We start from the raw sequence: 54561 nt of genomic DNA, 5'->3' as shown, positions 1-54561 counted from the left end.
GCTGCCACATAGGCTTCGCCCTCGACCACCCCGTCGACGCCCCCGAACGCCAGCACGACGCGGTGCCGCGACCCGGTAAAGGTCGCGCTCGACCATGATTTCTCCGTGTGGCGCAGGAACTCCGCGCGGGGTCCCGCCAGTTGCAGCATTTCCGCGAGCAGCCGCAGCCAGGGGCCGCGGTGGGGGCGGGTCGGTGCGACGGCCGGGGTCTCGAAGCGCGCGGTGGGGGCCGCGTTGCGAAGGGCATCAGAGGGCATGACCGCTCTCCATCGCGCCGGCGAGATAGGCTTTCATGAAGCATTCAACTCGTGCGGCGGTGCGGTCGCGCGGCACGCGGCCGTTGCGAAGGTCCGCCACGAAGCGCGGATCTTGGGCGGCGAGGCGGCCGAACTTGGTCCACGGCATATCCGTTTCGCGCAGGAAGCGTTCGATCTGGCGCAGGAGCATCCAGGCAGGTCCTTTCGTGGATTGACTGTTTGTTCCGTTTATGTTCCGTTCCAAATCCTACTTGTCTAGGAAATTTCCTACGCATATGGATTACAATATGGAAAGCGATCCAGCCCGCACCCGCCTGCTTCAACTAGCCGATGAACGGCGTGTAAGCCTGTCGCGCCTGTCACAGATGCTGGGAAAAAATTCCAGCTATCTCCAGCAGTTCGTGCGCAAGGGAAGCCCTCGCAGGCTAGAGGAGCAGGACCGCGGGATGCTGGCCCGGTTCTTCGGCGTCGATGAACGCGAACTCGGCAAGATGAAGGAAAATTCCTACGTCATTCCGGACCAGTCCCGGAAGCGCGACTGGATTGACGTGCCGCGTCTCATGGTTGGTGCATCGGCGGGGCCGGGGGCCGATCCCGACGGCGAACTGGTGTTCGACACGATTCGTTTCTCGTGGCGCTGGCTGCGCTCGATGGGCCTGCAGCCTGGGCATCTTTCCACCATCGTGGTCAGCGGCGATTCGATGGAGCCCAGCTTGCGCGATGGCGACGAAATCCTCGTCGACCGCACGCTGCGGCCGCTGCGCGACGGTATCCACGTCGTGCGAGTGGGCGACAGCCTGCTGGTCAAGCGCCTCGATACCGGGAGACCCGGCAAGATCATGCTGATCAGCGACAATCCGGCCTATCCGCCGGTCGAGTGCGCGGCACCGGACGTCGAGGTGATCGGCCGGGTGGTGTGGAAGGGCGGGCGGATCTAGGCGCCGCGGGCAGGTGGGTTGGGCGATCGGGAGCCTCGTTGCCCGCCCGGTTGCATTTGCGCGCCGCTACCGCCATTTTCGTGGGCATGACCGAAAGCACAGATACCGTCGCCGAGCAGCAGATGCGCGTGGGCATCATCCCCGTGACGCCACTGCAGCAGAACTGCTCGCTCCTGTGGTGTACCAGGACGATGCGCGGTGCGCTCGTCGATCCGGGCGGGGATTTGCCCAAGCTCAGGCAGGCGATCGAGAAGACCGGTGTGACGATCGAGAAGATCCTCGTCACCCATGGCCACCTTGACCACTGCGGGCAGGCCGGGGTGCTGGCCAAGGAACTCGGCGTGCCGATCGAAGGCCCGCACGAGGAGGACCGCTTCTGGATCGCCCAGCTCAGCGACGACGGCCCGCGCTGGAACATGGAAGCCCATACCTTCGAGCCCGACCGCTGGCTCGAGGACGGCGACACGGTCACGGTCGGCGAGCTGGAGATCGACGTCGTCCATTGCCCCGGCCACACTCCCGGGCACGTCGTGTTCCACCATGCGCCCAGCCGCTTCGCTATGGTAGGGGACGTGCTGTTCCAGGGGGGCATCGGCCGCTGGGACTTCCCGCGCGGCAATCTCGACGATCTCGTCGATTCGATCACCCGCAAGTTGTGGCCCCTCGGCGACGACGTCACGTTCGTGCCCGGGCACGGCCCGATCAGCACGTTCGGGCAGGAGCGCCGCACTAATCCCTATGTCGGCGACGACGCACTCGAAGGCGGCCGGCCGGGCCAGGGCCTTTATCGTTAGGAATATCTGGTGGGAAAGAACGTCGCCCGCAAGCGCGGGGCGACGTATATATAAAAAGTCTAGGCTTCAGAACCGCCCCAGCGCGATCAGCACGGCCATGACCGACAGCCCCAACAGGACCAAGAACGTCACCGAGGCGCCGATGCCGCGCAGGGCGGCGGGGGCGGCCTTGTCCATGCCGAAGGCGTGGAAGACGCGCGCCAGCATATAGACAGAGCCGACCGCCGCCAGCCACGTCCCACCCTTGCCGGTCAGTTCGATCGCCGCGATCAGGATCAGCACGAAGGGCGTGTACTCGACGAAGTTCGCCTGTGCGCGCATGCGCTGAAGCAGCAGCGGGTCGCCGCCGTCGCCGTGCCAGACCTTGCTGGCGAGGCGCGCCTTGCTTATGCGCACCGCCAGCCAGAAGTTGAGCACGCCCGCCGCGGCGGCGAGGCTCAGGGTGGTCTGCAGAATCATTCGGTCGTACTCCGATGGGCGCTGGGGTTCGGCGCGGGTTGGTCACCGCGTTCATGGGCGAGGGACTAACGGGTTGCAACTCGCCTGAAATGAGGTATAGGCGCGCCTTCGCAAGCCGCCGCGCCCTTCAAAGGTCACCGGCGGCCTTTTTGACAAAAACGCATTTCCAGGAACAGGTGCCGAAATGGCTGTCCCTAAAAGAAAAACCACCCCTTCCCGCCGTGGCATGCGTCGCAGCCATGATGCGCTGACGCCTGCCGCGTACCACGAGTGCTCGAACTGCGGCGAACTGAAGCGTCCGCATAACCTGTGCAACGCTTGCGGCCACTACAACGGTCGTGAAATCGTCGCGGTCGAAGTCTAAAGACACCTGACGAATTTCGGAGAGAGCCCATGAGTTTGCCGCGTATCGCCATTGACGCGATGGGCGGTGACGAGGGCGTGCGCGTCATGATCGATGGCGCCGCACTCGCGCGCCGCCGGCACGACCGCTTCAAGTTCCTGCTTGTCGGTGACGAGACGCGGATCAAGGCTGCGCTCGAAACGCACCCCAACTTGCGGGCAAGCTCCGAGATCCTTCACACCGAAGGGGTCATCAGTGGCGAGGACAAGCCGAGCCAGGCCTTGCGTCGTGCCAAGGGCACGTCGATGGGTCGCGCCATCGAGGCGGTGAAGCTCGGCCATGCCGGGGCTGCCGTCAGTGCCGGGAATACCGGCGCGCTCATGGCGATCGCCAAGCTCTCGCTGCGCACGATGCCCGGTATCGATCGACCCGCGCTGGCCGCGTTGCTGCCGACGCTGGGCGACAACGACGTGGTCATGCTCGACCTCGGCGCCAATACCGAATGCGACAGCCGCAACCTCGTGCAGTTCGCGATCATGGGCGCCGCCTATGCCCGCGTCGCCACGGGGCGTGAGCAACCGCGCGTGCGGCTGCTCAACATCGGCTCCGAGGAAATCAAGGGCACCGACGAAGTGCGCGACGCTGCCGCCATACTGCGCGCGGCGGCCGACCTGTCGATGTCCTTCGATGGCTTTACCGAGGCGGACAAGATCTGCCGCGGCGATGTCGACGTCGTCGTCACCGACGGGTTCTCGGGCAACGTCGCTCTCAAGGCGGTGGAAGGCACGGCGCGGTTCGTCGCGGACCTGCTGAAGCGCGGCTTCTCCAGCTCGCTGCGGTCCAAGATCGGTTTCCTGATCTCGAAGCCGGCGACCGAACTGCTCAAGCACCATCTCGATCCCAATAATCACAATGGCGCGGTCTTCCTGGGCCTCAACGGCATTGTCGTAAAGAGCCACGGTAGCGCCAACGCTGCCGGAGTGGCCAATGCCGTGGCGGTGACCGCCCGGCTCCTGGAGGAAAACGTGACCGAGCGTATCATCGCCGACCTGGCCCGCGTGGGCGGGTCGAACCTGCGCAAGCCCCGCAAGGTGCCGGGCGTGCAGGAAGAGCGCGCCTGATGATTCGCTCCGTCCTGATCGGAACGGGCTCGGCACTGCCGCGCCAGGCCGTGAGCAACGCCCAGCTCGCGGAGCGCGTGGACACCAGCGACGAGTGGATCGTCGAGCGCACCGGCATCACCAATCGCTACATCGCCGCGCCCGACGAGACCACGACGACGCTTGCCACCGACGCCGCGCGCAAGGCTATCGAGGCCGCCGGGATCGAGGCATCGTCGATCGACCTCATCGTGCTGGCCACGGCGACGCCCGACCAGACCTTTCCGGCCAGCGCCACGCTGGTGCAGAGCAATCTCGGCTGCCGCGGCGGCATCGCCTTCGACGTTGCCGCTGTATGCTCGGGCTTCCTCTATGCCCTGGGGGTCGCCGATTCGATGCTGCGCACCGGCATGGCCAAGCGCGCGCTGGTGATCGGCGCGGAGACTTTCAGCCGGATTCTCGACTGGGAAGACCGGACCACCTGCGTCCTGTTCGGCGACGGTGCCGGCGCCGTCGTGCTCGAGGCGCAGGAGCAGGAGGGTGAAACACAGAGGGGCATCCTCGCCACGCGCCTCCATGCCGACGGCGCGCACAACCAGTTGCTCTATGTGGACGGCGGTCCCTCGACCACCGGAACAGTTGGAAAACTGCGCATGAAGGGCCGCGAGGTGTTCCGCCACGCCGTCGTCAACCTGGCTTCGGTTCTCAAGGAAGTCCTTGATGAAGTTGGTCTTTCTACCGACGACATCGACTGGCTCGTGCCGCACCAGGCCAATGCGCGCATTCTCGATGCGACTGCCAAGAAGCTGAACCTGAGCCCCGACAAGGTGGTCGTGACGGTCGGCCAGCACGCGAATACCTCGGCCGCCTCGGTGCCCCTCGCACTCGATCAGGCCGTCCGCGACGGGCGGATAAAGGCAGGCGATCTGGTCATGCTGGAGGCCATGGGTGGCGGATTTACGTGGGGTGCGAGCCTGATTCGCGTTTAGACGTTCCCTACATTCGTCCATTTACGTTCAATATTGGACGCAGGATTGCTTTCTTCCCGGTTTTTCATATTATCCCCTCATCGGCGCACGAAGGGGATGCGGGCTTGATGCGCTCAACAGATACTTTGACACGGGCAGAAATTGCCGAGGCCATTCACAGGAAGCTGGGCATATCCAGGGCGGAGTCGCTTGCCATGGTGGAAGCGATCCTGCAGCACATGTGCTCGGCTCTCAGCAGTGGCGAGAACGTGAAGATCTCGGGCTTCGGCACGTTCCTGCTTCGCGACAAGGGCGAGCGGGTAGGACGCAACCCCAAGACCGGCGTGGAAGTGCCGATCACCCCGCGACGGGTCATGACGTTCCGCGCCAGCCAGATGCTGAAGGACCGTATCGCCCAGGATTGAAGGGAAAACCCTTCGGGATAAGGCAGATATGACCAGTCCAGAAACCCCGTTGTTCGACGCCGTCCCCGTTTTCGAGGATGGCAAGGACGCGCAGGCCCTGCGCACCATCGGCGAAGTGGCCAAGGCGCTGGGGATCCGTCCCCACGTTCTGCGCTACTGGGAAGAACAGTTCCCGGCGCTGAGCCCCATCAAGCGCAGCGGTTCACGCCGCTACTATCGTCCCGAGGACGTGGCACTGATCGTAGAGATCGACCGCCTCGTGCACCGCGAGGGATATACACTGCGTGGCGCGGCCAAAGTGATCGACGACAAGTTGCCGCCGCCCTCGGCAAGTATTGCCAAAAGTTCGCCCGAAGAAGCGGTGCCTGTGGTGGATGACGAGTTCTTGACCAAACTTGCGGCCATCCGTGCCGGGCTGGCTGCAGGGCTGGCCGCGGCCTGAAGCCGTTCTGGAACCTCGTCGTCCCGGACTTTGTCCGGGCCCGTGGGCAAGGCCACTCTGGACTGACGGCTTGGCGGTTGGCCATGGCAGGCTCCCGCCTCGAGAGTACTCCGCGATCCCGGATCAGCTCCGGCAGGAAAGTGTTATCGATTCCGCGCCTCAGTCCGTCAGAGCCGGCCCCAGCGACGGGTCGAGGTCGCGCGGTCGCACGAGATGGACCAGTCGGCCGCAGCCTTCGCCCAGGTCTGCCCAGTTTTCGATGTCGAACTCGATCACGGCATAGGCCGCGGTCGGGAACTTGTCCTCGACGATGTCGCGCAGCGGGTTGCTGCCATCGTCGGGGACGAGGTCGAAGATGAGATCCTCGAGTCCGGGATTGTGGCCGACCAGCATGATCGTGCGGGGAGCGCCATGTTCGTCCTGCTCGCGCAGCACGTCCATCAGGGTCGCCGAGTTGGCGAGGTAGATGCGCCGGTCCCAGGTGATCGGCGGGGTCTCGCCGGCGGCTTCGCCGGCGATCTCGATGGTCTGGGTGACTCGCACGGCAGGCGAGGCGAGCACCCGCTTCCAGCCGACCCCGTGGTCGCGGATGTGCTTGCCCATGACGCCCGCGCCCACTCGGCCGCGCTTGTTGAGCGGGCGGTCGAAATCGCGCAGGCGCGCATCGGTCCAGTCCGACTTGGCGTGGCGGAAGATGCCCAGGGTTTTCATGCAGGCGTGTTCATGAGTAGCGGGCCAATCTCGTGCGGGTGCGGATCAGAAAAGCGGACGCGGGTCTTCGGCCGGTTCCGCCGTGGCCCCTGAAGCATGGCCGGCCACGCGCTGTAAAGCCTCCTCCAGCGAAATGCGGCGGATCGGCGTGCCAGCCGGGAAGGCTGAGAGCAGGCGCGAGGGGAAGGCAGGCGAAAGCACCACGAAATGCCCCCGGTCCTCGCGGCTGCGGATAAGCCGACCGAAGGCCTGTGCGAGCTTGGCGCGGATCAGCGTGTCGTCGTAGGCACCGCCGCCGTTCGCCAGCCGCCGGGCGCGGTGCAGGATCGAGGGGCGCGGCCAGGGGACTTGTTCCATCACCACGAGTCGCAGCGAATGACCGGGCACGTCGACCCCGTCGCGCAGCGCGTCGGTGCCGAGCAGCGAGGCGGCGGGATCGTCGCGGAATATATCCACCAGGGTGCCGGTGTCGATCGGGTCGACGTGCTGGGCATAGAGCGGCAGGCCACCGCGCGCGAGGCGGTCGGCGATGCGGCCATGGACCGCGCGCAGCCGGCGGATCGCGGTGAAGAGGCCGAGCGCGCCACCATTGGAGGCTTCGATCAGGCGGCCATAGGCTGCGGCGAGGCTGGGGATGTCGCCTCGGGGAACGTCGGTGACGATCAGCACTTCGGCCTGCTCGGCATAGTCGAACGGGCTCTGGTGGGTGGAGAGGCGCGGAGCCACTTCGATTTGAGCGGCGCCGGAGCGGGCCACGGCCTTGGTCCAGTCGTCCCCGTCGCGCAACGTCGCCGAAGTGACGATGACGCCGTGGGCCGGCTCCAGCACGACTTTGGCGAAAGGCTTCATCGGGTCGAGCCAGCGGCGGTGGATGCCGATGTCGTACTCGCGCGCTTCCGAGCGATCGACGGCGAGCCAGTCGACGAACTCGGGATCGGCAGCGCCGCCGAGGCGATTGAGCAGGGCTTCCCAGGCAGCGAGCGTGTCGACCCGCCAGGTCAGCGAATGGCGCGCGCCTTCGAGGCGGGCGCGGCCCTGGCCGTCGAGCCAGTCGGGCGGTTCCTCCAGCAGTGCTTCGAGCCTCATTCCGAGGCGGATCAGGGGCTGGCGCAATTCGGCAAGCGCCATGCGCGCGGCCTGCGCCACTTCGACGAAGGCGCCTTCGAGGCCGGCGGCCTCGGTCTCCAGCGCGTAGCCGGCATCCTGCCCGCCGCTCTCGTCGCGTGCGTAGACGGTGGCGCGCACGGCGGCGAGCAGTTCCTCCAGCGGACCGGAGGCGGCGCTCTCGCCGATGCGCTGCATCCAGCCGTCGCCGGGGAGGGCTTCGGCGGCGGCGCGCGCGTCGGTGATCGCCTTGCCGCCGGTCTCGTCGTAGCTGGCGATGTCGGCGAGGCGCGCGGACAGGCCCCTGCGGCGGCCTTTCGAGGCTTTCTCCGGGCCGATCACCCAGCGCCGCAGTTCTATCGCCTCGGCGCCGGTGAGAGCGGCGGCAAAGGTGGAGTCGGCGGCGTCGAAGACGTGGTGGCCTTCGTCGAAGACGATGCGGGTGGGGCGTGAGGCGGGATCGCGTCCCCTCGCGGCATTGACCATGACGAGGGCATGGTTGCCGATCACGAGGTCTGCCCCGACGCTGGCGCGGGTCGAGCGCTCGATGAAGCATTTGCGGTAATGCGGGCAGCCCGCATAGACGCATTCGCCGCGCCGGTCGGTCAGTGCCGCCACACCGCGCTGGCGGAACAAGGTGCCGAGCCAGCCGGGCAGGTCGCCGCCGATCATGTCGCCGTCGCGCGAATAGGCGGCCCAGCGTGCGACCAGTTGGGCGAGGATCGCAGCGCGGCCCGAGAAGCCCCCCTGCAGCGCGTCCTCGAGGTTGAGAAGGCACAGGTAGTTCTCGCGGCCCTTGCGGACCACCACGGGGCGCGTGCCGTCCGGGCGGCGCTCGGGCCAGGCGCGGCGGCTTTCGTGCCGCAACTGGCGTTGCAGGGCCTTGGTGTAGGTGGAGACCCAGACGGTGCTGCCCGACTGTTCGGTCCAGAGCGAGGTCGGGGCGAGATAGCCCAGCGTCTTGCCGATCCCGGTGCCGGCCTGCGCCAGCAGGACATGCGGATGGCCCGACCGTTCGCGCGGCGCGAAGGCGAAGGCGGCTTCGGCGGCATAGGCGCGCTGGCCGGGGCGCTGCTCGGCGGTGGCGCCGGTCAGCTTTGCAAGGCGCGCCAGCACTTGAGCCTCGTCGAGGACGACCTGGCGCGGTTGTGGTGGCTCGGGGCTTTCCTCCCATTCGGGCAGGCGGGTGAACAGCCAGCGCTCGGCGCGCTCGGGCCGGCCGATGCGCGCGGTGAGCAGGGTCGCCCAGGGCCAGCGCATGCGCACGAGCGACTGCAGCGAGGTCCAGGCGCCTTCGCGTTCCGGCCAATCGGGCCTCTCGCACATCTCCAGGAGGGCACCGGCGGCTTGCTGGAGGAGACGCGGCACGTCGGGATCGCCGTCGGGCTCGGCGAGGCCCAGCGCATGGGCGAGACCCTTTGGCGTGGGCACCACGAAGCGGGCCGGGTGCACGAAAGCGTAGAGTTCGAGCAGGTCCAGGCCAGAAAGGTCGGGATAGCCCAGCCGCGTCGCCAGCAGCGGTGCGTTGAGGATCAATTGGGGCGTGTCGGCCGCCGCCATGACTGCCTCGCCCTTGGAAATCGGGCGCGTCGCGGAGCCTTCGCGCAGCCAGCTACCGCCGTGACTGGCATGAAGGGCGGGGAGGGGCGGGGCGGCCATGAAGCCCGTCTTAGGGGTCGCGGACGAACTTGAAAACGGCAGGCGGACCGATGCGCACGCAAAAATTACCTCCGGATACACTTTCGGACCTTGCGTAAAATCAATCGAGATATATCTTAGAGCAATCATGAAAGATATGGAACCAACGATGAGAAGCATGAATCAAGACAACGAACGTGGCCACGGCCACCATGGACATGGGCGCAGGGGGCGCCGTTTCGGCCACGGCCTCGACCGCGCGGTCCTGCTGGCCGCGGCCAGGGGCGGCATGGACGAAGTCCGCGCGATGTTCGGTGGCCGGGGCCGGCCCGGCATGGAGCGCGGGAATTTCGGCATGGGCCGCGACGGCTTCGGGGAAGGCTTCCCCGGTGGTCCTGGTGGCAGGGGGCGTGGCGGCAGTGGCTGGGGCATGGGTCCGGGCGCTCCCGGTGGGCCGCGCGGCGGTGGCCGTGGTCCCGGCGGCGGACGGCGCAAGCGCCTGTTCGACCAGGGTGAACTGCAGGCCCTGATGCTCGCACTGATCGCCGAAAGCCCGCGCCACGGCTACGACCTGATCCGCGCGATCGAAGCGCTTTCGGGTGGCGACTATGCGCCGAGCCCGGGGGTGATCTACCCCGCGCTGATCTACATGGAGGAATCAGGCCTGATCGCGCCGCTCGCCGACGACACTGCCCGCAAGGCCTTCGACGTGACCGACGAGGGCCGTGCCAAGGCGCAGAGCGACGAGGCCAGGGTGGCCGAACTCAAGGAACGGCTCGGCGCGCTCGCCGCGCAGCGCGACAAGGTCGATCCAGCCCCCGTGCGCCGGGCCTTCCACGCGCTCAAGACCGCGGTGTTCGACCGTCTCTCGGACGAGGGCGCCGACCGCGACTTGATCCTGCAGGTGGCCGACGTTATCGACGAGGCCACGCGCAAGATCGAAAGGATCGAACGTTGAGCACCATCGAAGCCAGGGTGAGCACGCAAAGCGGCGGTAAGTATATTCGCCAGCTCTGCAAGCACTGGAGTCACAAGCTGGAGACGCAGGTGGAGGGGGATACCGGCACGGTGACCTTTCCCAACGCCGTGGCGACCATGGCGGCCGACGACAGCGGCATCGCCATCGCCATCACCGGCGAGGACCGCGAGGCTATCGAGCGGCTGACCGGGGTGGTGGCGGTCCACATCGACCGCTTCGCCTTTCGCGAGGCGCCGCTTACGTACGAGTGGGCCTGGCGCGATTGAGTAACACAGCGGGTACGGCATCAGCGTTACCCCCAGCGCCCCGTCATCCTGAACTCGTTTCAGTATGACGGGACGGCGGGACATCGCCAATGCAACGCCACGCTGACGGTTGGCGGGTCCGGCCACTGCGCTTGCGGCCCGATGCCCCCTGAAACAAGTTCAGGGTGACGAGGCCTGGTGTGCCAGGGTAGGTCGCGACTACGGCGAACCACTCCACCCTTGCGAAAATCGCGCTTTTCGCCAAAGAGCGCGGCCATGACTGAAAATGCCCTGATCGAAGCCGCCCGCGTGTCCAAGGCCTGGCCCTTCCAGGAGGCCCAGAAGCTGCTCAAGCGCTATCCGCAGGGAAAGACCGGCCCCGATGGCCAGCCTGCGCCTGTGCTGTTCGAGACGGGCTACGGTCCCTCGGGCCTGCCGCATATCGGCACGTTCCAGGAAGTGTTGCGCACCACCCTGGTACGCCGCGCCTACGAGGCGCTGACCGGCGGTGCGCCGACGCGCCTCGTCGCCTTTTCGGACGACATGGACGGGCTTCGCAAGGTGCCCGAGAACCTGCCGAACCGGGACCTGCTCACCGCCAACCTCGGCAAGCCGCTCAGCCGCATTCCCGATCCGTTCGGCACGCACGAGAGCTTCGCGCACCATAACAACGCGATGCTGCGCGATTTCCTCGATCGCTTCGGGTTCGACTACGAATTCGTCTCGGCGAGCGATCGCTACAATTCGGGCGGCTTCGACGCCGCGATGGGTAATGTCCTCGCGCATTTCGAGGGCATCATGGGCGTCATGCTGCCGACCTTGCGCGAGGAGCGTCGCAAGACGTATTCGCCGGTGCTGCCGGTCTCGCCCACCAGCGGCGTGGTGTTGCAGGTGCCGGTCGAAGTGATCGACGCCGCCACCGGCCTGATCCGCTTCACCGACGAGGACGGCACCGTCGTCGAGCAGTCGGCGTTCGGCGGGCAGGCCAAGCTGCAGTGGAAGGTCGACTGGGCGATGCGCTGGTACGCGCTGGGCGTCGATTACGAGATGTGCGGCAAGGACCTGACCGATTCGGTCACCCAGTCTGGCAAGATCGTCCAGATCCTCGGCGGCCGCCGGCCCGAAGGGCTGATCTACGAACTGTTTCTCGACGAGAACGGCGAGAAGATCTCCAAGTCCAAGGGCAATGGCCTCACCATCGAGCAGTGGCTGACCTACGGCACCGAGGAATTGCTCAGCTTCTACCTGTTCCGCGAACCCAAGAGCGCCAAGCAGCTCCATGTCGGCGTGATCCCCAAGGCGGTCGACGAATACTGGCAGTTCCGCGGCAACCTCGCTGGCCAGGCGCTCGACAAGCAACTCGGCAACCCGGTGTGGCACCTGCTGCGTGCCAATGGCGAACGAACGGGCGTCGAGGGGCACGGTGGCGATACCCTGCCGGTCACGTTCGCGCTGCTGCTCAACCTCGTCGGCGTGCTGGGTGCGGATGCGACGCCCGAGCAGGTCTGGTCGTACCTCGGCAACTACGTCGCCGACGCCACGCCCGAAGCGCACCCCGCGCTGGCCGACATGGTGCGTGCCGCGCTTGCCACCAACCGCGATTTCATCGCGCCGACCCTCCAGCGCCGTGCGCCCTCCGCCAGCGAGGCCGCGGCGCTGCAGGCGCTTGACGCCCAGCTCGAGGCCGCCGGCCCCGAAGCCACGGCGGAGGAACTGCAGAACATGGTCTACGAGATCGGCAAGACCGAGGCCTACGGCTTCGAGAGCCTGCGCGGCTGGTTCAAGGCGCTGTACGAAACGCTGCTCGGCTCGTCGCAGGGGCCGCGCATGGGCAGCTTCATCGCTCTTTACGGGGTGCCCGAAACGCGCAAGTTGATCGCCCAAGCGCTCGAAGCAGCGGCCTGACCCGAAAGACGAGGCCCGATGCACAGTCCCCACCGATCACCCGAGGACCTCTGCGAGGAACTGCTCGGCCGCAAGCTGGCCGACGTTGACGCCGAGGAACGGCGGGTGCTCGAGCGCATCGCCTCGGGCAGCGTGATGGGCCCGGATGCGCAGGAGGAAGCTGCGCTCCACGCCACCTTCCCCGACCGGCTGGCCGACAAAGTCGCGGCGGTCGGTGGATCTTGGGGCTTCATCATCGCCTTCGGCGTGGTGCTGTTCGGCTGGATGCTGGTCAACAGCCGGCTGCTGGAGATCTTCGGGCTGCATCCCTTCGACGCCTATCCCTACATCTTCCTCAACCTGATGCTTTCGACGCTGGCGGCGATCCAGGCGCCGGTCATCATGATGAGCCAGAACCGCCAGTCGGACAAGGATCGCATCGCCGCGCGTCACGACTACGAGGTGAACTTGCGCACGCAGCTGGAGATCATCCGCCTGCACAAGCGCATGGACCACCTGTTCGAATTCCTCGCCACCCGGGCGAGCGCCGAGGCGGGCGAGGAAACCTGAAACTCCCCGTCGTCCCGGGCGCCACCCGGGACCGCGGGCCGTGCCGCGCCCACCTCCCGGCGTGCCGCGGTTCAGATCGATGACGAGCGGTAAATATTGGTCTCCGTCACTCTACCGTTCGGTCCGTGCCGCGATCCAGCGGTCGACCACGGTTTCCAGCACCGGCAGCGGTAGCGCGCCCGATCCCAGCACGGCCTCGTGGAACCCGCGGATGTCGAAGCGATCACCCAGTTGGCGGCGGGCCTTGTCGCGCAGGCGCTGAAAGGTGAGCGCGCCGATCTTGTAGGAGAGCGCCTGCGCCGGGGTGGCGATGTAGCGGTCGACCTCGCTCTCGGCGTCGCTGCGGCCCATGCCGGAGTTCGCCAGCATGTAGTCGATCGCCTGCGCGCGTGACCAGCCCTGGGCGTGGATGCCGGTGTCGACCACCAGGCGCATGGCCCGCAGCATCTCGTCGTCGAGCGTGCCCCAGTGCTGCAACGGGTCGGTGTAGAGGCCCATGTCGTAGCCCAGGGTCTCGGCGTAAAGCGCCCAGCCTTCGACGAAGGCGCTGTTGTCGCCATAGCGCTGAAACGGGGGCAGTTGCGCATTGGCCCGTGCGAGGCTGATCTGGAGGTGATGGCCCGGCACCGCCTCGTGGAGGTAGAGCGTGGTCATCCCGCTGAGGAAGCGGTGCGACAAGTCGTAGGTATTATAGAAAAACACCCCCGGCCGCCGGCGCTCGGGATCGCCTTCGGCATAGGAGCCGCCGGCCTCGTAGCGGGCACGGTAGGCGGGGTAGGGCTCGATCGCCAACGGTGCGGCGGGGCCTTGCGCGAAGAAGCGCGGGAGCGCGGCATCGACCTCGGTGCCGATGCGGGCGAAGCCTTGCGCGAGTTGCCGTGCCGATTTGGGGTGGAAGCGCGGATCGTCCCGCAGCCGGTCGAAGAACAGGTCGAGGTCGCCCGATGCACCCAGTTCGCGTTGCACGCCTTCCATCTTGCGGCGGATGCGCGCCACTTCGGAAAGGCCGAGGCGGTGGACGGCATCGGGTTCGAGCGGGAGCGTCGTCTCGCGCCGGATCAACAGGCGATAGAGGTCGCGGCCGCCCTTCATCTGCGACAGGCCGACGTTGTCGCGTGCCGAGGGCAGGTATTCCTCGGCGAGGAAGGCGCGCAGGCGGCGGTAGGCGGGCGTAACCTCGCCGTCGACCGCGCTGGCGAAGGCGGCGCGCAAGGCGGGTCGGGCGCTTTGCGGGACCGCGTCCGGGAATTGGGCCAGGGACTGAAGGAAAGGTGATTCCGGCCCGCTGCGAGCGAGGATGGCGTCGATCTGCCCGATCATGTTCTCGACCGTCAGGCGCGGATCGACGACGCCCGAGGCCAGCCCTTCCCGAAAGCGCAGGATGGCGTTGTCGAGCATCCGGGGGAACACGCGGTAGAGCGCCAGGGCCGCCTGATAGTCCTGCTCGTCCTCATAGGCGATGACGCCGCCCGGCGCGACCAGCGAGGGGAACTCGACGTGGAGGCCGCCGAAATGATTGAACGGGCGCACCGCCGTCAGCGCGCGCACCTCGGGCCGCAGCGAGGCGAGTTCTTCGTCCTTGAGAGCAGCGAAGACGTCGTAGGAGATCTGCAGGTCGGGTGAGAGCGCGGCGCGCCGGATACCGGCCAGGGCATCGCGGCTGCGGTGGGCGGAGGCGAGTTGCTCGCGCTCCAACCCGGCGGTGTAGATGCGCGCGAGGGCGGCGGTGTCGGCGATGTCGCCCCGATAGAGCGCGGACAGGGGATCGAGCGCTTCCTCGCGCCCGGCGTCGTCGGCGAAGAGGCGGCGCAAGTTGTTGGCCTGGACCTCGCTCGCCGCGCCGGTGGTCGCCGCGGCCACCTCGCGCGCAAGGGCGGGCGTGAACGGGCCTGCGGGCGCGCAGGCCAGCACGCAGGCCAACGCGGGCGCCGCGATGATCGAGCCGGACGGGCGCCTCATTGCCAGGTGCGCGTCCGGAACCACTTGGTAACGACGTATTTCACCCCGCGCACCACCGGCCGCGCCGCATGCATCGTCCAGGGGTTTGGCGTGCCGTCGGGCAGGGCGTTGTTCCACAGCAGGAGGGTGCCGGGGCAGGGAGGGACGCTGAGCGCGACACGGGTGAAGTCGGTCAGGCCGCCTTCGTCGACGGTGTTGAGATAGACCATCGCCGTCCAGCTTCGCTGTCCGCCGCAGCGCCGCTCGCGCCGCCAGTAGCTGGAGGCGGTGTCGAACCAGTCGCAATGCTCGTGGAAGAACTGGCCGCACTGGTAGCGCTGGCCCTGCGGTGTCTCGCCGCGCGTCGCGGCGATGCCGGTGACGGTGGAGATGCGCGCCTCGAGATCCTGCACGCAAGTGTCCATGGCGTCGAGGTTGCCCGAGTAGCTGGTGCGGTAGTCAGGCCAGTCGGCGGCGTCGATGAGATCGGAAGGGCAGGCGACCGCGTCGATCAGGCCCATGAGGCGGGTGCAGGCATGAACGGGCAGGAAATCGTCGATCGCGTAGATTTCCGCGCGGTCCTCCGGCAGGCGACGGGCCGCGGGATCGTCGGCCAGACGCTCGCGAACCGAGGCGCCGATCCTGGCAAGGGCCTTCTGGTCGGGATGGGCGAGCATCGTCATCTGCATCGCAGAGTACCTGCCCGGGCGCCCAGATCAATCGCCGCACCTGCAAAAGGCTCGGGACAAAGCAAAACCCCCGGGCTCGAGCGAACCCGGGGGCTTTTCGTCGTGCGCTTCTTGCCGGACTTACCAGAAGAAGTCGTAGATCACGTCGACCACTTGGCCGCTGTAGATGTCGACCAGCAGCACGTCGTCGTAGTAGCGGACCCAGCGATAGGGGCCGTAGACTTCGGGCAGGCGGTACTGCCAGGGATTGTTGATCCAGTAGCGGTTGCCGTAGAACATCGAACCCAGCGAGAAGCCGATGCCCAGGCGCCGGTACGAGTAGTTCTGGTAAGGCGCATAATAGCGGCCGATGCGGTAGGTCGAGCGGTTGCGGTCGCGGTAGCCCTGCCAGTCGTAGCGATTGTCGCGGCGCCAGCCGTTGCGGTCCCAGTTGCGGCTCTGGTTGTTGCCGTTGCCGCGCCAGCGGTCGTTGTCGCCGCGCCGGTCGTTGTTGCCCTGCCAGCCCTGGCCGCGATCGTTGCCGCCGCGTCCGTCGTTGCCGCGCCAGCCTTGGCCGCGGTCGCGGTTGTCGCCGCGGCCATTGTCACCGCGCCGGTCGTCGTTGTCCCGCCAGCCTTGGCCACGGTCGCGATTGTCGTCGCGGCCCCGGTCACCGGCGCGATCGTTGCCACGGTCCACGCGCACGTCGTTGCCGCGCGCCGGGTTGGTACGGCTCACCGGTTCGCCGTTGCGGGTACCGCCGGCCCATCCCGGAAGACCGCGTCGGACTTCGTTGGCATTGCCCGGCGCCTGTTGGGGACGGGCCTGCTGGACTGGTGCCTGCCGGCCTTCGCCGCGTTGCCAGTTGCCGCGCGCACCGTCATTGCCGCGCTGGCCCTGACCCTGTTGCCCCTGAGGACGGGGTGCTTCGCGCTGGGCGCGCATCTGCGGGGCGGGATTAGCACGGGGCTGCTGTTGTTGCTGAGCGGGAGCGGCCCGCTGCGGCCGCTCGCCACGGTCGTCGCGCTGCGCGAAAGCCGGGCTCGACATTCCTGCGACTGCCAGCGCCATGACGCCGGCCGTGAACAGTACACCTGCTTTTATCTTTATCGTTCTAGCCACTTCCGGTCTCCAAAACCGAATTTGCCGGACGGCGATCACGGCTCTTTCGTTACTTGTCTGATAAGCGCAATGCGCTGTCCGGCACCTGAACCGCGATGTTGCTCGCCATTCATTTTCCAGAGTACGAAAATGAACGAGCCGCCGTTCCGTTCCCGGAACGACGGCTCGTCGAGGTCCGTGCCTGAAACGGCGCGTCAGCGCGTCAGTTTCTTGTAGGCCAGCGCGGTCGGACGATCGGCGGCGTCGCCCAGGCGGCGGCGCTTGTCTTCCTCGTAGGCAGCGAAGTTGCCTTCGAACCATTCGACGTGGCTGTTGCCCTCGAACGCGAGGATGTGGGTCGCGAGACGATCGAGGAAGAAGCGATCGTGGCTGATGACCACGGCGCAGCCCGCGAAATTCTCGATCGCCTCTTCCAGCGCACCCAGCGTTTCCACGTCGAGATCGTTGGTCGGTTCGTCGAGCAGCAGCACGTTGCCGCCCAGCTTGAGCATCTTGGCCATGTGGACGCGGTTGCGTTCACCGCCCGAAAGCTTGCCGACGTTCTTCTGCTGGTCCGCACCCTTGAAGTTGAACGCGCCGACATAGGCCCGCGTCGACATCTCGTGCTTGTTGACGGTCATGTAGTCGTGACCCTCGGACACTTCTTCCCACACGTTCTTCTTGGGGTCCAGATGGTCGCGGCTCTGGTCGACGAAGCCGAGGTGGACGGTCGAGCCCATCTCGATCGTGCCGGTATCGGGCGTCTCCTTGCCGGTGAGCAGCTTGAACAGCGTCGACTTGCCGGCGCCGTTGGGGCCGATTACGCCGACGATGCCGCCCGGCGGCAGGATGAACGAGAGGTTTTCGAACAGCAGCTTGTCACCGTAGGCCTTGGAGATGTCCTTGACCTCGATGACCTTACCGCCGAGGCGCTCGGGCACCTGGATGACGATCTGCGCCTTGCCGGGCTTGCGGCCGGCCTGGGCATCCTGAAGCTGCTCGAACTTGCGGATACGCGCCTTGGACTTAGTCTGGCGTGCGGCCGGGGTCTGGCGGATCCACTCGAGTTCTTCCTTGAGCGCCTTCTGGCGCCCGGATTCCTCGCGGTCCTCCTGCTCCATGCGCTTGGACTTCTTCTCGAGGTAGGTCGAGTAGTTGCCCTCGTAGGGGAAGTATTTCCCGCGATCGAGTTCGAGGATCCAGCCCACCACGTTGTCGAGGAAGTAGCGGTCGTGGGTAATCATCAGAACCGCGCCGGCGTATTCCTTGAGGTGGTTTTCCAGCCATTCGACGGATTCGGCGTCGAGGTGGTTGGTAGGTTCGTCGAGCAGCAGGATCGAGGGCTTCTGGATCAGCAGGCGGGTCAGCGCGACGCGGCGCTTCTCACCGCCCGACAGGCTGTCCACCGGCCAGTCGCCGGGCGGGCAGCGCAGGGCTTCCATGGCGATCTCGAGCTGGTTGTCGAGCGTCCAGCCGTCGGCGGCGTCGATCTTGCCCTGCAGGTCGCCCATTTCCTCCATCAGCGCGTCGAAATCGACGTCTTCCGGCGGGTCGCCCATGATGTTCGAGATCTCGTTGAAGCGATCGACGAGGTCGGCGATTTCGCGCGCGCCGTCCTTGACGTTCTCGAGCACGGTCTTGGTCGGGTCGAGTTCCGGCTCCTGTTCCAGATAGCCGACGGTGATGTTCTCGCCCGCCCAGGCTTCGCCGGTGAAGTCGGTGTCGATGCCGGCCATGATCTTGATAAGCGTGGACTTACCAGCGCCGTTCGGGCCGACGATGCCGATCTTGGCGCCCTGGTAGAACTGGAGCGAGATGTCGCTGAGTACCGGCTTGGGAGCGCCGGTGAAGGTCTTGGTCATGCCCTTCATGACGTAGGCGTACTGGGCGGCCATGGGCGTCCTTTGGATGGAAATGGCAACAGGATACTTCTTGGGATCGGCCCTTACAGGCCCGCAGGTGCGCCCGCAAGATGCGGCTGGTCAGATGGGAGGAGCCGGGCAGGTATCAAGTCGGGACGCAGGCGAGGTGGGTGCTGCCCGGTGAGGTCGAGGGTCTCCGGCCGCGGCGATTGAACGTAACTAGGGGGCGGGGCGGCGACGCAGGGCATGGACCAGATCGAGCACGAGGCGGGGAAGGAACGCAAGGCCGGCCATGACGGTCGGCGTGACGAGGATCGCCCAGTAGAAATTCACCGGCCGCGCAAAGACGGCAAGCAGCACGGCGATGGCGGCGAGCCAGGGCAAGGCCAGCCGGGCAAGCGCGGTCGGAGCGCCGAGGAAGCCCACCAATGCCAGCAGCGCGGCAAGGTATGCCAGGGGCTTGGGCAGCAGGTTTATCAGCGTCACCTCGGCGATGTCCTGGAACGGGGCGGCGGCTCCGCGCATCCCGCCCCACCCTTGCGACAGCGCGTCGCCCTGCTGCGAGAGCGGCATGACGGCCTGGCGGTGCAGGTAGAGCGCCACCGCGTAGACGCTGAGCAGGGCGATCCAGGCGAAGACCTCGCGCCGCCTGCCGTCCTTGAGCGCCCAGAGCGCCGCGACGAACGCGAAGGGCAGCGCCAGTTCTCGGATCGCTAGGGCGCCGGCGATGGCGATCACGGCCGGAAGCCATAGCCCGCGCACCAGCAGCGCCGTGGCCAGCGCGACGAGGACGCCGGCCCACAGTTCGTGCGTCACCACCAGGTCGGCACCGGCGACCATGGCGCCGCCGGCGAGGATGAGGAACGTCGCACCCACCCGCTCCGGTGCGCTTGCCAGAGGGCGCAGCATTGCGAACCAGGCTAAGGCGGCCGCCGCGAGCAGTCCGGCCAGGAGGCCTTGCGTCGCCTTCCAGCCCAGCTCCGCCTCGATCCACGCCAGCGTCGGCAGGCGGACGGTGAAGAAGGGGCGGGTGGGAAAACCGTGCGCACGGTGGAGGCGAGTGGCGGCGTGGTAGTAGTCCTCGCCGCCGGCCAAGGCACCGGCGATGTCCTTGTAGAGCCGCACGTCGGAATACGTGCCGTCGCCGGTAATTGCCGCCCCGCCTTGCGGTGCCGGCCGGATGGTCAGCGAAAACACTGCGAGCAGCACGATCGCCAGGGTCACGGCCAGGGCCTGGAAGCGGGAGAGCGAGGCGAGCATGGCGCGGTTGTGTTCGCTAGGGTCCCGGGTCGCAAGCGGGATCGACGCTTTTCCACATGGGGAGCCCGGCCGAGCCAATCGCTCCTCCACGGCACAGGGAAACCCTGCCTTGGCAGGACCTTGCGGCTCGGTTAGCACTCGCACGATGAAGACCGCCACCACGCTGCGCGCCGCACTCGTTGCCACTGCGCTTTCCACCGCCGTTCCGGCCCTTGCCACTCCCGTCGACGGGTCGGGCGTCGCTTGGGACATTGTCGAGGGGCTGACCACCGAGATCGGCCCGCGCCCCGCCGGCTCCACCGCCGAGGACCGCGCGCGCGACTGGAGTGCGGCCAAGCTGACCGCGCTCGGCTTCCGGAACGTGCGGGTCGAGGAATTCAAGACCCTCGCCTGGCAGCGCGGCCCCGAAAGGGCTAGCCTGACTGCACCTTATGCGCAGCCGCTGGCGATCACCGCGCTCGGCTTCTCGGTGCCCACGCCCAAGGGCGGGCTCAAGGCGGAGCTGGTCTATTTCCCGACGCTGGCCGCGCTGGAGGCGGCGCCGGAGGGCTCGCTCGCGGGAAAAGTGGCCTTCATCGACCATGCCATGCGCGCGGCGCAGGACGGTTCCGGCTACGGGCCCTACGGCAATGTGCGCCGTGAAGGGCCGACGATCGCCTCGCGCAAGGGCGCGGCGGGTGTCGTCATCCGCTCGGCCGGGACCGACGGGCATCGCAACCCGCATACCGGCGTGACCACGTTCGCCAAGGATGTGAAGCCGATCCCCGCCGGCGCGGTCTCCAATCCGGATGCGGATCTCATCGCTCGCACCGCGGCGCGCGGCAAGCCGATGGCGATCGACCTGACGCTGATGGGCAAGCCGTTCCCCGATGCGACTTCGGGCAACGTGATCGCCGACCTGCCGGGGCGCGATCCCTCGTTGCCGATCATCGTCCTGGCCTGCCATCTCGATTCGTGGGACCTGGGCACTGGCGCGGTCGACGATGCCTCGGGCTGCGCGATCGTGAGCGCGGCGGCTCTGGCGGCGCAGGCGGGCGGGCAGACTCTGCGCACGATCCGCGTGCTGTGGTCGGGCAACGAGGAGATGGCGCTTTCGGGCGGCGGCGGGGAGCACTATGCCAAGCTGCATGGCGCCGAGCCCCACGCCATCGCGATGGAGAGCGATTTCGGCGCCGACCGGGTCTGGCAGGTCAATTTCAGCCACGCCCCCGAGAACAAGGCGCTCGCGGACAAGGTCAACGCCGTGCTCTGGCCGATGGGCGTGGTCCCGCACAAGGGCAGGGCCGAGGGCGGCGCCGACGTCGAGGCGATCATCGCCGCGCAGAAGCTGGCAGTGATCGACCTCGGGCAGGACGGCACGCATTACTTCGACCTGCACCACACCCCCGACGACACGCTCGACAAGGTCGATCCGGCGGCGCTCCAGCAGAATGTCGATGTCTGGACGGCAGTGCTCAAGGTGATTGCCAACGAGGCGGGGCCGATCGGCAAGTTCGAGGCAGCGCAATAACGGTTGCGCCCATCGTCCCGGATGGACCGGGGACGATGGGCGGCCCGGGGCTTCAACCCGCTGCGGCGATCCGCTCGGACACCGACATCAGCCGCCGCGCCTGTTCCAGATGCAGCAGTTCGGTCATCTTGCCGTCCACACGGATCGCGCCCTTGCCTTGGTTTTCGGGCGCCGCGAAGGCTTCGATCACCGCATGGGCCCAGGCCAGGTCCGCTTCGCCCGGAGAGAACACCGCGTTGCACGGATCGACTTGCGCAGGGTGGATGAGGCTCTTGCCGTCGAAGCCGAACAGCAGGCCCTGTCGCGCCTCGGTCTCGAAAGCGTCGAGGTCGCGGAATTCGTTGCACACGCCGTCGAGCACGGCGACGCCGTGCGCACGCGCGGCGGCGACCGCCATCGACAGGAACGGCAGGAACGGCGTCCGCTCCGGGGTCAGTTGCGCGCGCATTTCCTTGGCGAGGTCGTTGGTGCCCATGATCCACAGCGAAAGCCGGGTGGAACTTGCCATCGCCGCGATCGGCTCCAGCGCGAAGACGCTGGCGCAGGTCTCGATCATCGCCCAGAGTTGCATCGCGGCGGGAGCGCCCTCCAGCGCGGCTTCGTAGCGCACGATGTCGTGCGGACCGTTGACCTTGGGCACGAGCACGGCGTCGGCCTTCGATGCGGCGATGGCGGCAAGGTCGGCCGCCCCCCACGGGGTGTCGATCCCGTTGGCGCGTATGGCGACCTCGCGGTGGCCGAAGCCGCCTTCCGCCACGGCGGCGACGGCGGCGGCGCGGGCCTCGTCCTTGGCCTCGGGCGCAACGGCATCCTCGAGGTCGAGGATCACCACGTCGCAGGGCAGGGTGCGCGCCTTGGCGATGGCCTTGGCGTTGGAGGCGGGGAGGTAGAGCGCGCTGCGGCGGGGACGGTCAATGATGGTCATGGCAGGTTCCCGTGATCGGAGAAGTCCCGGCTCCCTTGCGGCGGGCAAGGCCTTCCGGTCAAGCGCGCGGAGGCAAGGGTCGATCGCGCTTTGCCTCGCGTATCCGTGCGTTTCGGTAGGTCCAAAGTACGATATGTATACGTTTGTTGCGTAGGTAGGATGGAGTGCTGCAAGTGGTCGCCGCGCATCGCGATCATGGCGAGGAGAATTCTTCCTCCTCCTCTCCACGGCCATGGCGGCAGCCCTTCGTGGGTCGCACTCGCCGCCCCGTGACCGTTCCCCGGGAATGGCGCGGGGCGGCATATTTCCGTTCTCAGAGCGTTTCGAGGATGCGCTCGCTTTCCTGCCACAGGCGGGCCGCCGCCTCGTCGTCGCGGGCCTGGGGCGTAGGTTCCGCCTCGGCGAGGTCGAAGAAGTAGCGTCCACCGTTCTCGCCCGCTTCCGGCGCGGTCGCCAGCCAGGCGATGGTGCGGGCCGGTCGCTCGGGGGGAATGAGATCCTGCGTCGCCATGTAGGCCTGCAGCGAGGCCTCGCCGTAGCTCGAGAAGTTCGAGCCGACCTTCCCTGGATGCATCGCCTGCGCGACGATGCCCTTGCCCGAAACCCTGCGATTCAATTCGCGCGTGAACAGCAGGTTGGCGAGCTTGGCCTGGCAATAGGCCGGTCCTGCCGCGAAATCCTGCAGCATCATCAGATCGTCCCAGCGCATGCCCTTGCATTGCGCGTGGCCCAGCGAGGACACCGAAATCACCCGCACCGATCCCGGCTGGCTGTCCCGCACCGCCCGTTCGAGCAGCGGCATGAGTTCGCGGGTGAGCAGGAACGGGGCGAGGTGGTTGGCCGCGAACGTCCATTCCAACCCTTCGGACGAGGTGTAGAGCCCATCCCGCACACCGCCGGCATTGTTGACGAGAACGTCGACGCGCGCGGTCAGGGCGGCGATCTCGGTGGCGATACGGCGCACTTCGGCCATTTCGGAGAAGTCGCCGCGCAGGAAGTCGACGCGGCCGCCGTCCGCTGCGGCGGCGCGCAAGTCGGCTTCGGCGGCGGCGCAGCGCCCCGGGTCGCGGCCGGTGCCGATGACGTGCCAGCCCGAACGGGCGAAGGCCTCGGCACTGGCCCTGCCGATGCCGGAACTGGCCCCGGTGACGACGACGCAGCGTTCGGGAGCGGTCATTTCAGGTTTCCTCTCATACCCTGGGATTTTCAGCGCGCCCGTTTTGCCGGGCCGCGCAGCGAGTGGGGTCACCGCGGTTCGGCGCCTTTCAGGAACAGGCCGATCGCAAATCGGACGCGCCGGTCGATGTCGTCGCGGTCAAGTTCGTTGCCGGAAAGGATGAAGCGCACCGGGCCACTGACGACCATGCTCATGAACACGTTGGCTGCGAGCAGAGGGTCCTCGATCGCCAGGCGTCCGGCGGCGGTCTCCTGCTTCAGGATGTCCGCCAGGAAGCGTACCGTCGGCAGTGCGGCGATGTCGTAATAGGTCTGGAAGATGTCCGGGAAGCGGTAGGATTCGGTGTTGATGATCCGCTGCAGCTTGGCTCCCGCGACTTCGCCGACGAGGTCGATGCGCAACATGGCGATGGCGACGAGGGTATCCTCCAGGCTGTCCCGCCGCGTCGCCGCGATGACCTGCGGCTCCACCGCACGGGCTTGCGTTCCGTGGCGGATCGCGGCGCGGAAAAGGGCGGCCTTGTCGGCATAGCGCGCATAGACGGTGCGCTTGGTCATGTTCACGTCGGCGGCGATCGCCTCGATCGTGGCGCCTTCGTAACCCTTCTCGAGGAAGTGTTCGAGGGCGGCATCGAGCAGGGCGACCTGGCGGGCCCGCGCCTGATCGCGGGTGGGCCGGCCGGCACGGATGGCAGGGGTTTCATCGAGCATGCTCCCGTTGGAACCGATTTGCCTTGCGTCGCCAAGGGTCTCGTGAATAATGAAACGCATGAGATGCCATTAATTGAGTCGCGTGGGACTGTCCAGCAAAAGGGACGGCCGGCGCGGCCTCTTGGAGAGGAGACGAGCCGATGGGCCAAGCTGCCGACAAACTGATGGCCCTGGTGGCCGACCCCGACCGCTTCACCTTCGCCGCCGACGAACTGCGCGAAACGCAGGTGGCCGCGCTCGACGAGCGGCTCCAGGAACGCCGGGGCTCGATCAAGCTGCTGGCGCTGCGGGCCCGCGACGCGGGGATCGAGCGGATCGGAACGATCGCCGACGTGGTGCCGATCCTGTTCCCGCACACCGCCTATAAGTCGTACCCCGAAAGCTACCTGATGGATGGGCGCTGGGACCGCCTGACCAAGTGGCTGCGCACGGTGTCGGCCTATCCGATCGAGGGCGTGTCGCTCGACGGGATCGCCGGGATCGACGACTGGATCGCGAGGCTGGCCGAGCGGGGCCACTTCATCTCCTGCTCGAGCGGCACGACGGGCAAGGCCGCCATGTTGATCGCTTCCCAAAAGGACATGAACTGGTCGAAGGTCGATACCGTCAACGTGTTCTCGTGGGGCTCGGGCGTGGCGCCGGCGCGGGACCGCCAGCTCGTCGGCTGCGCGCCGGTCGCCACGGTGCCCAAGAACGCGACGATCGCGCAGGCGCAGTACGATGCCTTCGCCAATCCCGACTGGCCGCGCTGGAACTATCCGGTGCCGCCGATCACCGTGGGCTCGCTGACGTCCATGGTCGTCATGCGCAAGAAGATTGCGGAAGGCACCGCCCGCCCGGACGAGATCGCCGCTTTCGAGGAAACTTCCGCCGAGCGCGGCAGGGCCGTCGCCGATGCCTTGCCCGCCACCGCCCAGTTCATCATCGAGAACCGCTACCGCAAGCTGCAGGTTTCGGGGCTGTGGAACGGGCTGTGGCAGGTAGCCAAGGCGGTGCGCGATGCGGGCTACGGACGCGAGGACTTCCATCCCGACAACTCGATCTACGTCGGCGGCGGTCTCAAGCGGGCGCAGCTTCCCGCTGACTACCAGGAATACGTGTTCGAGACGTTCAACATCGCGCCCGAACGGCACTTCCAGAACTATTCCATGCAGGAACTGAACTCGGGCATGCCCAGGTGCCGCGAGGGCGGGCGTTATCACGTGCCGCCATGGATCGTGCCGATCCTGCTCGACAAGGCGGGCGACGCCGCGCTCGACCATACCTGCGGCGAGATGGAAGGGCGCGCGGCGTTTTTCGACCTCTCGCTCGACGGGCGCTGGGGCGGGGTCATCACCGGCGACAGGATCGCTCTCGACCATGGCCCCTGCGCCTGCGGCAACCAAGGCCCCTCGATCCGCGACGACATCGCCCGCTACGCCGACCTGGAAGGCGACGACAAGATCGGCTGCGCGGGCACCGTCGATGCTTACGTGCGCGGTGTGGCATGAACGAGATCGCGCAAGCGCGGCCGGCCGAAGACCTCGTCTCCGCTCCTTTCTTCCTGCGCGGCGAGGTGCTGCACGGCACCGACGTCATCCAGACCTCGCGCGACCTCGGCGTGACGTTCGCGACGCCCAGGATACCCTTCGACCGCGCCGTGCCGCCGCGCACCGAAGTGCCGCCGCTGCTCAACGTGCCGCTGGCGGAGATCGTGGACTTCCTCGTCGAGACCGGCCAGCGACTGGTTGCCCCCGACAACGACCACATGGGCGAATGCATCGAGCGCATGTGCCGCACCCACATCCTGCCGCGTGCCGTCGTCGAGAACACTGCGCGTCATGCCGCCGCTTACCTCGACAGGCGCGTGCTCATGGCCGAGGTCGCGCAGAATTTCCCCGATCCGCGCGCGCTCGACGAATGGGTGCCCAAGCAGGACTTCACTGGCCGCAAGAGCTTCGTGCGCGCCTTCGCGCCGCGGCTGATCCACGTGCTGCCGGGCAATTCTCCGGGCGTGGCGGTGAAGTCGGTGGCGCAAGGGGCGATGGTCAAGGCGATCAACCTGTTCAAGATGAGCAGTGCCGATCCCTTCACGATGGTGGCGATCCTGCGCACCATGGCCGACATCGACCCCGAACACCCGATCGTGAAGTCGATGTCGGCGGTCTACTGGCGCGGCGGCGACGATGCGACCGAGCGCGTGCTCTATCGCCCGCAGTACTTCGACAAGATCGTCGCCTGGGGCGGGGGCGATGCCATCGCCAATGTCGTCAAGTACCTCGGGCCCGGCTTCCAGCTCGTCTCGTTCGATCCCAAGACCTCGATCTCGATGATCGGGCGCGAAGGGCTTGCCGATGACGCGACGATCGACCGGGTGGCTGACCTGTGTTCGGCAGACGTGATGACGCTCAACCAGGAGGCCTGCGTCGCCAGCCGCTTCCAGTTCGTCGAGGGAGACCAGGAGCAGGTCGACCGCTTCTGCGAGCGCCTGCACTTCCACGTCGCCCGGCGCGCCGCCGAGAGCGGGGACGTACGACCGCTCGACATGGACATGCGCGAGGCGGTCGAGATGATGATCCTGATGGACGACGAATACGGCGTGTGGGGCTGCACCGACGGCAATGGCCTCGTCGTGCGCTCGAACGAGCCGGTGGATTTTCACCCGATCAACAAGACCGCCAACGTGGTGCGCGTCGACAGTCTCGAGGATGCGGTGAAGTGGATCAACGTGGCGACACAGACGGTGGGATTTTATCCTTTCGACCGCATGGCCGACTACCGCGACCGATTGGCCGCGGGGGGAGCGCAGCGGGTGGTGCACCTGGGCGAGGCCGGCCCCTCGACCATCGGCAACCCGCACGACGCGATGTACCCGCTCCACCGCTTCGTGCACTGGATGGCGCACGAGGATGGGCGCGGACAGGGGTGATGAGGGCGGATTGGCAAGGACGGAATTGATACCATCGTCCCGGGCTTGACCCGGGACGATGCAGTCGATCGCGTCGGGATGCAACGTGGCCGCGGCTCATGGCAAAGGCGCCGGAAATATACCCCGTGGTCCCCGGTCAAGCCCGGGAAGTCGTATATCCTCGAGGTACGTCTTTGGCGGATATGCCGGCCCGGTTCGACGTCTCAACATCGCCGAGACGGATATGTGCGCCGCCCGCTTGCCTGCCTCGAACAGTGCGCTACCCATCGCGCACATATGGGCCGTTTGCCGGCCCCAACCTGAGGAACCCGAAACCCATGGCCGTTGAAATCCTGCTCCCGAAGATCGGCTTCTCGATGCAAGAAGGCCAGATCGCCGAATGGCTCGCAAAGGACGGGGACAAGGTGACCGAAGGCCAGCCGCTGTTCTCGCTGGAAGCCGACAAGTCGACCAACGAGGTCGAGGCGCCGGCCACCGGCACGCTCAAGATCACCGCCGCGCTCGGCGAGACTTACGAGGTCGGCACGGTACTCGGCTGGATCGAAGTCGAGTAGTCCTGCGCAATCGGCTGGACAGCGCGATGTCGTCCGGCCAGACTGCGGCAATGAACAGGACCATCCTTGCCCCGCTCGCCGCTGCCGCCGCCCTTTTCGGAGCCGGCACCGCCCACGCCAGCCTTCCGGTCGGCGCCAAGGCCCCGGCCTTCGTCACCAAGGGCGCCAAGCGAGGCAAGGTCATGGCCTTCGACCTCAAGCAGGCGCTGAGGCGCGGGCCGGTGGTGCTCTACTTCTACCCCAAGGCCTTTACCCAGGGCTGCACGCTGGAAGCCCACGCCTTCGCCGAGGCCAGCGACGATTTCGCGAAAGCCGGCGCCACTGTGGTCGGCATGTCGGCCGACGACCTGCCGACCCTGCAGAAATTCTCGACCGAAGCCTGCCGCGACAAGTTCGCCGTGGCCGTCGCCACGCCCGGCATCATCAAGGACTACGACGTCGCCCTCAAGCGCGAGGGAGCGCCCGCGGGCATGACCGACCGGACCAGCTACGTGATCGCCAGGGACGGCAGGATCACCCTTGTCCATTCCGAGCTGGACTACCGCGATCACGTGAAGCTGACGCTGGAAGCGGTGAACAAGCTGAAGAAGTAGCTGCCGATTACCCGTCGTCCCGGACCTGATCCGGGACTGCGGACAATTCTATGAGCGCCAGCTCGCCGTAGGCCACTGCGACGCCGCGTTAGTAACCAGGCTCGGGCGGCTTTGCCGACGGCCCCGTAGCAAGTCCGGGACGACGAGATCGCCGCCGCCGCCGCTTCCTACCAAGCCGCTTGAACATTCCCCCCTCCTGCGGGTAATAGCGCCGCCTTCCCGCGTGCGAATTTTCCGTGCGCTTTACATACGCCCTCGCGACGTTATGCGCGGCAGGCGTAGCAGTTTCGTTTGGAGAATTCCGTCATGCGTGCCGAGGGGCAGGCCCACATTGTTCGTATCGAGAAGGCCCTCGCACTGGTCCGCAAGTTCCTCGACTGGGACCGCGCCTTGCGCCGGTTCGACGAGTTGAACGCGCGGGTCGAGGACCCGACTCTCTGGGACAAGCCCAAGGAGGCCGAGGCGGTCATGAAGGAGCGCCGTCGGCTGGAGGCCTCGATCGGCACTGTCAACGAGATCAGCCGGGAAATGGCCGATGCCGCCGAATTCGTCGAACTGGGCGAGATGGAAGGCGACGAGGACACCATCAGCGAAGGCCTCGCGACGCTCAAGGCGCTGGCCGACCGTGCCGATGCCGACAAGATCCAGGCCCTGCTGGGCGGCGAGGCTGACAGCAACGACACCTATCTCGAAGTCCACGCGGGCGCGGGCGGCACCGAGAGCCAGGACTGGGCCGAGATTCTCCAGCGCATGTACACCCGCTGGGCCGAGCGTCGCGGCTACAAGGTCGAACTGGTCGACTACCACGCGGGCGAAGCCGCCGGCATCAAGAGCTGCACCCTGCTCATCAAAGGCGAGAACGCCTATGGCTATGCCAAGACCGAGAGCGGCGTCCACCGCCTGGTCCGCATCAGTCCCTATGACAGCGCGGCGCGCCGCCACACCAGCTTCTCTTCGGTGTGGGTCTATCCGGTGATCGACGATACCTTCGAAATCGACATCAACCCGTCGGACCTGAAGATCGACACCTATCGCGCTTCGGGCGCGGGCGGGCAGCACGTCAACACCACCGATTCGGCCGTGCGCATTACCCACCAGCCTTCAGGCATCATCGTCGCCAGCCAGATCGACCGCTCGCAGCACAAGAACCGCGAGATCGCCATGGGCATGCTCAAGGCGCGCATGTTCGAAGCCGAGATGCGCCGTCGTGAGGAAGCAGCCAGCGCCGAGCACGCCAGCAAGAGCGACATCGGGTGGGGGCACCAGATTCGCTCCTACGTGCTGCAGCCGTACCAGCAGGTGAAGGACTTGCGCACCGGCGTGGTCTCGACCGCGCCCGACGACGTGCTCGACGGCGAACTCGATCCCTTCATGGCGGCCGCGCTCTCGCAGCGCGTCACCGGCGAGAAGGTCGAGGTGGAGGACGCCGACTGATCGATTTTTCCGTCATCCCGGTGAAGGCGGGGAGCGACGGGGCGATCGGAGGCGAACGGCTTGCCAGCCGTTTCACCACGGGACACGGCTGGCGATCGATGCTTCCTCAAGGGTTTTGCCAACGCGGCCTCGAGTCGCTAAGGGGCCGCATGTTCCGCGCCTGCCACCTTGTTACCGCTGTCTTGGCGCTGGCGCTCAGCGCCTGCCACCAGCCTGCCGTCGACGACGGCCGGGCGGCGAGTTCGCGCGGCTTTCCGAGACCTGACCGGGCCGTCTCGAAGACCGGCGGCGGCACTTTCGCCTCGGAAGTCCAGCGCGACAAGGTCAACGAGGCCAATGTCGTCATGGACCTGGCGAAGATCGTGCCCGGCATGAGCGTCGCCGATCTCGGCGCGGGCGAGGGGTATTACACGACCCGGCTGGCCCAGCGCGTCGGCAAGCGCGGGCGGGTGCTGGCCGAGGACATCGATCGTGGAGCCACCGAACGACTGGGCGCGCGCGTCATGCGCGAGGGCATTGGCAACGTGTCGATCACGCTCGGTGCCGTGGACGATCCCCGCCTGCCGCCCGCCAGCTTCGACCGCATCTTCTTGGTCCACATGTATCACGAGGTTTCCGAGCCCTACGCGTTCCTGTGGCGCATGCGCTCGGGCCTGCGTCCGGGGGGACGGGTGATCGTGGTCGACGTGGACCGGCCGACCGACGCGCACGGCATCGCGCCGTCGCTGCTGTTCTGCGAATTCGCGTCGGTGGGATTGCGGTTGACGGAATTTGTTCGCAAGCCGGAACTGCAGGGCTATTATGCACAGTTCGAGGCCGTGGGTTCACGGCCGCCGGCAACGCAGATCAAGCCTTGCCGCATGTCAGGCGAAGCGCCGCCGAAGACCGATGGACTGCAGGGCTGAGCGCCATGCCTGGGGAAAGACGAAAGAGAAGATGAGTTTCAAGGGTCTCAAGCCGATTCTATACGGCGGTCGCGAAGTCTGGCCTCTGGTCGAAGGTGGCAAGGGTGTCGCCGCCACCAACCATATGAGTTCGGGCGCCTGGGCGGCGGCGGGCGGCATCGGCACCGTCAGCGCGGTCAATGCCGACAGCTACGACGCTGAAGGCAAGATCATCCCCCAGATCTACAACGCGCTCACGCGCAAGGAGCGGCACCAGGAACTGATCGACTACGCCATCGACGGCGCTGTCGAGCAGGTGCGCCGCGCCTACGAGATTTCGGGTGGCAAGGGTGCCATCAACATCAACGTGCTGTGGGAAATGGGCGGCGCGCAGACGATCCTGGAAGGCGTGCTGGAAAAGACCCGTGGCATGGTCACCGGCGTCACCTGCGGTGCCGGCATGCCCTACAAGCTGTCCGAGATCGCGGCCCGCTTCAACGTCAACTACCTGCCGATCGTCAGCTCCGCACGCGCGTTCCGTGCGCTGTGGAAGCGGGCCTACCACAAGGTAGCCGACCTGCTGGGCGCGGTCGTCTACGAGGACCCCTGGCTGGCCGGTGGCCACAACGGCCTGTCCAACGCCGAAGACCCGCTCAAGCCCGAGGACCCCTATCCGCGCGTCAAGGCGCTGCGCGACACGATGCGGGCCGAGGGCGTTTCCGACGACGTGCCGATCGTCATGGCCGGCGGAGTCTGGTTCCTGCGTGACTGGGAAAACTGGATCGACAATCCGGAACTGGGCTCGATCGCCTTCCAGTACGGCACCCGCCCGCTGCTCACCCACGAAAGCCCGATCCCGCAGCAGTGGAAGGACGCCCTGCGCGAGATCGAGCCGGGCGACGTGCTGCTCCACCGATTCTCGCCGACGGGCTTCTACTCCTCGGCGGTGCGCAATCCCTTCCTGCGCAGCCTCGAAGCGCGCTCGGAACGGCAGATTCCCTATTCCAAGGTCGAGGCGGGCGAGCATACCGTGCGGCTCGACGTCGGGGTCAAGGGCAAGAACTTCTGGGTCGCGCCTAAGGATCTCGACCGCGCGCGCGCCTGGTCGGCGCAAGGCCACACCGACGGCTTGCGCACACCCGACGACACGATCGTCTTCGTCAGCCCCGAGGAACGCGACGTCATCCGCCAGGATCAGGCCGACTGCATGGGCTGTCTGTCGCACTGCGGGTTCTCCTCATGGAAGGACCACGACGACTACACCACCGGCCGTCTGGCCGATCCGCGCAGCTTCTGCATCCAAAAGACCCTGCAGGACATCGCCCACGGCGGCCCGATCGACGAAAACCTGATGTTCGCGGGCCACGCGGCCTACAAGTTCAAGCAGGACCCGTTCTATTCCAACGGCTTTACGCCGACGGTGAAGGAACTCGTCGACCGCATCCTGACAGGCGACTGATCGTACGGGCCAGCGGTGCCCCGGCTTGATCGGGGACACCGCTGGGTGCGATGACGATCTACGTCTGCAAAGCGCCGCCGCCCGCATCCGCAGGGGCGACAGGGGCCACTACCGGGGCCTCTGGACCGAAGCGATTGTCTCCGCTGGTCCCGCGCCACGCGACCAATGCAACGAAGGCCGCCACGGCGGGTAGCGTCAGCAGCCAGTCGACGTAGCTGAGCACGCCCTCGATCGCACTGCGTACCGTCCAGCCGGCGGTCAGGCCGATCAGGTCCAGAACGAGCGCGCGGCCGATCAGGACCAGCAGGGGGATGCTCCACCAGCCGCTGCGGCCGAAGTCGTGGAAGCGACGCACGCTCAGCGCGAACAGGGCGCCGCTCACGCAGTAGACGGCGGCGAGCGTGATCGCATCGGCGACTTGCGCGGGGGCGAACCAGCTGGCGGTCCAGTGGAGCACCATCAGCGGCGCCTGCGAGAGGACCACGTATACCAGGAACTCGGCGCGGCTGGCGCGGCCGCGAAAGTCGAACGTACGCAGCGCGGTGCGGCCGGCTTGCCGGAAATAACCCTTCATCGCCTCATTTCCGGTGCGCGTCGCCTGCACGTCAATCGAAATCCCATGCGCGTTCGCCCAGGCTGGCGGCGTCGAGCCCATCGCGCTCCGCATCCTCGGACACGCGCATCGGGAAGGCGAGCGAGGCCATCAGTGCCAGGATTACGCTGCCGACCGCCGCCCAAACCGCGACGACGGCGAGCCCGGCTGCTTGCGCCACCAGTTGCGCGATCGGGTTCATGCCCTCGCCATAGCCGATGCCGCCGAGCCCTTGCGACAGGAACGGCGCGAGCAGCAGCGAGCCGAGCATGCCGCCCACCCCGTTTACGGCGAAGATGCCCAGCGCATCGTCCACCTTGAGCTTGCGACGCACCAACTCCATCGCGAAATAGCAGGCGAGGGCGCCAGCCACGCCGAACAGGATCGCCGCTCCCGGCGAGATATAGCCGGCTGCCGGGCTGACGGTGGCGATACCGGCGATGGCGCCGGTGGCGAAGCCGACCGCGGTGGGCTTTCCTGCGGTAACTCGCTCGACCAGCAGCCAGGCCAGTGCGGCCGAGGCGGCGGAGACGTGCATGGCAAGGATCGCGGCGGCGGCATCGTCGTTGGCCGCAAGCGCGGAACCTCCGCTCAGGCCCAGCCAGCCGATCCACAGCAGTGCGGCTCCGGCGATCGTCAGGGCCGGGCTATGCGGTATCACGTGCCCTAGCGGCACGCCCTTACGGCGCCCGAGCATGATCGCGATCACCAGCGCGGTGACGCCTGCGCTCGTCTGGACGACGATGCCGCCGGCCCAGTCCAGCGTGCCCACGCTTTCGGCCAGCCAGCCGCCGCCCCAGACCCAGTGGGCGACCGGCGCGTAGACGACGAGGCTCCATAGTCCGCCAAAGACCACGACCCAGCCCAGCCGGGCGCGCTCCGCCCAGGCGCCGGCCATCAGCGCCGGGGCCAGTGCGGCGAAGACGAGTTGGAACAGCGCGAAGACGCTTTCCGGCACGGCCGTGCCCTGGCGCACGTTGCCGAGGTCGATCAGCATCCAGGCGTTGCCCTTGCCCAGCCAGCCGCCGCCCACTTCTCCGAAGCCGAGGGTATAGCCGACGACGATCCACAGGATGGAGGCAAGCGCGAAAATCGCCCCGCACTGGACCATCACCGAAAGGACGTTCTTGCGCCGCACGCGTCCGGCATGGAACAGGGCGAGCCCCGGCAGCGCCAGCATCGCCAGCGCACAGGAGGCCAGCAGCCAGGCGGTGTCGCCGCCATCGGCGACGTCGATCCGCCCGTCCTGGGCAAGCGCGGCGCCCGGTAGCAGGGCAAGCGCGGCGGCAATCGGCAGCAGGCGCTGCTTGGTCATCAGGTGGTATCCCCTTGAGATTGGCCGCTGATACGACCCGACCTCTTTACGAGGGGTTAGATCAGGAAATTAATCGGAGACAAGCCGTTCCGTCATTTCGCACCCGATCGGGCATGACGCGCATGCGCTCACGGCAGTTGCGGCAGCACCATGTCATGCGGGCGGTGGCCATCGACCCAGAAGCGGATGTTGGCGATGACCCGCTCGCCCGCCGCGCCGCGGCCTTCGTAAGTGGCGCTGCCCAGGTGCGGCATGGCGACGAGGTTCGGCAGTTCGAGCAGTCGTGGATCGACCTGAGGTTCGCGCGCGAAGACGTCGAGTCCGGCGCCGCCGATGCGGTTTTCCGACAGCGCCGCGACCAGCGCTTCCTCGTCAACGAGCTGGCCGCGGCCGGTGTTCACGAGACAGGCGTCCGGTTTCATCAGGGCTATGCGGCGGGCGTCCATGAGGTGGGTGGTTTCCGGGCCTGCGGGGCAGTGGAAGGTGAGGATGTCGGCATCTGCGATCAACCTGTCGAGGTCCGGCTCATGGCGAGCCGAGACCATGTTCTCCACGGCGGCGGGCAGGCGGTGACGGTTGTGGTAGCGGATGTCCATGCCGAAGGCACGGGCGCGGTGGGCCACCGCCTGGCCGATCCTGCCCATGCCGACGATCCCCAGCGTCTTGCCGCCCAGCGCGTGTCCCAGCATCACCGAGGGACCCCAGCCGGCCCACCGGCCTTCGCGCAGGGTCCTCACGTTTTCGCTGAACCGGCGCGAGACGAGGATGATGAGCGCCAGCGTCAGGTCGGCGGTGTCGTCGGTGAAGACGCCGGGCGTGTTCGTGACCATGATGCGATGAGCGCGGGCGGCGACGATGTCGATGTGCTCGGTCCCGGCGCCGAAGCTGGCGATCATGCCGAGGCGTTCGCCGGCCTGCGCGATCATCGCAGCGTCGATGGTGTCGGTGACGGTGGGCACCAGAACATCGCATTCGCGCATCGCCGCCTCCAGTGCCGCGCAACTCATCGGCGTGTCGTCCGGGTTGAGCACGAGGTCGAACAGCTCCGCCATGCGCGCCTCTACGGCCGGCAGCAGCCGCCGGGTGACGATCACGCGGGGGCGCGGCGGGATGGGGCGGGCGGTTTCGCTGTGCAGGGCCATGGACCGGGGCTATGCCGTCCACAGGGTCGCGGTCAAGAAGCCTTGAAGCGGCCATGCGCTGCGCGGTAAGGATCGCGCGATGACTACCCGCAAAACCCTGCTGCCGCCCGCCGCGCTCGGCCTCGCGCTCTGCGCACTCGGCCTTGCCGTCTCGACGCCGGCGCGTGCCGCCGATGACGACAAGGTGCCCTACTGGGCTTCGGTCGATGCGGAGATCGCCAACTTGCGCGTGGGACCGGGTGATTCGTACAAGATCGACTGGGTCTACCGCCGTCCGCACCTGCCGGTGAAAGTGCTGCGCCGCGAAGGCCCCTGGCGTCTGGTCGAGGACCCGGACGGCAGCAAGGGCTGGATGCGTGACCTCTTGCTCTCCCGCCAGCGGGCCGGGCTGGTCAAGGATGGCGGCCTGATCGAGATGCATGCCGAGGGCAAGAGCGGCTCGCCCATGCTGTGGCGCGTGGAGCCCGGCGTGGTCGGCCTGCTGGGCCCGTGCAAGGATGGCTGGTGCGGGTTCGATGCCAGCGGCCACAAGGGCTTCGTGCGCGAGGATGCGCTGTGGGGAACCGGCACGCCGTAAAAGAGACGGGCCCGGTCGCGCTCGGCAAATCCGGCCTTCCCCCCGCTCCGCTTTGCCCCCATATCTGGCGCATCCATCAAGGAGTACGGCACATGGGACTTTTCGACGGCATTCTCGGCCAGGTCAGTGAACACGCCGACATCGCCAATCTCGCAAGCAAGCTCGGGATCGAACCCGCCGTGGCCGAAAAGGCGATCGCGGCGCTCGGTATCGCACACCAGCAGGATGGCGACACCGCCCAGCTCGCCTCCGAGCGTACCGGGCTCGACCTCGGCACGATCCAGCAGGTGATCCAGCAGATCGGCGGCGAAGGCTCGCTCACCCAGTTCGCCAGCGCCGTCGCGGCCGATCCCGGCAAGGTCGCCAGCTTCTTCGACAAGGACGGCGACGGCAGCGTCATCGATGACCTGACCGGCATGGCCAAGGGTCTGTTCGGGAAGGGCTGAGGGTATCGCACGTCGTCTCCGACCGTCTCGGGGACGACGTGTTGCCGTGAACGTTATCCTTTCTTGCCCGAGATATAAGCCTCGACGTTGAGCGCCAGCACGTCGAGCGGGACATTTCCGCCATCGACTACCGCCTGGTCGAAATCGCGCAGGTCATAGGCAGATCCCAGGGCCGCCTGCGCCCGGGAGCGCTGGGCGACGATCTGCGAGTGGCCCATCTTGTAGCCGCAGGCCTGCCCCGGCCACGAGCAGTACCGGTCCACCTCGTTGACCACTTCCTCGCGCTTGTTGCCGTTCTTTTCCATGAAGAACCGCACTGCCTGCTCGCGCGTCCAGCCCTTCGAATGCAGGCCCGTGTCCACCACCATGCGGCAGGCGCGGAACGCCAGCGACTGCAGGTAGCCGAGCCTGCCTACGACATCGTCGTCGTAGGCGCCGAGTTCGTCCGCGAGTTGCTCGCCATAGAGCGCCCAGCCTTCGGAATAGGCGTTGAACGCCAGGATCGAGCGGACCAGCGGCAGGCGGTTGGCATATTCGCCCTGCCAGACGTGGCCCGGGATCGCCTCGTGGTGTACAAGCGTGGGCAGGTCGTACTTGCGGTGCAGGTCGGTGGTGCGCAAGTTGATCCACATCTTGCCCGGCACGGTGCCGTCCTTGGAACCGGCACCGCCATAGGCGGTCGGCGCGCCGGGCTCCTCGGAGAGGGGCAGGCGGCGCACTTCGACGTTGCCGGGCACCAGTTGGCGGAAGGCGCGCGGCATCTGCGCGCGAATCCAGTCGACGCGCTGGCGGATGAAGGCGAGGATTTCGGTGCGGCCGGGATCGCCTTGCGGGAACTGGAAGCGCTTGTCTTCGCCCAGCGCCGTCATGCGCGCGCCGACGGTGCCGGCGGTATAGCCGAGCGACTTGAGGATCGGGTCCATGCGCGCGTGGAGTTCGGCCAGTTCCTGCAGCCCCCGCTGATGGATTTCGTCTGCGGGTACGGGCGTGGTCGTGCTGGCGCGCAAAGCCCAGGCGTAGAATTCCGCACCTCCCGGGCGCTCGCGCATGCCGGGATCGCCCTTGGCCAGCGTCCGCTGGCGCTTGAGTTCGGCCAGTTGCCGTTCGAGCGCAGGCACCACTTGCGCTGCGACGATCCGCTTCGCGTCCGCGCCCCAAGTGCCGGTCATCGCACTGGTGCGGGTTTCGATCGATGTGACGAGACCACCGCCATCGGCCCTGGCATCGGTGATCGTGCTGGCCATCTGCGCGATGGCGCGGTCGAGCAGGAAGTCGGGCGGCACGAGGCCCATGTCGGTAGCGGCGCGGATGCGTTCGAGTTCGCCATCGAGCTGGCGGTCGAAGCGGGCGAGGCGGGCGACGTAGGCGTCGGCATCCTCGCGCGTCTTTACCGGATGGTCGGCGTCGAGGAACTTGGGGGTATCGAGATAGGCACCGACGTTCTGGATGACGACGTAGGGCGTGTTGCGCCAGCCACCCACGGCGACGTCTCCATAAGGCAGCGCGAAGCCGTCGAGCGCGGTGGAGAACGCGCTCCTGACGACCGCGAGGCTGGTGCGGGTGGAATGGTCGAGGCCAGTGGCGTCGAGGGCCCGGACCGCGGCGAAGCCCTGGCGCAAGGTGGCGGCATAGGCCTGGCGGCCGGCCTTCGAGCGATCCTCGAGCCGTCCGCGCAGGCCGGCATGCGGGCCGACGTCGACGCCGAGTCCGGTCGCGCCTTCGGGGACATGTTCGAGCAGGCTCCAGGCGATGCCGTCCAGTACGGCGTCGGCGGCGGGCGGCGTAGCGGTGGTGACGGCGTGCGCAGGCAGCGCCAGCGTGGCGGTCCCGGCGGCGAGGAGCTGGAGGGCGTTTCGGCGCGACAGGGGGGCGCGCGGATCGAAGGAGGTTTCGTGCATGCCGGGACGATGGCGGCGCCTGCCGATGCTGTCAAACCGCCTCGCGCAGCGCCGCAGGTTGGGCTAGGGAAGCGCCATGAACATCGCGCTTTCGCTCGTCGTGCTTACCGCCATCGCACTGGTCGTCGGTGCCGTTGTACTGTTGCGGCGCGGCGGTCATCGCAAGCAGGCGGTGCTGATGCTGGTGCTGGCGGCGGTGATGATCGGCAACGCCGTCATCGTGACGCTGCCCACGCCCGATGGCCGCTCGCTCTCAGGCGAGGCGCAGAAAGGCGACTGAGCCCATCGTCGTCACCGCGAATGCCGGGGGAACTGGCGGAGGTTTGCGCCCTATCCGTCACCCGGAACTCGTTTCAGGGGCCATCTTCCCGCAGCCGCGGTGCCTGCCGTCGCAAACCGACCTGACGGCTCTGCCTTCAAGCCATCGATCCTAATTACGCAATGGATACCGGACCAAGTTCAAGACGAGGTGAGGCCTGCATTCGCTGGCGAACGCAGGCCTCACGTTGCGTTACTTGATCGGGCAGTCCGGCGCGAGGCGCATGTCTAGGTAGTTGTCTACCGACTTCATCAGGTCCACCACTTCGTTCTCGAAGAAGTGGTTGGCGCGCGGAATCTCGTCGTGGTGGATGGTGATGTGCTTTTGCGTGCGCAGCTTGTCGACCAGCTTCTGCACCGCATTGGGCGTGACCACCGTGTCGCCGGTGCCCTGGACGATGATGCCCGAGGCGGGGCAGGGTGCCAGGAAGCTGAAGTCGTACATGTTGGCGGGCGGAGCGACCGAGATGAACCCGCGAATCTCCGGGCGACGCATCAGCAACTGCATGCCGATCAGCGCGCCGAACGAATAGCCGGCAATCCAGGTGGTCGAGGCCTCGGGGTGGATCGACTGTACCCAGTCGAGCGCGGCCGCCGCGTCGGAGAGTTCGCCGATGCCGTTGTCGAAGCTGCCCTGGCTGCGACCGACGCCGCGGAAGTTGAAGCGCAGCGTCGCGAAGCCGCGGGCCACGAAAGTCTTGTACAGATGCTGGGTGATGCGGTCGTTCATCGTGCCGCCCGCCTGCGGGTGCGGGTGGAGGATCATCGCCACCGGCGCGCGCGGACGCGGCGCGGGCTGGAAGCGACCTTCGAGACGACCTTCGGGACCGGGAAAGATGACTGCGGGCATGTGCGTTTGCGGCCTGACTTGTTGAAACTCCCGCGCGGCGGCGTCATGCCGGCCATCGCGGGAGTGCAAAAGGGAACGACCGCTATATAGAAACTATTGCTCCGAAGACAACTTTGCAGGCGGCCACCATTTCCAGCACCAGTTCCCGCATCTATCTCGACCATGCAGCGACGACGCCGATGCTGCCCGCCGCGCGCGACGCCTGGCTGCAGGGCGTCGCGATCTGGGCGAACCCGTCGAGCCCGCACGCGCCGGGCCGCGCAGCGCGGGCGGCGCTGGAGGAAGCCCGCGCGCGGGTGAAGGCGGCGCTGGGCTGGGATGGCGAAGTGCTGTTCACCTCTGGCGCGAGCGAGGCACTGGCGATCGGGCTCGGCCGGGCGAAAGCGGAGCGGCGGCTGGTTTCGGCGGTGGAGCACGACGCCGTGTTCCGGGCCGCTCCGGATGCCGAGGTCTTGCCGATCGGCGCGCGCTGCCAGGTCGACCGGGACGTCCTCGCCCGCTTGCTGGGAGCCCCGGGACGTGTTGCGGTAGCCATCCAGCACGTCAATTCGGAGACCGGCGTGATCCAGCCGGTGAGCGAATATGCCGCGATGATCCGCGAGGCCGGTGGCGTGCTGCTCAGCGATTGCTCGCAATCGGCGGGTAAGTTCCGTCTCCCGGACGCTGACATGATCGTGGTGTCAGGTCACAAGCTGGGCGGGCCGGTGGGCATCGGTGCGCTGCTGGTGCGAGATTTCGCCATGCTGGAGCCCTCGGGCGGGCAGGAGCGCGGTTACCGGGCAGGGACGGAGAACCTGCCCGCGGCAATGGCGTTCGCGGCCGCGCTCGAAGCACGCAGGATCGCCACCAAGACAGTGGGTGAAGGCATGGACATCGCTGCGATAGAGGGATGGGCGGACTGGGTGACTCGCGCCAGCCGCGCGTTCGGCGACATCGAATACGGGATCGATCGCCTGGGGGGGATTTTCCAGGGCGTGGAGGCGACCGACTGGGACCCGTCGATCCTCTCGATCACGATGCCGGGCGTCAGCGCCGCGGCGCAGTTGATCCAGTTCGATTCGGCAGGATTTGCCGTCTCCGCCGGCAGTGCCTGCTCTTCGGGGACGCTCAAGCAGAGCCGGACCCTGCTCGCTTTCGGGGTCCCCGAAGAGGAGGCCAGAAACACCATCCGCATGAGCGCCGGCTGGAACACCAGGTACGAAGACGTCATCGCTTTTGCCCGGACCTGGGGCGAGATCGCGTCGCGCGCGGGAAAACGCTCGTGATCTACCTCGACTACCAGGCGACCACCCCGCTGGCTCCCGAGGCGCGCGAGGCGATGTTGCCATGGCTGGGCGGACCCGGGACTGCCGGCTTCGCCAATCCCCATAGCCCGCACCGGCCGGGACGGGCGGCCGCCGCGGCGGTCGAGGTCGCGCGCGATCGGGTTGCCGCGCTGCTGCCGCCGGGCGGGCGGGTGATCTTCACCTCGGGGGCGACCGAGGCGATCAACCTCGCCATTCTCGGCAGCGGCGCGCGCGCGCTGGCGGTTTCGGCGATCGAGCATGCCGCAGTGCTGGATACCGCAAGCGCGCTCGATCCGGGTCTCATCGTCCTGCCGGTCGATAGCGAGGGGCGCGTCGATGAGAATATGGCGCTGCCGGCGGGAACGGGGCTCGTCGCCGTCATGCAGGTCAACAACGAGATCGGCACGATCCAGCCGGTGGAGTCGCTTGCCGATCGCGCCCATGCCGCAGGGGCCCTGTTCCTGTGCGACGCGGTTCAGGGCGCGGGCAAGATCGCGCCGCCCGCCAATGCCGATCTCATCGCCTTGAGCGCGCACAAGCTCTACGGGCCGAAAGGCATCGGTGCGCTATGGGTGCGCGACGGACTGGAACTTGCGCCGCTGATCCGGGGCGGCGGGCAGGAGCAGGGTCTGCGGTCCGGTACGCTCAGCCCGCTGCTTTGCGCGGGTTTCGGTGCGGCGGCGCTCGTTGCCGCCAAGTGCATGGAGACGGATGCCGCCCACGTCGCCGACTTGTGGCTCGGCGCGCGCGCGATACTCTCGCGCTGGCAGCTCAACGGCAGCGCCACGCAGCGCTGGCACGGAAACCTCAACCTGCGCTTGCCGGGACTGGATGTCGCCCGGCTCATGTCGGAGGTGCGCGACGTGGCTTTTTCCGCAGGATCGGCTTGCGCCAGCGGGTCGGGACGACCCAGCCACGTCCTGCGCGCCCTGGGTCTTTCGGATAGTCAGGTCAAAGCCTCTATCCGTCTTGGATTTGGGAGATATACTGAACGTCGGGAACTTGAGGATGCCTGCGCCAAAATCGAAGCCGCCGCAGCGGCGCAGGGAGTATGACTTGGTTAACGTCCTGTTCGTGAACATAGATGGGTCCAGTGTGACGGCGCAGGCCGCACCGGGATCTCGGCTCCTGGAAGTGGGCCAGAACGCCGGAATGCCGCTCGAGGGAACCTGCGAGGGGCAGATGGCCTGTTCAACCTGCCATGTCATCGTCTCGCCGGACTGGTTCGACAGGCTGCCCCCCGCCTCGAACGAGGAGGAGGACATGCTCGACCTCGCGGCGGGAGTGGGGCGCACCAGCCGTCTGTCGTGCCAGATCGAGGTGACCGAGGCGCTTGACGGCCTGGCGGTACGCATCCCGGGTGTCGTGCGCGACATGCAGATCGGGTGACGTTTCGCCTGAAAAAGGCCAGTCCTGCTTAACCGGCACCGGCCCGCTCCCTCAGCCCACCGCCCGACGATAGTGCCCTATGGGCTGTCGGGTGGGGGAGCGGTTCCGCTTGCAGCGCGCAGACTTCAGGTTTTCGGAATTCCAAGGGAATGATCGGCGGAAAAGTTCGGACCCGCAGGTTCCACTCCATCCATCTCGTTGCTAGTGCGTTCCGGCCATGGTGACTACGACCGACGACGAATCCGATCCGTTCGACGCCATCGTCGACGCGCCCTTCGATGCAGCGCTGTCGGAGCGCTACCTCGTCTATGCCCTGTCCACGATCACCGCCCGGTCGCTGCCGGACTTGCGGGACGGGCTGAAGCCGGTACACCGCCGCCTGCTGTGGGCCATGCGCCAGCTCAAGCTCGACCCGGCGAGCGCCTACAAGAAATCCGCGCGCGTCGTCGGCGACGTCATCGGTAAATACCACCCGCATGGCGACGTGGCCGTCTACGATGCGATGGTCCGCCTCGCACAGGACTTCTCGCTGCGCTATCCGCTGGTGCAGGGACAGGGCAACTTCGGCAACATCGATGGCGATAACGCCGCCGCCTACCGATACACCGAAGCGCGCCTGACGCGCACGGCGATCCAGCTCATGGCAGGTCTGGACGACGGCACCGTCGACATGGTGCCCACCTACAACGGCGAGGATGCCGAGCCGGAAATCTTCCCCGGCCTGTTCCCAAACCTGCTCGCCAACGGCGCCATCGGCATCGCCGTGGGCATGGCGACCTCGATCCCCAGTCACAACGTCGCCGAGATCATCGACGCGACACTGATGCTCATCGACAACCCCCACGTCGAGCACGCGCAACTGATGGAGGTTTTCCACGGCCCCGACTTCGCGACCGGCGGCTTCGTGGTCGACAGTCCCGAGGCGATCAGCCACGCCTACGAGACCGGCAAGGGCGCCTTCCGCGTGCGCGGCCGCTTCTCGACCGGGCGCAATGCGGATGGGAAGTGGGAGGAAACCGGCGTCGAGAAGCTGGGCGCCGGCCAGTGGCAGCTCGTCGTCACCGAAATCCCCTACATGCTCCACAAGGGCAAGCTGATCGAGCAGATCGCCGCGCTGATCGGCGATCGCAAGCTGCCGATCCTCGAAGACATCCGTGACGAGAGCGACGAGCAGATCCGCCTCGTCCTCATTCCCAAGAGCCGCAATGTCGATCCGGACCTGCTGAAGGAAAGCCTATACCGGCTGACCGATCTCGAAAGCAGGTTCAGTCTCAATCTCAACGTCCTGGATTCGCACCGGACTCCAGGCGTGCTGGGGCTCAAGCTGCTGTTGCAGGAATGGGTCTACAGCCAGATCGACATCCTGCTGCGCCGTACCAATCACCGGCTGGAGAAGATCGCCGCGCGGCTGGAACTGGTGTCCGGCTACATCATCGCCTACCTCAACCTCGACCGGATCATCGAGATCATCCGGACCGAGGACGAGCCCAAGCTGGTGATGATGGCGGAGTTCGAGCTGACCGACCGCCAGGCCGAAGCCATCCTCAACATGCGCCTGCGTTCCTTGCGCAAGCTGGAGGAGATGGAGCTGCGCAAGGAGCACGCCGAACTGCTCAAGGAGCAGGAGGAGCTGAACAAGCTGCTCGAAAGCCCGGCCCGCCAGCGTACCCGCATCAAGCGCGACCTCGCCAATCTGCGCAAGGACTACGCCGAGGACACCCCGCTCGGCCGCCGCCGCACCACGATCGCGCAGGCGCAGAAGACCGTCGAGTTCTCCATGGACGCGATGATCGAGAAGGAGCCGGTGACGGTGATCCTCTCGGCGCGCGGCTGGATCCGGGCGGCCAAGGGGCATGTCGCGCTGGATGGCGACTTCAAGTTCAAGGACGGCGACGGCCCCGGCTTCGCCTTCCATGCACAAACCACCGACAAGGTGCTGATCGCGCTCGACAACGGGCGGTTCTACACGCTCGGCGCAGACAAGCTGCCCGGCGCACGCGGTTTCGGCGAGCCGATCCGCACCATGGTCGACATCGACACCGAGGCGCACATCGTCGCCGCCATGCCTTACAAGGCCAAGGCGCAGCTACTGCTTGCCTCGAACGTGGGCCGCGGCTTCGCGGCGGAGACCGACGAACTGCTGGCGGAAACCCGCAAGGGTCGCGGCGTCATGACCACCAAGCCAGGCTCGCGCCTCGTCACGGTGCGCGAGATCCCGCCCGAGCATGACCATGTCGCAGTGGTGGGCGACAACCGCAAGCTGGTGATCTTCAGCCTAGAAGAACTGCCGGTCATGGCCAAGGGGCAGGGCGTCACGCTCCAGCGCTACCGCGATGGCGGCATGGCAGACATCATCACGCTGCGGCTGGAGGATGGCCTCTCGTGGACGATGGGCGGCGAAAGCGCCCGCACCCGCACCGAGAAGGACATGACCTTGTGGAAGGTGGCGCGCGGCGCTGCCGGCAGGCTGCCGCCCGTGGGCTTCCCGAGGGACAACAAGTTCCAGGGGTGAAGGGGGGAATGCGAGGCCTGGTCGTGGCCATTGCCTTCTCGGCCTGCTTTCCGACCAGCGCCTTCGCCTGCGCGCCCCCGTCGACGGAACCGAGCCGCTTCACTGCCGAACAATCGGCTCGCACCAGTGTCCGGGAGGCCTCGGTCATCATGGACGCCGAAGTCGTGGCGATCGTGCGTCCCAACACCATCAATGGCTACACGCGACTGAAGCCGATGCGCATCTTCAAGGGACCGCATCGGCCATTCTTCGATGTAAACGTGCTCAGTGCGTGCGCGCCTGATCTCGTCCCCGGGGTCCGGTATCGGGTGCTTCTCATGGGAGGGCCGCCGATATATCGCGTACTAAATGAAATGAATCTCCCGTCAGGCGTGAATCCATACCGCTTCCTAAGGGAATTGGATCGCCTTCTTGGTCATCGGCGGCCTCCGGGCATCGAGATTCCGGGTATCGTCTTGCCACCCGAGCCCAAGAAGCGGCGTTAGGACGCGCTCAAACCTCGTCCACCTCTTGCGGATGGTGCGGCACCAGGATCAGCGTCCGGCCTTCGACCCGCCAGCTTGCCAGCCGCGACAGGACGTTCATGCCGATGACGTTGGTGTCGCCCATGCCCGGCGCGACGACCGCGTCGAGCTGGCGCGCCACCACGTTGCCGATGCGCAGTTCGTCGATGGTCGCGAGTTGCGCCTCGATCGTCCCGTTGGCGGTGCGCATCAGCACCGAGCGGTTGAGCGGATTGGCCTTCAGCTCCGCCGCCTGTGCGGTCTGCGGGGAAATCGCGGTCAGCGTCGCGCCGGTGTCGACGAGGAAGTCGCGCTTCACCCCGTTAACCGTGGCGGTGATCCAGAAGTGCCCGTCGGGGTGCATCGGCACGCGGGTCTCGCCGCCTTCCACGGTCTGGCGGACGAGCCCCACTTGCGGGAAGGCGAAGTCGGCGCCGGTGGTCAGCCGGGTGACTTGCGCGATCGTCAACAGCATCGCCGCCAGCAGCCCGAGATTGCCCATGCCGCGCACGAATCCGCCCAGCAGCGGCAAGGGGCGGCGCAGCACTCCACCCACCATCACGGCGGCGATCCCGGCCACGGCCAGCGCCAGCAGCGGCTGGCCGGCAAGGAAGTTCACGATTTGCGCAAGGTCCATGCGCGCGGTGTAGCACGGATCAGCTTTCGGATCGCTGACTGGCGGTGCTTCAGCCTTCCTTCGGGACGAGGATCAGCCGGTTGCCTTCTACCCGCCAGCCGGCAAGCTGCGAGAGCAGGCTCATGCCGATCACGTTGGTGTCGACTTCGCCGTCGGGACCGATGGCGACGGGCAGGGCGTTGGCCTCGATGCCGCCGAAGCGCAGCGAATCGGCTTCGGCCATGCGCGCCACGATCGGGCCGTTGGCGGTCTCGAGGATCACGCCTGCATCGTTCTCGTCGGGCTGGAGGCCGACGTGCTCCGCCACTCGGCGGGACACGCCGGTATAGGTCGCGCCGGTGTCGACCAGGAATTCGACCGGAGTGCCGTTGAGCTGGGCCTCGACCCAGAAGTGGCCGTCTGCGCGCAGGGCGATGACGGTCTCCTTGCCGACGATCTCGGCGGGGCGGGTGCGGTCGAGCCAGAGCGCGGCTTCGGAGCGGCTGTTGTGGCCGGCGAGCTGCGCCACCGTCAGCAGCAGCACTGCGACGAGACCGAAGTAGGCCGTGTTGCGCATCGCCTGCCCGAGGCGCGGGCGCGTGGCGGTGAACATGCCGGCGCCGACCGCGAGCAGGATCGCCCCGATCGTCAGCGCAAGGAGGGGCTGGTCGAACAGGAAGCGGGCCAGTTCGCCCAGGTTCACGCCGGGCGCCCCGCCAGGATTTCACCGAGCAGGGCCTCGACCCGGGCGGTATCCGGGAAGCCCTCGGCGATCCAGGCGTCAACGACCTGGTGCAGGATGCGGGCGACCTCGGGGCCGGCACCCACCCCGCGCGCGACGATCTGGCCGCCCTTGAGGGGCAGTTGCGGGATATCCCAGCCATCCAGGGCGGAGGCATCGATGCCGGCGATCAGCAGGCGATCGAGCGCGGGCTCGCGGCCGAGTTGATAGGCAAGGGCACGAGGTTCGCCGGGCTCGCCCTCTCGCGAGGCTGCCAGCGACAGACGCTTCTTCTGCGCCGCCGAGAGCCGGAAGCGGGCGGCGACCTGCTCCGCCAGCGCGGGTTTCGCCGGCAGCAGCGCGGCGAGGCGGCGGATCGGATCGGGGCGATGGCGCTGCGCGGTCTCGGCGGCGACAAGTGCGGCAAGGCCCTCGGGATCGGCTTCGGGCAGGATCACCGCCAGCACGCCCAGCTGCGCCATGCGCCGCACCGTGGGGGCGGGGTCGGGCAGGCCGAGCAGGTTCATCGTCTCCATGCCCACCCGCTCGCGCGATAGGCCCTTGAGCGTCGCGGCGAGGTCGGCGCAGGCGCTCTCGGCCTCGTCGTCGGCAGGGGTGGAGCCGAAGCGCGCCTGGAAGCGGAAGTAGCGCAGGATCCGCAAGTGGTCCTCGCGGATGCGCTGGCGGGCATCGCCGATGAAGCGTACATGGCGTGCATCGAGGTCCGCGCGGCCTCCGAACCAGTCGAAGATCTCGCCGTCCAGCGGATCGGCGTAGAGCGCGTTAATCGTGAAGTCGCGCCGCGCGGCATCTTCCTGCCAGTCGCTGGCGAAGGCGACCGTGGCGCGGCGGCCGTCGGTCGCGACGTCATGGCGCAAGGTGGTGATCTCGACCGGGCCGCCAGGCAGGACGGCCGTGACGGTGCCATGCTCGATCCCGGTGGGAACGCTGCGGATGCCGGCCGCCTCGAGCCGCGCGAGGACGGTTTCGGGGTGGAGGACGGTTGCCATGTCAATGTCCTTGACCGGAAGGCCGATCAGGCTGTCACGTACGGCGCCGCCCACGTAGCGGGCATTCCCAGGGCCCAGCGCGGCGACGAGTTCGGCGAGGTCCTTGCGGTGCATCCACGCGACGTCGAGCCGGTCAGCCATGCCAGTTCAGCCTCGCCGACAGGTTGTGCAGGATCGCACCGGTCACCCCCCAGATGACGTGGTCCTGGTGCCCGTCGCCCCAGGTGATCTCGACGAAGCTGTGCTTGCGGTCCTCGTAGTCGATGGTGCGGGTCCGCTGGTTGGCGGGGTCGAGCACGAAGTCGACCGGCACTTCGAACCACTGCGCCACTTCGGCAGGGTTGGGCTGGATTTCGAGGTCGGCGGGAACGACACCGACCACCGGAGTGATCTCGTAGCCGCTGCCGGTGCGGTAGACGTCGCTGGTGCCGACGACGCGTACGTCCCCGGTGCGGATGCCGAGCTCCTCGTTGGCTTCGCGCAGGGCCGCCTCGACGGGATTTTCGCCCGGATCGATGCGGCCGCCGGGAAAGGCGATCTGGCCGGGATGGGCGCGCATCGTCGAAGGGCGATGGAGCAGGAGCATCCCCGGGCGCGGGCGCTCGGTCAGGGCGACCAACACGGCGGCGGGGGTGAATCGCTCGACGTGCTGGATGCGCGGGTCCGACCACAGGCGCGGAGGCGCCGCGGCGTGGCCGGCCTCGAACCTGCGGGAGACGTCGTCGAACAGCGCGCTCATGCGGGTATCAGCGGGAAGCGTACGCCGGCGCTTTGGACGGCGAGGTCGTCTTCCCAGCCCTGCTCGTTGCCACCCTGCTCGATCGCGATATCGACAAGTTGCGCGTAGGTGCTGCGATTGAGCCTGGCTCGCGTTCCATGGCGGACGGCAAGGTAGATCGCGGGGGTCTGGGGATCGCCCTCGGCATGGATCGGATGATCGGGCCCGGCGATCACGAGGTCGTCGGTGTTGAGGCGCAGGACGAGCATGTCGCCCTCGCGCTTCACGTCGATGGCGATGAAGGCGGCGTCCTCGACCTCGATCGAGAGTTTCTGCGACGGGGTGACCAGCCAGTGCTGTCCGGACTCGTCGCGCAAAAGCAGCGAGGCGAAGGCGCGGACCATGGCCGGGCGACGGATTTCGCCGTCCTGGTGGAACCAGCGCCCGTCGGCGGTGATGCGCATCTCGCTGTCGCCCGTCTCGGCGGGGGACCACTGGTCGACCGGGGGCAGCTTGCGGGAGGCGACCAGTTCGGCCACTTCACCCAGCGAGAGACCGGCTAGTTCGGGGGGCGGTTCGTAAGGCATCGTCTCGCGATGCCAGATAGGGTGCCGCGCGCCAAGGTCCAGTGTGAGAAAGCGGCATCCCTTGTCCTGAACCGGGCCTTGTCCTGAACCGGGCCTTGTCCTGAACCGGGCCTCGTCCCGAACCTGGTCCGGGACGGCGGCTTATCGCAGCCAGGGACCCAGCGTGCCGGTTTCGGGCAGGACTGCCGGATTGGCGCTGCGCACGAGCAGGCGATGGCGCTCGAACGGGCCGGGAAGGGCCCAGCCGCCGGTATGCTCGTTGGAGAAGCCCCAGAAGCGGCCGTAGTATTCCGGATCGCCGATCATCACTTGCGGCAGCGGCGCGCGGTCGTCGATGCCGGCCATGCTCGCCGACATCAGCGCCTTGCCGTAGCCCATGCCCTGATGCTGGGGCAGCACCGCAACGGGGCCGACCATGATGAGTGGATGGGCACGCCCCGAGGGGTCGTTGAGCGCGACCGGCCAGCACTGGATCGAACCGACCAGCATTTCGTCCCCGTCGAGCGCGGCGAAGCTCAGGCCGGGCAGCCAGTCGGTCCCTTCGCGCACCTTGTAGGCCGTGCGCTTGTGGCGCCCGGGCTCGAAGGCTGAGTCGAGCAGGGCCTCGACGAGCGCGGGGTCGACGTTGTCGAGCGGGATGATGGTGGCGGTTTGCGCGCCGGTTTCAGGTAGGGTCATGGCGCGCGCCCGATAGGCGGGCGGGGAGGCAAAGTCGATTCAATTCGCGGTTCTGGTCGCAGGGCCGGCAGCGGCGCGGGCCTGCTTCGGCGACAACCGGAGCAGGTGGCCACTGTCGGATTCCTCGCCATCCTCGATCAGCCAGATCGCGCCGTCGGGTCCCTGGACGATGTCGCGGATGCGCTTGTCGAAGGGATAGCGCGCTTCCTCGATCGCCTTGTCTCCGTCGATCCGCACCCGCACGAGGCCGGAGCCGACCATCGCCGTGATGATTGCCTGGCCCTTCCAGGCCGGGAACCCGGCGCCGTTGTAGAAGATGAAGTCGCCGGGCGCGATCACCGGGTTCCAGCTTATCGCCGGCTGGGCGAGATCGGGCCGGGTGGCGTTGCGCGGGATCGGCTTGCCGTCGTAGTGGTCCCCGTCCGAGACCAGCGGCCAGCCGTAGTTGGCGCCGGGCTTCACCAGGTTCAGCTCGTCACCGCCCCTGGGGCCGTGTTCGAGGTCCCACAGCCGGCCTTGCGGGTCGAAGGCGAGGCCCAGGACGTTGCGGTGGCCGTAGGACCAGATCTGGTCGGCCGGCGTGCTTCTGCCGGCAAAGGGATTGCCTGGTGCGGGAGAACCGTCGGGCAGCAGGCGCACGATCTTGCCGAGATTGGTGCCAAGGTCCTGCGCGGGCGTGAACTTCTGCCGCTCGCCCGAGCTGACGAAGAGGTACTTGCCGTCAGGCGAGAAGGCGAGGCGGTGGGAGTAATGGCCGCGCCCGGTGACCTTTGGAGCCTGGCGCCAGATTACCTTCAGGCCATCAAGCCGGCATTGCAGCGCGTGCGGGCAAACGAGATCGGCCTTGCCGACCACCGCGCCGCGCGTATCGCCGTCCCCCGCCTCGACCCAGCTCAGGTAGACTACCCGGCGGTCGAGTTTCGTCCCATTCTGGCCGGGGGCGAAGAGAATGTCGCCGAGACCGCCCTGGCCGCCGTAGTCGACCTTGGGGACGCCGCTCACCTGGCCGATCTTCCGGTCGGGCGTGAGGAAGCGGATGGAGCCCTTGCGTTCGGTGACGAAGAGCGTGCCGCTGCCCGCATCCAAGGCCATGGCCCAGGGCTCGTCGAACTGCGCGTAGCTCTCGACCACGAAGGGCCGGTCGCCTTCGGCCGCCGCTTTTTCCCCTGTAGCCGCATTGCCGCAGCTTGCGAGCGTGAGGGCAAGAGGCGATAGGGCGATCAGGAGATGTCTAGCGTTCATGACGAGCCCAATGCCTAGCCTGTCGACCGGTTCCCTCATCATCGGCGTCGACGAGGCAGGACGCGGCCCTCTGGCGGGGCCGGTCGTCGCCGGCGCCGTCGTGCTGTGCAAACCGCGACCATCGGGACTGGACGATTCCAAGAAGCTTTCTCGCTTGCGCCGGGCCGAACTGGAAGCGACCATCAAGCGCCGCTGTCGTTGGGCGGTGGGCGTGGTCGACGTCGAGGACATCGACCGGCTCAATATCTTCGGCGCGACGATGCTGGCGATGACGCGCGCGGTCCTTTCGCTATGCGAGGCGATCGGCGAGGAGCCGGGCGAAGTACTGGTCGACGGCAACCTGACGCCCTATGGCCGCCACGAGGAATGGCGCTGGAAGGCGCGGGCGATCGTCGGCGGCGATGCGATCGAGCCGTGCATCTCCGCCGCCTCGATCATCGCCAAGGAACACCGCGACCGGCTCATGCGCGACCTTGCGCTCGCGCATCCGCATTATGGCTGGGAGCGCAATGCGGGCTACGGCACCGCAGAGCACCTCGCCGCGCTCCGGAGCCATGGGGCCACGTGCCATCACCGCCGCAGCTTCGCGCCGGTCGCGCAGCTCGAGATGTTGCTCTAGGCCAGCCACCTAGAGCCAGGCAGCCTCACGCCGCGAGCGGAATCCGCTCGGGTGCGGCCTGCTCCGGAGCGGCGTCTTCGATAACGGGCTGCTCCGCCGCCTGCGTTGCTGGCCTTTCCGCGAGCCCCGCGACATGATGCTGGGCAAGAAGGATGTCGGCGCGCGCGGCAAAGCACTGGGTCAGGAAGGAGAACATAGGTAACCTCGGGAATGAAAGAATTGCTGCAATGCAGCATCGAAGTCCCCTTAGAGTTGCCGGTCCGCTTGCCGCAAATGCAAGCTCCTGGACCGCACTTGCACAAAACGCGGGCCACCGGCGCTAAGGGTGGTGCGGCTGGCGCAAAAAGTTTTCCACGAGTCCCGGTGGCCACACCCACAACATCTTGAGTCTCGGAAATTCGCGGGGATCGACATCTTGTGGCGGATTCGTTTTGTTCCCACGCGCTGAACATGTGAATCACTAGGATTCTTCACGAGTCGCGGGTTGACGCGGAGTCTCGGATGACTCACCCTAGGGGCCTATCCACAGTTATTCTTATTCGGAGCGATCATGGGGCAGTTACTGGTCAAGGAACGGATTCGGGCACGGGCGCCGGCGCCCACCCCGAAGGAACTGCTTCCCCTCGGCCACATCATTCCCGGCGATTGCATCGAGGCGATGCGCACCATTCCCGACGCCAGCGTCGACATGGTCTTCGCCGATCCGCCCTATAACCTGCAGCTCGGCGGCGACCTCGCGCGGCCTGACGGCAGCCACGTCGACGCGGTCACCAACGACTGGGACAAGTTCTCGAGCTTCGCCGTCTACGACCAGTTCACGCGCGACTGGCTGACCGAAGCGCGCCGTGTGTTGAAGCCCGAGGGTTCGCTGTGGGTGATCGGCTCGTACCACAACATCTTCCGCCTCGGCGCGATCATGCAGGACATGGGGTTCTGGATCCTGAACGACATCGTCTGGCGCAAGGCCAACCCGATGCCGAACTTCAAGGGCACCCGCTTCACCAACGCGCACGAGACCCTGATCTGGGCGAGCATGGGCGAGAAGTCGAAGTACACCTTCAACTACCGTGCGATGAAGACGCTCAATGACGAGCTGCAGATGCGCTCGGACTGGGTCCTGCCGATCTGCAACGGGCCCGAGCGTCTCAAGAAGGACGGCCGCAAGGTCCACCCGACGCAGAAGCCCGAGGCCCTGCTCTATCGCGTGATGCTGGCGACCACCAACAAGGGCGACGTCGTGCTCGACCCGTTCTTCGGCACCGGCACCACCGGTGCCGTCGCCAAGCGCCTTGGCCGCGAATGGATCGGCTGCGAGCGTGAGAGCGATTACCGCGAAGCCGCGATCGAGCGCATCGAGATGGCGCTGCCGCTCGACGAGAGCGCGCTCAAGACCATGCAGTCCAAGCGCGCAGCGCCCAAGGTGGCCTTCGGCACGCTGGTCGAGACCGGCTGGATCGCGCCGGGTACGCAAGTCTTCGACAAGAAGAACCGCCATGTCGCCACTGTGCGCGCCGATGGCTCGCTGATGGCGGGCGACGTGACCGGCTCGATCCACGGGGTCGGCTCGACCGTGCAGGGTGCGCCTTCGTGCAACGGCTGGACGTTCTGGCATCTCGAGCACGAAGGCCAGGTCAAGCCGCTCGACGCGCTGCGCCAGCTCTACCTGCTCGCCACGGAGCCGTGACCACAGTCCGTACGTCGTTCCGAGCTTGATCCGGTACCGGGGCAAGGCCACGCGGATTTGAGTCCGAACGCGGCGTCGCAGCGGCCCGCGGCGAGCGATCGCTTCGAGAATGCCCTGCGGTTCCCGCCTGCGCCGGGACGACGATCGGTTTCAAGACGGGTTCTGCATCACCGCCATAGACGCTAAGGCCGCGCCATGACCCGCAAGCTCTACATCCGCCCGATCGCCTTCGCCGAAAGCCCGCAGAGCGAGGAAGGCCAAGCCGTTCGCCTCGGCGGCGCGATGGTCTGGGCGAGCCGCTTCGCGCTGATCGTACGCGAGGACGGGCGCGTCGTCTCGCGCGAGCGGGTCGAGGCGGGACACATAGCCTCGGCCCTCGCCGCGCTGCCGGCTGACCTCGCCGCGGCGGGCGAGGCGCAGTGGGCGAACTTGCGCAAGGTCCACGCCCCGATCCACTGCGGTGCGCGCACCATCCGGCTCGACCAACCGCAGGTCATGGGCATCCTCAACATGACGCCCGACAGCTTCTCAGACGGCGGCCAGTTCCTCGACGATGCGCAGGAAGCCTCTGCCCATGCCTCGGCGATGCTGGAGGCGGGGGCGGCGATCATCGACGTTGGCGGCGAATCCACACGTCCCGGCGCCGGTGCGGTCTGGGAAGGCGACGAGATCAAGCGCGTCGTGCCGATGGTCGCGAAACTGGCAGCGATGGGGGCGGCGATCAGTCTCGACACGCGGCGCCCGGCGGTGATGGAAGCGGGGCTCGCGGCGGGCGGGCACGTCATCAACGACGTCTCGGCCCTGCGCTACGACCCGCGCAGTCTCGACCTCGCCGCGGCCACCGGAGCCCCCGTGGTGCTCATGCACGCGCCGGGCAAGGCTGACGACCTGCATTCGCCCGCCGGCTATGAAGACGTCGCCCTCGGGGTGTTCGACTGGCTGGAGGAGCGGCGCGACGCTGCCGTCGCCGCCGGCATCGCGCCGGAGCGCATCGTCCTCGACCCGGGCTTCGGCTTCGGCCTGACGCTGGCGGAAAACCTGGCGCTGTTCAATGCGCTGCCGCTGTTCCACGCGCTGGGCCAGCCGCTGCTGGTGGGCGTCAGCCGCAAGCGCATGATCGGCGCGCTCGCCAACGAGGCGCCCGCGCACCAGCGGTTGGGCGGATCGATCGCACTGGCGGTGAAGGCGATGGAGGCCGGCGCGCACATCCTGCGCGTCCACGACGTTGCCGAGACCGTCCAGGCCGTCCGCGTATGGCGCGGCCTTCGCGATGCGGCGCTGACGGACTTTTCGCAGCTTCCGGCCTGATACAAACCTGCACCGCCGATGAATGCGGCCGGCACGACTGTGTGATCCAGTCATCACAACCCCGTCACGTCGCGCCTGCGGCCCGATTCGTCCTGCGGGCTGGGGCTAATTGCAATTGCGGCCGTTTTCCCTGCGAACCGCCGAGGCAATCCCGCCCGGCCTGGAAAGCGAAAAGGGAATCTCACCCATGAAGCAGACCAAGATCATCACCGCTGCCGTGCTGGCCGCTGCTGCCGTCCCTACCGTCGCCATGGCTGTCGTGCCGGCGATGTACGAGGAGCGCGTCGCCCGCGCCGAAGAGGAGCGTATCGTCCAGTCGCCCATCGGCGGTATCGAGGGCAAGCATTGGTACAACTACCGCGCCAACGTGAACGAGACCCAGAAGGAACTGTCGAGCGACTTGCGCCATGCCAGCGACATCGAGGACCAGCGGGACGCCTGGGAGGAATACGGTACGGAACTGCGCGGTGAACGCGGCAAGTACGTCAAGGCGATGGCGAAGCGCGGCTATCGTGTGCCGACCGTCTACATCGAGGGCCTTTGATCCCACAAGCCGCTGCGGCGGATAACCGAGGCCGGGTCGTGCATGGGCATGGCCCGGCCTTGCTGCGCAGAGGCACGGCGAGGACGGGATAGTCCCCGACAAGTCATCCGGCCCGGACTTCCCCTGCGGCTCCGCATTGCCTATCTGCACGCCATGGCGCGAACAC

58 protein-coding genes (2 of these 58 cut by a window edge) are annotated in these 54561 nt (G+C 67.2%); 32 read left to right on the top strand and 26 right to left on the bottom strand.

The features are described 5' to 3' along the window. Both ACFFDA_RS15030 and ACFFDA_RS15025 read right to left on the bottom strand, forming a co-directional pair. On the bottom strand, window positions 1–257 hold the 5' portion of the coding sequence (locus tag ACFFDA_RS15030; RefSeq protein ID WP_404481374.1) for a hypothetical protein. Its footprint begins 133 nt before the window's first position; only the first 257 of its 390 coding nucleotides appear in the window; its start codon is at window positions 255–257; the stop codon falls past the left edge of the window. Continuing rightward, window positions 247–447, bottom strand: coding sequence for a hypothetical protein (locus tag ACFFDA_RS15025; RefSeq protein WP_404481372.1), 201 nt, complete (start codon window positions 445–447; stop codon window positions 247–249). Before ACFFDA_RS15025 ends, ACFFDA_RS15030 begins: the two co-directional genes overlap by 11 nt. A 97-nt stretch (window positions 448–544) precedes the next feature. On the opposite strand from ACFFDA_RS15025, the gene ACFFDA_RS15020 reads away from it, so the two are divergent. After that, complete coding sequence (locus ACFFDA_RS15020; RefSeq protein ID WP_404481370.1) at window positions 545–1195, top strand: helix-turn-helix transcriptional regulator; 651 nt, start codon at window positions 545–547, stop codon at window positions 1193–1195. 86 nt (window positions 1196–1281) lie between these two features. Next, window positions 1282–1989, top strand: coding sequence for an MBL fold metallo-hydrolase (locus ACFFDA_RS15015; protein WP_404481368.1), 708 nt, complete (start codon window positions 1282–1284; stop codon window positions 1987–1989). 66 nt (window positions 1990–2055) lie between these two features. On the opposite strand, the gene ACFFDA_RS15010 is transcribed toward ACFFDA_RS15015, so the two are convergent. Continuing rightward, complete coding sequence (locus ACFFDA_RS15010) at window positions 2056–2448, bottom strand: MAPEG family protein (protein ID WP_404481366.1); 393 nt, start codon at window positions 2446–2448, stop codon at window positions 2056–2058. Between the two features lie 184 nt (window positions 2449–2632). On the opposite strand from ACFFDA_RS15010, the gene rpmF reads away from it, so the two are divergent. The 5 genes from rpmF (at window position 2633) to ACFFDA_RS14985 (ending at window position 5726) form a co-directional block, all read left to right on the top strand. After that, window positions 2633–2812: a 50S ribosomal protein L32 gene (gene rpmF, locus ACFFDA_RS15005; RefSeq protein ID WP_404481365.1), complete on the top strand. Its 180-nt coding sequence runs from the start codon at window positions 2633–2635 to the stop codon at window positions 2810–2812. 29 nt (window positions 2813–2841) lie between these two features. Beyond that, entirely contained in the window at window positions 2842–3912 is a 1071-nt protein-coding gene (gene plsX / locus ACFFDA_RS15000) for a phosphate acyltransferase PlsX (RefSeq protein ID WP_404481363.1), read from the top strand. Beyond that, window positions 3912–4880 carry a beta-ketoacyl-ACP synthase III gene (locus ACFFDA_RS14995; RefSeq protein WP_404481361.1) on the top strand — a complete coding sequence of 323 codons (969 nt, stop codon included), beginning with the start codon at window positions 3912–3914 and terminating at the stop codon, window positions 4878–4880. Before plsX ends, ACFFDA_RS14995 begins: the two co-directional genes overlap by 1 nt. A 107-nt stretch (window positions 4881–4987) precedes the next feature. Further along, a complete protein-coding gene (locus ACFFDA_RS14990; protein WP_404482762.1) occupies window positions 4988–5284 on the top strand; it encodes an integration host factor subunit alpha in 297 nt (98 codons plus the stop codon). Between the two features lie 28 nt (window positions 5285–5312). Beyond that, window positions 5313–5726: a MerR family transcriptional regulator gene (locus ACFFDA_RS14985; protein ID WP_404481359.1), complete on the top strand. Its 414-nt coding sequence runs from the start codon at window positions 5313–5315 to the stop codon at window positions 5724–5726. A gap of 159 nt (window positions 5727–5885) precedes the next feature. On the opposite strand, the gene ACFFDA_RS14980 is transcribed toward ACFFDA_RS14985, so the two are convergent. Both ACFFDA_RS14980 and ACFFDA_RS14975 read right to left on the bottom strand, forming a co-directional pair. Continuing rightward, entirely contained in the window at window positions 5886–6437 is a 552-nt protein-coding gene (locus ACFFDA_RS14980; protein WP_404481357.1) for a SixA phosphatase family protein, read from the bottom strand. Window positions 6438–6482: 45 nt separating this feature from the next. Beyond that, entirely contained in the window at window positions 6483–9200 is a 2718-nt protein-coding gene (locus tag ACFFDA_RS14975; protein WP_404481355.1) for an ATP-dependent DNA helicase, read from the bottom strand. A gap of 157 nt (window positions 9201–9357) precedes the next feature. Here ACFFDA_RS14975 and ACFFDA_RS14970 point away from each other — a divergent pair, with 157 nt between their 5' ends. The 4 genes from ACFFDA_RS14970 (at window position 9358) to ACFFDA_RS14955 (ending at window position 12857) form a co-directional block, all read left to right on the top strand. Further along, window positions 9358–10137, top strand: coding sequence for a PadR family transcriptional regulator (locus tag ACFFDA_RS14970; RefSeq protein ID WP_404481353.1), 780 nt, complete (start codon window positions 9358–9360; stop codon window positions 10135–10137). Further along, window positions 10134–10424, top strand: a complete 291-nt coding sequence (locus ACFFDA_RS14965; protein ID WP_404481351.1) for a DUF2218 domain-containing protein — start codon at window positions 10134–10136, stop codon at window positions 10422–10424. The genes ACFFDA_RS14970 and ACFFDA_RS14965 overlap by 4 nt, the downstream gene beginning before the upstream one ends. A 255-nt stretch (window positions 10425–10679) precedes the next feature. Continuing rightward, a complete protein-coding gene (locus ACFFDA_RS14960) occupies window positions 10680–12308 on the top strand; it encodes a lysine--tRNA ligase (RefSeq protein ID WP_404481349.1) in 1629 nt (542 codons plus the stop codon). Between the two features lie 18 nt (window positions 12309–12326). Further along, a complete protein-coding gene (locus tag ACFFDA_RS14955) occupies window positions 12327–12857 on the top strand; it encodes a DUF1003 domain-containing protein (protein ID WP_404481347.1) in 531 nt (176 codons plus the stop codon). A 111-nt stretch (window positions 12858–12968) separates the two neighbouring features. Here the strand turns inward: ACFFDA_RS14955 and ACFFDA_RS14950 are convergent, their stop codons facing one another. From ACFFDA_RS14950 to ACFFDA_RS14930, 5 genes are all read right to left on the bottom strand, one after another. After that, entirely contained in the window at window positions 12969–14816 is a 1848-nt protein-coding gene (locus tag ACFFDA_RS14950) for a DUF885 domain-containing protein (RefSeq protein WP_404481345.1), read from the bottom strand. Continuing rightward, window positions 14813–15478 (bottom strand): 2OG-Fe(II) oxygenase, encoded by a 666-nt coding sequence (locus tag ACFFDA_RS14945; protein WP_404482761.1) that lies wholly within the window; start codon window positions 15476–15478, stop codon window positions 14813–14815. Before ACFFDA_RS14945 ends, ACFFDA_RS14950 begins: the two co-directional genes overlap by 4 nt. A gap of 126 nt (window positions 15479–15604) precedes the next feature. After that, window positions 15605–16585, bottom strand: a complete 981-nt coding sequence (locus tag ACFFDA_RS14940; protein WP_404481344.1) for an RcnB family protein — start codon at window positions 16583–16585, stop codon at window positions 15605–15607. A gap of 194 nt (window positions 16586–16779) precedes the next feature. Then, window positions 16780–18459, bottom strand: coding sequence for an energy-dependent translational throttle protein EttA (gene ettA / locus ACFFDA_RS14935; protein ID WP_404481342.1), 1680 nt, complete (start codon window positions 18457–18459; stop codon window positions 16780–16782). A gap of 186 nt (window positions 18460–18645) precedes the next feature. Beyond that, window positions 18646–19686 (bottom strand): hypothetical protein, encoded by a 1041-nt coding sequence (locus ACFFDA_RS14930; RefSeq protein WP_404481340.1) that lies wholly within the window; start codon window positions 19684–19686, stop codon window positions 18646–18648. A 145-nt stretch (window positions 19687–19831) separates the two neighbouring features. Here ACFFDA_RS14930 and ACFFDA_RS14925 point away from each other — a divergent pair, with 145 nt between their 5' ends. Then, window positions 19832–21196, top strand: a complete 1365-nt coding sequence (locus tag ACFFDA_RS14925; RefSeq protein WP_404481339.1) for a M28 family peptidase — start codon at window positions 19832–19834, stop codon at window positions 21194–21196. Window positions 21197–21248: 52 nt separating this feature from the next. Here ACFFDA_RS14925 and ACFFDA_RS14920 read toward each other — a convergent pair whose 3' ends face one another. The 3 genes from ACFFDA_RS14920 to ACFFDA_RS14910 form a co-directional block, all read right to left on the bottom strand. Continuing rightward, window positions 21249–22121: an HpcH/HpaI aldolase/citrate lyase family protein gene (locus ACFFDA_RS14920; protein ID WP_404481337.1), complete on the bottom strand. Its 873-nt coding sequence runs from the start codon at window positions 22119–22121 to the stop codon at window positions 21249–21251. A 313-nt stretch (window positions 22122–22434) separates the two neighbouring features. Beyond that, window positions 22435–23298, bottom strand: a complete 864-nt coding sequence (locus ACFFDA_RS14915; protein WP_404481336.1) for an SDR family NAD(P)-dependent oxidoreductase — start codon at window positions 23296–23298, stop codon at window positions 22435–22437. A 68-nt stretch (window positions 23299–23366) separates the two neighbouring features. Continuing rightward, a complete protein-coding gene (locus tag ACFFDA_RS14910) occupies window positions 23367–24008 on the bottom strand; it encodes a TetR/AcrR family transcriptional regulator (protein ID WP_404481335.1) in 642 nt (213 codons plus the stop codon). A 140-nt stretch (window positions 24009–24148) separates the two neighbouring features. On the opposite strand from ACFFDA_RS14910, the gene ACFFDA_RS14905 reads away from it, so the two are divergent. The 7 genes from ACFFDA_RS14905 (at window position 24149) to ACFFDA_RS14875 (ending at window position 31840) form a co-directional block, all read left to right on the top strand. Continuing rightward, window positions 24149–25498 carry a hypothetical protein gene (locus ACFFDA_RS14905; RefSeq protein WP_404481333.1) on the top strand — a complete coding sequence of 450 codons (1350 nt, stop codon included), beginning with the start codon at window positions 24149–24151 and terminating at the stop codon, window positions 25496–25498. After that, entirely contained in the window at window positions 25495–26916 is a 1422-nt protein-coding gene (locus ACFFDA_RS14900) for an acyl-CoA reductase (protein WP_404481331.1), read from the top strand. The genes ACFFDA_RS14905 and ACFFDA_RS14900 overlap by 4 nt, the downstream gene beginning before the upstream one ends. Before the next feature lie 317 nt (window positions 26917–27233). Further along, a complete protein-coding gene (locus ACFFDA_RS14895) occupies window positions 27234–27470 on the top strand; it encodes a biotin/lipoyl-containing protein (protein WP_404481329.1) in 237 nt (78 codons plus the stop codon). Window positions 27471–27520: 50 nt separating this feature from the next. Beyond that, entirely contained in the window at window positions 27521–28063 is a 543-nt protein-coding gene (locus ACFFDA_RS14890) for a peroxiredoxin (protein WP_404481327.1), read from the top strand. A 306-nt stretch (window positions 28064–28369) separates the two neighbouring features. Further along, window positions 28370–29497: a peptide chain release factor 2 gene (gene prfB / locus ACFFDA_RS14885; RefSeq protein ID WP_404481325.1), complete on the top strand. Its 1128-nt coding sequence runs from the start codon at window positions 28370–28372 to the stop codon at window positions 29495–29497. A 149-nt stretch (window positions 29498–29646) separates the two neighbouring features. Then, the gene (locus ACFFDA_RS14880) at window positions 29647–30402 is read left to right on the top strand and encodes a class I SAM-dependent methyltransferase (protein WP_404481323.1); all 756 of its coding nucleotides are present in this window, start codon (window positions 29647–29649) and stop codon (window positions 30400–30402) included. Window positions 30403–30433: 31 nt separating this feature from the next. Beyond that, on the top strand, window positions 30434–31840 hold the full coding sequence (locus tag ACFFDA_RS14875; protein ID WP_404481322.1) for an NAD(P)H-dependent flavin oxidoreductase: 1407 nt from the start codon (window positions 30434–30436) through the stop codon (window positions 31838–31840). Between the two features lie 58 nt (window positions 31841–31898). Here the strand turns inward: ACFFDA_RS14875 and ACFFDA_RS14870 are convergent, their stop codons facing one another. The 3 genes from ACFFDA_RS14870 to ACFFDA_RS14860 form a co-directional block, all read right to left on the bottom strand. Further along, window positions 31899–32414, bottom strand: a complete 516-nt coding sequence (locus ACFFDA_RS14870) for a DUF805 domain-containing protein (protein WP_404481321.1) — start codon at window positions 32412–32414, stop codon at window positions 31899–31901. A 31-nt stretch (window positions 32415–32445) separates the two neighbouring features. Next, entirely contained in the window at window positions 32446–33747 is a 1302-nt protein-coding gene (locus ACFFDA_RS14865; protein WP_404481320.1) for an ammonium transporter, read from the bottom strand. Window positions 33748–33875: 128 nt separating this feature from the next. Beyond that, a complete protein-coding gene (locus tag ACFFDA_RS14860; RefSeq protein WP_404481318.1) occupies window positions 33876–34889 on the bottom strand; it encodes a 2-hydroxyacid dehydrogenase in 1014 nt (337 codons plus the stop codon). Window positions 34890–34968: 79 nt separating this feature from the next. On the opposite strand from ACFFDA_RS14860, the gene ACFFDA_RS14855 reads away from it, so the two are divergent. Then, window positions 34969–35466: an SH3 domain-containing protein gene (locus tag ACFFDA_RS14855; protein ID WP_404481317.1), complete on the top strand. Its 498-nt coding sequence runs from the start codon at window positions 34969–34971 to the stop codon at window positions 35464–35466. A gap of 92 nt (window positions 35467–35558) precedes the next feature. Beyond that, on the top strand, window positions 35559–35912 hold the full coding sequence (locus ACFFDA_RS14850; RefSeq protein WP_404481315.1) for a hypothetical protein: 354 nt from the start codon (window positions 35559–35561) through the stop codon (window positions 35910–35912). 53 nt (window positions 35913–35965) lie between these two features. On the opposite strand, the gene ACFFDA_RS14845 is transcribed toward ACFFDA_RS14850, so the two are convergent. Then, window positions 35966–37810, bottom strand: coding sequence for a DUF885 domain-containing protein (locus ACFFDA_RS14845; protein WP_404481314.1), 1845 nt, complete (start codon window positions 37808–37810; stop codon window positions 35966–35968). A gap of 76 nt (window positions 37811–37886) precedes the next feature. Here ACFFDA_RS14845 and ACFFDA_RS14840 point away from each other — a divergent pair, with 76 nt between their 5' ends. After that, entirely contained in the window at window positions 37887–38090 is a 204-nt protein-coding gene (locus ACFFDA_RS14840) for a hypothetical protein (RefSeq protein ID WP_404481313.1), read from the top strand. Window positions 38091–38321: 231 nt separating this feature from the next. On the opposite strand, the gene ACFFDA_RS14835 is transcribed toward ACFFDA_RS14840, so the two are convergent. Next, window positions 38322–38978: an alpha/beta hydrolase gene (locus ACFFDA_RS14835; protein ID WP_404481311.1), complete on the bottom strand. Its 657-nt coding sequence runs from the start codon at window positions 38976–38978 to the stop codon at window positions 38322–38324. 113 nt (window positions 38979–39091) lie between these two features. Here ACFFDA_RS14835 and ACFFDA_RS14830 point away from each other — a divergent pair, with 113 nt between their 5' ends. The 5 genes from ACFFDA_RS14830 to ACFFDA_RS14810 all read left to right on the top strand — a co-directional run bounded on the left by ACFFDA_RS14830 (window position 39092) and on the right by ACFFDA_RS14810 (window position 44650). Then, window positions 39092–40243 (top strand): cysteine desulfurase family protein, encoded by a 1152-nt coding sequence (locus ACFFDA_RS14830; protein ID WP_404481310.1) that lies wholly within the window; start codon window positions 39092–39094, stop codon window positions 40241–40243. Next, window positions 40240–41319: a cysteine desulfurase family protein gene (locus ACFFDA_RS14825; RefSeq protein ID WP_404481308.1), complete on the top strand. Its 1080-nt coding sequence runs from the start codon at window positions 40240–40242 to the stop codon at window positions 41317–41319. The genes ACFFDA_RS14830 and ACFFDA_RS14825 overlap by 4 nt, the downstream gene beginning before the upstream one ends. A 1-nt stretch (window position 41320) precedes the next feature. After that, window positions 41321–41653 carry a 2Fe-2S iron-sulfur cluster-binding protein gene (locus tag ACFFDA_RS14820; RefSeq protein ID WP_404481306.1) on the top strand — a complete coding sequence of 111 codons (333 nt, stop codon included), beginning with the start codon at window positions 41321–41323 and terminating at the stop codon, window positions 41651–41653. Between the two features lie 217 nt (window positions 41654–41870). Then, window positions 41871–44165, top strand: coding sequence for a DNA topoisomerase IV subunit A (parC, locus tag ACFFDA_RS14815; RefSeq protein ID WP_404481304.1), 2295 nt, complete (start codon window positions 41871–41873; stop codon window positions 44163–44165). Between the two features lie 23 nt (window positions 44166–44188). Beyond that, window positions 44189–44650 carry a hypothetical protein gene (locus ACFFDA_RS14810; RefSeq protein ID WP_404481302.1) on the top strand — a complete coding sequence of 154 codons (462 nt, stop codon included), beginning with the start codon at window positions 44189–44191 and terminating at the stop codon, window positions 44648–44650. 7 nt (window positions 44651–44657) lie between these two features. Here ACFFDA_RS14810 and ACFFDA_RS14805 read toward each other — a convergent pair whose 3' ends face one another. The 7 genes from ACFFDA_RS14805 to ACFFDA_RS14775 all read right to left on the bottom strand — a co-directional run bounded on the left by ACFFDA_RS14805 (window position 44658) and on the right by ACFFDA_RS14775 (window position 50240). Continuing rightward, on the bottom strand, window positions 44658–45305 hold the full coding sequence (locus ACFFDA_RS14805; RefSeq protein WP_404481301.1) for a TIGR02281 family clan AA aspartic protease: 648 nt from the start codon (window positions 45303–45305) through the stop codon (window positions 44658–44660). 49 nt (window positions 45306–45354) lie between these two features. Then, window positions 45355–45987: a TIGR02281 family clan AA aspartic protease gene (locus ACFFDA_RS14800; RefSeq protein ID WP_404481299.1), complete on the bottom strand. Its 633-nt coding sequence runs from the start codon at window positions 45985–45987 to the stop codon at window positions 45355–45357. Further along, a complete protein-coding gene (locus ACFFDA_RS14795; RefSeq protein WP_404481297.1) occupies window positions 45984–47156 on the bottom strand; it encodes a CCA tRNA nucleotidyltransferase in 1173 nt (390 codons plus the stop codon). Before ACFFDA_RS14795 ends, ACFFDA_RS14800 begins: the two co-directional genes overlap by 4 nt. After that, entirely contained in the window at window positions 47149–47754 is a 606-nt protein-coding gene (locus ACFFDA_RS14790; protein ID WP_404481295.1) for a CoA pyrophosphatase, read from the bottom strand. The genes ACFFDA_RS14795 and ACFFDA_RS14790 overlap by 8 nt, the downstream gene beginning before the upstream one ends. Beyond that, window positions 47751–48320 carry a DUF1285 domain-containing protein gene (locus ACFFDA_RS14785; RefSeq protein WP_404481293.1) on the bottom strand — a complete coding sequence of 190 codons (570 nt, stop codon included), beginning with the start codon at window positions 48318–48320 and terminating at the stop codon, window positions 47751–47753. The genes ACFFDA_RS14790 and ACFFDA_RS14785 overlap by 4 nt, the downstream gene beginning before the upstream one ends. A gap of 141 nt (window positions 48321–48461) precedes the next feature. Next, entirely contained in the window at window positions 48462–48998 is a 537-nt protein-coding gene (locus ACFFDA_RS14780; RefSeq protein ID WP_404481291.1) for a GNAT family N-acetyltransferase, read from the bottom strand. 39 nt (window positions 48999–49037) lie between these two features. Next, a complete protein-coding gene (locus tag ACFFDA_RS14775) occupies window positions 49038–50240 on the bottom strand; it encodes a PQQ-dependent sugar dehydrogenase (protein ID WP_404481289.1) in 1203 nt (400 codons plus the stop codon). On the opposite strand from ACFFDA_RS14775, the gene ACFFDA_RS14770 reads away from it, so the two are divergent. Next, window positions 50239–50859: a ribonuclease HII gene (locus ACFFDA_RS14770; protein WP_404481287.1), complete on the top strand. Its 621-nt coding sequence runs from the start codon at window positions 50239–50241 to the stop codon at window positions 50857–50859. The two genes, ACFFDA_RS14775 and ACFFDA_RS14770, sit on opposite strands and share 2 nt — an antisense overlap. A 25-nt stretch (window positions 50860–50884) precedes the next feature. On the opposite strand, the gene ACFFDA_RS14765 is transcribed toward ACFFDA_RS14770, so the two are convergent. Next, window positions 50885–51055, bottom strand: coding sequence for a hypothetical protein (locus ACFFDA_RS14765; RefSeq protein ID WP_404481286.1), 171 nt, complete (start codon window positions 51053–51055; stop codon window positions 50885–50887). Window positions 51056–51409: 354 nt separating this feature from the next. Here ACFFDA_RS14765 and ACFFDA_RS14760 point away from each other — a divergent pair, with 354 nt between their 5' ends. The 4 genes from ACFFDA_RS14760 to uvrC form a co-directional block, all read left to right on the top strand. Beyond that, entirely contained in the window at window positions 51410–52543 is a 1134-nt protein-coding gene (locus ACFFDA_RS14760) for a site-specific DNA-methyltransferase (protein WP_404481284.1), read from the top strand. A 195-nt stretch (window positions 52544–52738) separates the two neighbouring features. Further along, window positions 52739–53851, top strand: coding sequence for a dihydropteroate synthase (folP, locus tag ACFFDA_RS14755; protein WP_404481283.1), 1113 nt, complete (start codon window positions 52739–52741; stop codon window positions 53849–53851). 187 nt (window positions 53852–54038) lie between these two features. Beyond that, window positions 54039–54395 (top strand): hypothetical protein, encoded by a 357-nt coding sequence (locus ACFFDA_RS14750; RefSeq protein WP_404481281.1) that lies wholly within the window; start codon window positions 54039–54041, stop codon window positions 54393–54395. Window positions 54396–54548: 153 nt separating this feature from the next. Next, window positions 54549–54561, top strand: partial view of an excinuclease ABC subunit UvrC gene (gene uvrC / locus ACFFDA_RS14745; RefSeq protein WP_404481279.1) — the beginning only. 1931 nt of this gene lie beyond the right edge of the window; 13 of the gene's 1944 nt are visible here — the first part of the coding sequence; the start codon lies at window positions 54549–54551; its stop codon lies off the right edge, out of view.

The sequence above is a fragment of the Novosphingobium sp. BL-52-GroH genome, from assembly GCF_044813085.1.
Classification (GTDB): Bacteria; Pseudomonadota; Alphaproteobacteria; order Sphingomonadales; family Sphingomonadaceae; genus Novosphingobium.
This window is presented reverse-complemented; position numbering and strand designations above follow the sequence as displayed.

Excerpts from the sequence above, each read along its gene's own strand:
- ACFFDA_RS15025 (WP_404481372.1), bottom strand. The coding sequence starts at position 447 with ATGCTCCTGCGCCAGATCGAACGCTTCCTGCGCGAAACGGATATGCCG.
- ACFFDA_RS15020 (WP_404481370.1), top strand. The coding sequence starts at position 545 with ATGGAAAGCGATCCAGCCCGCACCCGCCTGCTTCAACTAGCCGATGAA.
- ACFFDA_RS15015 (WP_404481368.1), top strand. The coding sequence starts at position 1,282 with ATGACCGAAAGCACAGATACCGTCGCCGAGCAGCAGATGCGCGTGGGC.
- ACFFDA_RS15010 (WP_404481366.1), bottom strand. The coding sequence starts at position 2,448 with ATGATTCTGCAGACCACCCTGAGCCTCGCCGCCGCGGCGGGCGTGCTC.
- rpmF (WP_404481365.1), top strand. The coding sequence starts at position 2,633 with ATGGCTGTCCCTAAAAGAAAAACCACCCCTTCCCGCCGTGGCATGCGT.
- plsX (WP_404481363.1), top strand. The coding sequence starts at position 2,842 with ATGAGTTTGCCGCGTATCGCCATTGACGCGATGGGCGGTGACGAGGGC.
- ACFFDA_RS14995 (WP_404481361.1), top strand. The coding sequence starts at position 3,912 with ATGATTCGCTCCGTCCTGATCGGAACGGGCTCGGCACTGCCGCGCCAG.
- ACFFDA_RS14990 (WP_404482762.1), top strand. The coding sequence starts at position 4,988 with ATGCGCTCAACAGATACTTTGACACGGGCAGAAATTGCCGAGGCCATT.
- ACFFDA_RS14985 (WP_404481359.1), top strand. The coding sequence starts at position 5,313 with ATGACCAGTCCAGAAACCCCGTTGTTCGACGCCGTCCCCGTTTTCGAG.
- ACFFDA_RS14980 (WP_404481357.1), bottom strand. The coding sequence starts at position 6,437 with ATGAAAACCCTGGGCATCTTCCGCCACGCCAAGTCGGACTGGACCGAT.
- ACFFDA_RS14975 (WP_404481355.1), bottom strand. The coding sequence starts at position 9,200 with ATGGCCGCCCCGCCCCTCCCCGCCCTTCATGCCAGTCACGGCGGTAGC.
- ACFFDA_RS14970 (WP_404481353.1), top strand. The coding sequence starts at position 9,358 with ATGAATCAAGACAACGAACGTGGCCACGGCCACCATGGACATGGGCGC.
- ACFFDA_RS14960 (WP_404481349.1), top strand. The coding sequence starts at position 10,680 with ATGACTGAAAATGCCCTGATCGAAGCCGCCCGCGTGTCCAAGGCCTGG.
- ACFFDA_RS14955 (WP_404481347.1), top strand. The coding sequence starts at position 12,327 with ATGCACAGTCCCCACCGATCACCCGAGGACCTCTGCGAGGAACTGCTC.
- ACFFDA_RS14950 (WP_404481345.1), bottom strand. The coding sequence starts at position 14,816 with ATGAGGCGCCCGTCCGGCTCGATCATCGCGGCGCCCGCGTTGGCCTGC.
- ACFFDA_RS14945 (WP_404482761.1), bottom strand. The coding sequence starts at position 15,478 with ATGACGATGCTCGCCCATCCCGACCAGAAGGCCCTTGCCAGGATCGGC.
- ettA (WP_404481342.1), bottom strand. The coding sequence starts at position 18,459 with ATGGCCGCCCAGTACGCCTACGTCATGAAGGGCATGACCAAGACCTTC.
- ACFFDA_RS14930 (WP_404481340.1), bottom strand. The coding sequence starts at position 19,686 with ATGCTCGCCTCGCTCTCCCGCTTCCAGGCCCTGGCCGTGACCCTGGCG.
- ACFFDA_RS14925 (WP_404481339.1), top strand. The coding sequence starts at position 19,832 with ATGAAGACCGCCACCACGCTGCGCGCCGCACTCGTTGCCACTGCGCTT.
- ACFFDA_RS14920 (WP_404481337.1), bottom strand. The coding sequence starts at position 22,121 with ATGACCATCATTGACCGTCCCCGCCGCAGCGCGCTCTACCTCCCCGCC.
- ACFFDA_RS14915 (WP_404481336.1), bottom strand. The coding sequence starts at position 23,298 with ATGACCGCTCCCGAACGCTGCGTCGTCGTCACCGGGGCCAGTTCCGGC.
- ACFFDA_RS14910 (WP_404481335.1), bottom strand. The coding sequence starts at position 24,008 with ATGCTCGATGAAACCCCTGCCATCCGTGCCGGCCGGCCCACCCGCGAT.
- ACFFDA_RS14905 (WP_404481333.1), top strand. The coding sequence starts at position 24,149 with ATGGGCCAAGCTGCCGACAAACTGATGGCCCTGGTGGCCGACCCCGAC.
- ACFFDA_RS14900 (WP_404481331.1), top strand. The coding sequence starts at position 25,495 with ATGAACGAGATCGCGCAAGCGCGGCCGGCCGAAGACCTCGTCTCCGCT.
- ACFFDA_RS14895 (WP_404481329.1), top strand. The coding sequence starts at position 27,234 with ATGGCCGTTGAAATCCTGCTCCCGAAGATCGGCTTCTCGATGCAAGAA.
- ACFFDA_RS14890 (WP_404481327.1), top strand. The coding sequence starts at position 27,521 with ATGAACAGGACCATCCTTGCCCCGCTCGCCGCTGCCGCCGCCCTTTTC.
- prfB (WP_404481325.1), top strand. The coding sequence starts at position 28,370 with ATGCGTGCCGAGGGGCAGGCCCACATTGTTCGTATCGAGAAGGCCCTC.
- ACFFDA_RS14880 (WP_404481323.1), top strand. The coding sequence starts at position 29,647 with ATGTTCCGCGCCTGCCACCTTGTTACCGCTGTCTTGGCGCTGGCGCTC.
- ACFFDA_RS14875 (WP_404481322.1), top strand. The coding sequence starts at position 30,434 with ATGAGTTTCAAGGGTCTCAAGCCGATTCTATACGGCGGTCGCGAAGTC.
- ACFFDA_RS14870 (WP_404481321.1), bottom strand. The coding sequence starts at position 32,414 with ATGAAGGGTTATTTCCGGCAAGCCGGCCGCACCGCGCTGCGTACGTTC.
- ACFFDA_RS14865 (WP_404481320.1), bottom strand. The coding sequence starts at position 33,747 with ATGACCAAGCAGCGCCTGCTGCCGATTGCCGCCGCGCTTGCCCTGCTA.
- ACFFDA_RS14860 (WP_404481318.1), bottom strand. The coding sequence starts at position 34,889 with ATGGCCCTGCACAGCGAAACCGCCCGCCCCATCCCGCCGCGCCCCCGC.
- ACFFDA_RS14855 (WP_404481317.1), top strand. The coding sequence starts at position 34,969 with ATGACTACCCGCAAAACCCTGCTGCCGCCCGCCGCGCTCGGCCTCGCG.
- ACFFDA_RS14850 (WP_404481315.1), top strand. The coding sequence starts at position 35,559 with ATGGGACTTTTCGACGGCATTCTCGGCCAGGTCAGTGAACACGCCGAC.
- ACFFDA_RS14845 (WP_404481314.1), bottom strand. The coding sequence starts at position 37,810 with ATGCACGAAACCTCCTTCGATCCGCGCGCCCCCCTGTCGCGCCGAAAC.
- ACFFDA_RS14840 (WP_404481313.1), top strand. The coding sequence starts at position 37,887 with ATGAACATCGCGCTTTCGCTCGTCGTGCTTACCGCCATCGCACTGGTC.
- ACFFDA_RS14835 (WP_404481311.1), bottom strand. The coding sequence starts at position 38,978 with ATGCCCGCAGTCATCTTTCCCGGTCCCGAAGGTCGTCTCGAAGGTCGC.
- parC (WP_404481304.1), top strand. The coding sequence starts at position 41,871 with ATGGTGACTACGACCGACGACGAATCCGATCCGTTCGACGCCATCGTC.
- ACFFDA_RS14805 (WP_404481301.1), bottom strand. The coding sequence starts at position 45,305 with ATGGACCTTGCGCAAATCGTGAACTTCCTTGCCGGCCAGCCGCTGCTG.
- ACFFDA_RS14795 (WP_404481297.1), bottom strand. The coding sequence starts at position 47,156 with ATGGCTGACCGGCTCGACGTCGCGTGGATGCACCGCAAGGACCTCGCC.
- ACFFDA_RS14790 (WP_404481295.1), bottom strand. The coding sequence starts at position 47,754 with ATGAGCGCGCTGTTCGACGACGTCTCCCGCAGGTTCGAGGCCGGCCAC.
- ACFFDA_RS14785 (WP_404481293.1), bottom strand. The coding sequence starts at position 48,320 with ATGCCTTACGAACCGCCCCCCGAACTAGCCGGTCTCTCGCTGGGTGAA.
- ACFFDA_RS14780 (WP_404481291.1), bottom strand. The coding sequence starts at position 48,998 with ATGACCCTACCTGAAACCGGCGCGCAAACCGCCACCATCATCCCGCTC.
- ACFFDA_RS14770 (WP_404481287.1), top strand. The coding sequence starts at position 50,239 with ATGACGAGCCCAATGCCTAGCCTGTCGACCGGTTCCCTCATCATCGGC.
- ACFFDA_RS14775 (WP_404481289.1), bottom strand. The coding sequence starts at position 50,240 with ATGAACGCTAGACATCTCCTGATCGCCCTATCGCCTCTTGCCCTCACG.
- ACFFDA_RS14765 (WP_404481286.1), bottom strand. The coding sequence starts at position 51,055 with ATGTTCTCCTTCCTGACCCAGTGCTTTGCCGCGCGCGCCGACATCCTT.
- ACFFDA_RS14760 (WP_404481284.1), top strand. The coding sequence starts at position 51,410 with ATGGGGCAGTTACTGGTCAAGGAACGGATTCGGGCACGGGCGCCGGCG.
- folP (WP_404481283.1), top strand. The coding sequence starts at position 52,739 with ATGACCCGCAAGCTCTACATCCGCCCGATCGCCTTCGCCGAAAGCCCG.
- ACFFDA_RS14750 (WP_404481281.1), top strand. The coding sequence starts at position 54,039 with ATGAAGCAGACCAAGATCATCACCGCTGCCGTGCTGGCCGCTGCTGCC.